Annotated in this window: 47 protein-coding genes and 2 pseudogenes (1 of these 49 running past the window's edge); 24 read left to right on the top strand and 25 right to left on the bottom strand. The window is 60.0% G+C overall.

The features are described from left to right. Window positions 1-382, top strand: the final stretch of a protein-coding gene (locus Q8K09_RS08065) for a glycosyltransferase family 1 protein (protein ID WP_305254456.1). Its footprint begins 653 nt before the window's first position; the window shows 382 of its 1,035 coding nt (coding positions 654-1,035); its start codon lies off the left edge, out of view; the stop codon is at window positions 380-382. 223 nt (window positions 383-605) lie between these two features. Here Q8K09_RS08065 and Q8K09_RS08060 read toward each other — a convergent pair whose 3' ends face one another. Together Q8K09_RS08060 and Q8K09_RS08055 are read right to left on the bottom strand one after the other, a co-directional pair. Continuing rightward, complete coding sequence (locus Q8K09_RS08060; protein ID WP_305254455.1) at window positions 606-1,994, bottom strand: adenylate/guanylate cyclase domain-containing protein; 1,389 nt, start codon at window positions 1,992-1,994, stop codon at window positions 606-608. A gap of 190 nt (window positions 1,995-2,184) precedes the next feature. Then, window positions 2,185-2,502: an Mpo1-like protein gene (locus tag Q8K09_RS08055; RefSeq protein WP_305254454.1), complete on the bottom strand. Its 318-nt coding sequence runs from the start codon at window positions 2,500-2,502 to the stop codon at window positions 2,185-2,187. 160 nt (window positions 2,503-2,662) lie between these two features. On the opposite strand from Q8K09_RS08055, the gene Q8K09_RS08050 reads away from it, so the two are divergent. After that, window positions 2,663-3,664 (top strand): AraC family transcriptional regulator, encoded by a 1,002-nt coding sequence (locus tag Q8K09_RS08050; protein ID WP_305254453.1) that lies wholly within the window; start codon window positions 2,663-2,665, stop codon window positions 3,662-3,664. A 16-nt stretch (window positions 3,665-3,680) separates the two neighbouring features. Here Q8K09_RS08050 and Q8K09_RS08045 read toward each other — a convergent pair whose 3' ends face one another. Together Q8K09_RS08045 and Q8K09_RS08040 are read right to left on the bottom strand one after the other, a co-directional pair. Then, window positions 3,681-5,135: a TrkH family potassium uptake protein gene (locus Q8K09_RS08045; RefSeq protein ID WP_305254452.1), complete on the bottom strand. Its 1,455-nt coding sequence runs from the start codon at window positions 5,133-5,135 to the stop codon at window positions 3,681-3,683. Between the two features lie 84 nt (window positions 5,136-5,219). Further along, window positions 5,220-6,671 (bottom strand): TrkH family potassium uptake protein, encoded by a 1,452-nt coding sequence (locus tag Q8K09_RS08040; RefSeq protein ID WP_305254451.1) that lies wholly within the window; start codon window positions 6,669-6,671, stop codon window positions 5,220-5,222. A gap of 393 nt (window positions 6,672-7,064) precedes the next feature. On the opposite strand from Q8K09_RS08040, the gene Q8K09_RS08035 reads away from it, so the two are divergent. Continuing rightward, window positions 7,065-7,628: a nitroreductase family protein gene (locus Q8K09_RS08035; RefSeq protein WP_305254450.1), complete on the top strand. Its 564-nt coding sequence runs from the start codon at window positions 7,065-7,067 to the stop codon at window positions 7,626-7,628. Window positions 7,629-7,693: 65 nt separating this feature from the next. On the opposite strand, the gene Q8K09_RS08030 is transcribed toward Q8K09_RS08035, so the two are convergent. From Q8K09_RS08030 to Q8K09_RS08010, 5 genes are all read right to left on the bottom strand, one after another. After that, the gene (locus Q8K09_RS08030; RefSeq protein WP_305254449.1) at window positions 7,694-9,025 is read right to left on the bottom strand and encodes a HAMP domain-containing sensor histidine kinase; all 1,332 of its coding nucleotides are present in this window, start codon (window positions 9,023-9,025) and stop codon (window positions 7,694-7,696) included. Window positions 9,026-9,109: 84 nt separating this feature from the next. Next, complete coding sequence (locus Q8K09_RS08025) at window positions 9,110-9,544, bottom strand: Spy/CpxP family protein refolding chaperone (RefSeq protein ID WP_305254448.1); 435 nt, start codon at window positions 9,542-9,544, stop codon at window positions 9,110-9,112. A gap of 130 nt (window positions 9,545-9,674) precedes the next feature. Continuing rightward, on the bottom strand, window positions 9,675-10,352 hold the full coding sequence (locus Q8K09_RS08020) for a response regulator transcription factor (protein ID WP_305254447.1): 678 nt from the start codon (window positions 10,350-10,352) through the stop codon (window positions 9,675-9,677). Window positions 10,353-10,359: 7 nt separating this feature from the next. Next, on the bottom strand, window positions 10,360-10,758 hold the full coding sequence (locus Q8K09_RS08015) for a translation initiation factor 2 (protein ID WP_305254446.1): 399 nt from the start codon (window positions 10,756-10,758) through the stop codon (window positions 10,360-10,362). Between the two features lie 56 nt (window positions 10,759-10,814). After that, window positions 10,815-11,114: a YciI family protein gene (locus Q8K09_RS08010; protein ID WP_305254445.1), complete on the bottom strand. Its 300-nt coding sequence runs from the start codon at window positions 11,112-11,114 to the stop codon at window positions 10,815-10,817. A gap of 337 nt (window positions 11,115-11,451) precedes the next feature. Between Q8K09_RS08010 and Q8K09_RS08005 the strand changes: the two genes are divergently transcribed. Together Q8K09_RS08005 and Q8K09_RS08000 are read left to right on the top strand one after the other, a co-directional pair. Next, on the top strand, window positions 11,452-12,315 hold the full coding sequence (locus Q8K09_RS08005) for a PHP domain-containing protein (RefSeq protein WP_305254444.1): 864 nt from the start codon (window positions 11,452-11,454) through the stop codon (window positions 12,313-12,315). A gap of 13 nt (window positions 12,316-12,328) precedes the next feature. After that, entirely contained in the window at window positions 12,329-12,955 is a 627-nt protein-coding gene (locus Q8K09_RS08000) for an L-threonylcarbamoyladenylate synthase (RefSeq protein ID WP_305254443.1), read from the top strand. A gap of 31 nt (window positions 12,956-12,986) precedes the next feature. Here the strand turns inward: Q8K09_RS08000 and Q8K09_RS07995 are convergent, their stop codons facing one another. Continuing rightward, the gene (locus tag Q8K09_RS07995) at window positions 12,987-13,328 is read right to left on the bottom strand and encodes a PA2779 family protein (protein ID WP_305254442.1); all 342 of its coding nucleotides are present in this window, start codon (window positions 13,326-13,328) and stop codon (window positions 12,987-12,989) included. 201 nt (window positions 13,329-13,529) lie between these two features. On the opposite strand from Q8K09_RS07995, the gene Q8K09_RS07990 reads away from it, so the two are divergent. From Q8K09_RS07990 to rluB, 4 genes are all read left to right on the top strand, one after another. Then, window positions 13,530-14,744 carry a tryptophan--tRNA ligase gene (locus Q8K09_RS07990; RefSeq protein WP_305254441.1) on the top strand — a complete coding sequence of 405 codons (1,215 nt, stop codon included), beginning with the start codon at window positions 13,530-13,532 and terminating at the stop codon, window positions 14,742-14,744. Between the two features lie 111 nt (window positions 14,745-14,855). Next, entirely contained in the window at window positions 14,856-15,587 is a 732-nt protein-coding gene (locus Q8K09_RS07985; RefSeq protein WP_305254656.1) for a ScpA family protein, read from the top strand. Between the two features lie 2 nt (window positions 15,588-15,589). Next, the gene (gene scpB, locus Q8K09_RS07980; protein ID WP_305254440.1) at window positions 15,590-16,384 is read left to right on the top strand and encodes an SMC-Scp complex subunit ScpB; all 795 of its coding nucleotides are present in this window, start codon (window positions 15,590-15,592) and stop codon (window positions 16,382-16,384) included. A 148-nt stretch (window positions 16,385-16,532) separates the two neighbouring features. Next, on the top strand, window positions 16,533-17,993 hold the full coding sequence (gene rluB, locus Q8K09_RS07975) for a 23S rRNA pseudouridine(2605) synthase RluB (protein ID WP_305254439.1): 1,461 nt from the start codon (window positions 16,533-16,535) through the stop codon (window positions 17,991-17,993). 210 nt (window positions 17,994-18,203) lie between these two features. Here the strand turns inward: rluB and Q8K09_RS07970 are convergent, their stop codons facing one another. The 5 genes from Q8K09_RS07970 to Q8K09_RS07950 all read right to left on the bottom strand — a co-directional run bounded on the left by Q8K09_RS07970 (window position 18,204) and on the right by Q8K09_RS07950 (window position 23,198). After that, window positions 18,204-19,130, bottom strand: a complete 927-nt coding sequence (locus Q8K09_RS07970) for a GGDEF domain-containing protein (RefSeq protein WP_305254438.1) — start codon at window positions 19,128-19,130, stop codon at window positions 18,204-18,206. Window positions 19,131-19,357: 227 nt separating this feature from the next. Continuing rightward, window positions 19,358-20,098 carry a YciK family oxidoreductase gene (locus Q8K09_RS07965; RefSeq protein WP_305254437.1) on the bottom strand — a complete coding sequence of 247 codons (741 nt, stop codon included), beginning with the start codon at window positions 20,096-20,098 and terminating at the stop codon, window positions 19,358-19,360. 174 nt (window positions 20,099-20,272) lie between these two features. Continuing rightward, on the bottom strand, window positions 20,273-20,944 hold the full coding sequence (gene mupP, locus Q8K09_RS07960; protein ID WP_305254436.1) for an N-acetylmuramic acid 6-phosphate phosphatase MupP: 672 nt from the start codon (window positions 20,942-20,944) through the stop codon (window positions 20,273-20,275). Continuing rightward, window positions 20,944-21,642: a bifunctional 2-polyprenyl-6-hydroxyphenol methylase/3-demethylubiquinol 3-O-methyltransferase UbiG gene (gene ubiG, locus Q8K09_RS07955; RefSeq protein ID WP_305254435.1), complete on the bottom strand. Its 699-nt coding sequence runs from the start codon at window positions 21,640-21,642 to the stop codon at window positions 20,944-20,946. The genes mupP and ubiG overlap by 1 nt, the downstream gene beginning before the upstream one ends. Before the next feature lie 236 nt (window positions 21,643-21,878). Further along, entirely contained in the window at window positions 21,879-23,198 is a 1,320-nt protein-coding gene (locus Q8K09_RS07950) for a TRZ/ATZ family hydrolase (RefSeq protein ID WP_305254434.1), read from the bottom strand. A gap of 198 nt (window positions 23,199-23,396) precedes the next feature. Between Q8K09_RS07950 and mtnA the strand changes: the two genes are divergently transcribed. The 8 genes from mtnA to rpsA all read left to right on the top strand — a co-directional run bounded on the left by mtnA (window position 23,397) and on the right by rpsA (window position 35,770). After that, the gene (gene mtnA / locus Q8K09_RS07945) at window positions 23,397-24,473 is read left to right on the top strand and encodes an S-methyl-5-thioribose-1-phosphate isomerase (RefSeq protein WP_305254433.1); all 1,077 of its coding nucleotides are present in this window, start codon (window positions 23,397-23,399) and stop codon (window positions 24,471-24,473) included. Between the two features lie 244 nt (window positions 24,474-24,717). After that, window positions 24,718-27,420 carry a DNA gyrase subunit A gene (gene gyrA / locus Q8K09_RS07940; RefSeq protein ID WP_305254432.1) on the top strand — a complete coding sequence of 901 codons (2,703 nt, stop codon included), beginning with the start codon at window positions 24,718-24,720 and terminating at the stop codon, window positions 27,418-27,420. A gap of 185 nt (window positions 27,421-27,605) precedes the next feature. Next, window positions 27,606-28,691, top strand: a complete 1,086-nt coding sequence (serC, locus tag Q8K09_RS07935) for a 3-phosphoserine/phosphohydroxythreonine transaminase (RefSeq protein WP_305254431.1) — start codon at window positions 27,606-27,608, stop codon at window positions 28,689-28,691. After that, complete coding sequence (gene pheA, locus Q8K09_RS07930; protein ID WP_370869495.1) at window positions 28,691-29,797, top strand: prephenate dehydratase; 1,107 nt, start codon at window positions 28,691-28,693, stop codon at window positions 29,795-29,797. The genes serC and pheA overlap by 1 nt, the downstream gene beginning before the upstream one ends. Before the next feature lie 91 nt (window positions 29,798-29,888). Beyond that, complete coding sequence (gene hisC, locus Q8K09_RS07925) at window positions 29,889-30,995, top strand: histidinol-phosphate transaminase (protein ID WP_305254430.1); 1,107 nt, start codon at window positions 29,889-29,891, stop codon at window positions 30,993-30,995. 44 nt (window positions 30,996-31,039) lie between these two features. Then, entirely contained in the window at window positions 31,040-33,247 is a 2,208-nt protein-coding gene (locus tag Q8K09_RS07920; RefSeq protein WP_305254654.1) for a bifunctional prephenate dehydrogenase/3-phosphoshikimate 1-carboxyvinyltransferase, read from the top strand. Further along, on the top strand, window positions 33,244-33,933 hold the full coding sequence (gene cmk, locus Q8K09_RS07915; RefSeq protein WP_305254429.1) for a (d)CMP kinase: 690 nt from the start codon (window positions 33,244-33,246) through the stop codon (window positions 33,931-33,933). The genes Q8K09_RS07920 and cmk overlap by 4 nt, the downstream gene beginning before the upstream one ends. 151 nt (window positions 33,934-34,084) lie before the next feature. Continuing rightward, a complete protein-coding gene (rpsA, locus tag Q8K09_RS07910) occupies window positions 34,085-35,770 on the top strand; it encodes a 30S ribosomal protein S1 (RefSeq protein WP_172146096.1) in 1,686 nt (561 codons plus the stop codon). 288 nt (window positions 35,771-36,058) lie between these two features. Here rpsA and Q8K09_RS07905 read toward each other — a convergent pair whose 3' ends face one another. Then, a complete protein-coding gene (locus tag Q8K09_RS07905; RefSeq protein ID WP_305254428.1) occupies window positions 36,059-36,994 on the bottom strand; it encodes a DMT family transporter in 936 nt (311 codons plus the stop codon). A 204-nt stretch (window positions 36,995-37,198) separates the two neighbouring features. Between Q8K09_RS07905 and aceK the strand changes: the two genes are divergently transcribed. Further along, window positions 37,199-38,920, top strand: a complete 1,722-nt coding sequence (gene aceK, locus Q8K09_RS07900; protein ID WP_305254427.1) for a bifunctional isocitrate dehydrogenase kinase/phosphatase — start codon at window positions 37,199-37,201, stop codon at window positions 38,918-38,920. A 184-nt stretch (window positions 38,921-39,104) separates the two neighbouring features. Continuing rightward, a complete protein-coding gene (locus Q8K09_RS07895) occupies window positions 39,105-39,239 on the top strand; it encodes a PA1414 family protein (RefSeq protein WP_305254426.1) in 135 nt (44 codons plus the stop codon). Between the two features lie 81 nt (window positions 39,240-39,320). On the opposite strand, the gene Q8K09_RS07890 is transcribed toward Q8K09_RS07895, so the two are convergent. From Q8K09_RS07890 to speB, 6 genes are all read right to left on the bottom strand, one after another. Continuing rightward, on the bottom strand, window positions 39,321-40,055 hold the full coding sequence (locus Q8K09_RS07890; protein ID WP_305254425.1) for an MBL fold metallo-hydrolase: 735 nt from the start codon (window positions 40,053-40,055) through the stop codon (window positions 39,321-39,323). A gap of 166 nt (window positions 40,056-40,221) precedes the next feature. Next, window positions 40,222-41,562 (bottom strand): cytosine permease, encoded by a 1,341-nt coding sequence (locus tag Q8K09_RS07885; protein WP_305254424.1) that lies wholly within the window; start codon window positions 41,560-41,562, stop codon window positions 40,222-40,224. A gap of 145 nt (window positions 41,563-41,707) precedes the next feature. Then, window positions 41,708-42,157, bottom strand: coding sequence for a nuclear transport factor 2 family protein (locus tag Q8K09_RS07880; RefSeq protein ID WP_305254423.1), 450 nt, complete (start codon window positions 42,155-42,157; stop codon window positions 41,708-41,710). 45 nt (window positions 42,158-42,202) lie between these two features. After that, complete coding sequence (locus tag Q8K09_RS07875) at window positions 42,203-43,804, bottom strand: 5-guanidino-2-oxopentanoate decarboxylase (protein ID WP_305254422.1); 1,602 nt, start codon at window positions 43,802-43,804, stop codon at window positions 42,203-42,205. A 75-nt stretch (window positions 43,805-43,879) separates the two neighbouring features. After that, window positions 43,880-45,274 (bottom strand): YjiH family protein, encoded by a 1,395-nt coding sequence (locus Q8K09_RS07870; protein WP_305254421.1) that lies wholly within the window; start codon window positions 45,272-45,274, stop codon window positions 43,880-43,882. A gap of 76 nt (window positions 45,275-45,350) precedes the next feature. After that, window positions 45,351-46,310 carry an agmatinase gene (gene speB / locus Q8K09_RS07865; protein WP_305254420.1) on the bottom strand — a complete coding sequence of 320 codons (960 nt, stop codon included), beginning with the start codon at window positions 46,308-46,310 and terminating at the stop codon, window positions 45,351-45,353. A 380-nt stretch (window positions 46,311-46,690) separates the two neighbouring features. On the opposite strand from speB, the gene Q8K09_RS07860 reads away from it, so the two are divergent. From Q8K09_RS07860 to Q8K09_RS07850, 4 genes and pseudogenes are all read left to right on the top strand, one after another. Then, window positions 46,691-47,584, top strand: coding sequence for a LysR family transcriptional regulator (locus tag Q8K09_RS07860; RefSeq protein ID WP_305254419.1), 894 nt, complete (start codon window positions 46,691-46,693; stop codon window positions 47,582-47,584). A gap of 401 nt (window positions 47,585-47,985) precedes the next feature. After that, window positions 47,986-48,261: pseudogene (locus Q8K09_RS21260) on the top strand (PAS domain-containing protein); the annotation flags it as partial. 321 nt (window positions 48,262-48,582) lie between these two features. Continuing rightward, a pseudogene (locus Q8K09_RS21255) lies at window positions 48,583-49,551 on the top strand (methyl-accepting chemotaxis protein); the annotation flags it as partial. A 438-nt stretch (window positions 49,552-49,989) separates the two neighbouring features. After that, the gene (locus tag Q8K09_RS07850) at window positions 49,990-50,592 is read left to right on the top strand and encodes a tRNA-uridine aminocarboxypropyltransferase (RefSeq protein WP_305254417.1); all 603 of its coding nucleotides are present in this window, start codon (window positions 49,990-49,992) and stop codon (window positions 50,590-50,592) included. A gap of 301 nt (window positions 50,593-50,893) precedes the next feature. Here the strand turns inward: Q8K09_RS07850 and Q8K09_RS07845 are convergent, their stop codons facing one another. From Q8K09_RS07845 to Q8K09_RS07835, 3 genes are read right to left on the bottom strand one after another with little or no spacing between them, the layout of a single operon-like run. Further along, a complete protein-coding gene (locus Q8K09_RS07845; RefSeq protein ID WP_305254415.1) occupies window positions 50,894-52,246 on the bottom strand; it encodes an HlyD family type I secretion periplasmic adaptor subunit in 1,353 nt (450 codons plus the stop codon). A 10-nt stretch (window positions 52,247-52,256) separates the two neighbouring features. Beyond that, the gene (locus Q8K09_RS07840) at window positions 52,257-54,407 is read right to left on the bottom strand and encodes a type I secretion system permease/ATPase (protein WP_305254653.1); all 2,151 of its coding nucleotides are present in this window, start codon (window positions 54,405-54,407) and stop codon (window positions 52,257-52,259) included. A gap of 32 nt (window positions 54,408-54,439) precedes the next feature. Further along, complete coding sequence (locus tag Q8K09_RS07835) at window positions 54,440-55,795, bottom strand: TolC family outer membrane protein (protein WP_305254414.1); 1,356 nt, start codon at window positions 55,793-55,795, stop codon at window positions 54,440-54,442. Between the two features lie 446 nt (window positions 55,796-56,241). Between Q8K09_RS07835 and Q8K09_RS07830 the strand changes: the two genes are divergently transcribed. Beyond that, the coding region (locus Q8K09_RS07830) for a retention module-containing protein (RefSeq protein WP_305254413.1) at window positions 56,242-57,671 on the top strand (1,430 nt) is incomplete at its 3' end.

Here is a 57,671-nt window from a genome sequence, read left to right as displayed (position 1 = left end):
GGCGCGTTACCCGGCGGTGAAGTTTCTCGGCTATCGGCACACTGCAGAATTGGCCGAAGCCTATCGTCAGGCCAGCGTGCTGGTGTTTCCCTCGCGCACCGATACCTATGGCCTGGTGATGCTCGAGGCGTTGGCCTGCGGTACGCCGGTGGCGGCTTTTCCCGTGCCTGGCCCATTGGATGTGCTGGAGGCGGGCGTGACCGGGGTGATGCGCGAAGATTTGCGTGCGGCCTGCCTGGCGGCGCTGGAGCTGGATCGCACGCGCTGCGCCGAGTTGGCGGCGCAGGAATCCTGGCGGGTCTCGGCACTGGAATTCCTGGCCCGTCAGCCGTTACTCGGCGGCGCGCCGTGCCTGGGCCAGGAGCCGGTCGCGGAGTTGTAGAGCGCGCTAGGGCAAAGGGCTTCGCGGCTAAAGCGGAGTGACGTCCGGACCGCCCTGGATTCTGCCTCGCACTGATTTGCTGGCCTCTGTGATGGGTATCGCTGCGCTCAAGCCTACGCGGCCCGCCACCTCCTACAAAAGCCGGCGCAAACCAACCCGACGGGTTGATCGATACCCATAGGTGTCGTTGATGGGTAACGCGGCGAACGCAAACCCGGCCACCCTACATGATCACCTTGTCGCGTAATTTCTCGGCGGCCTGCTGCAGCGCCTGAATCACCCGTTGCTTGTCGAAATTCTGGATGCCGTTGGTGTCCAGGTACATGGAGAAGCCAGGCAACTCATGTTCGACATAGCTGGAGGTGGCGCCCAGGTCGCGGCGGAAATCCACCACCTGGTAGATCTGTACCGGACGGGTAAAGCCCTTGACGTTGATCTGGCCCTTGTCGCGGCACATGATCAGATCCTTGACCAGTGAGTAGGTCTCGTGGGAGATGAGGATCTCGCCGGCTTCGGCAGCGCTTTCCAGGCGGCTGGCCAGGTTTACGTCGCGACCGATGATGGTGTAGTCCATGCGCGTATCGGCACCAAAGTTGCCCACCGTGCAGTAGCCGGTATTAAGGCCCATGCGGATTTCCAGCGGTTTGGTAATGCCCTGGGCACGCCACTGTTGGCGCAGCACTTTCATGTGCTTGCGCATGGCCACGGCCATCGATACCGCGGCCATGGCATCTTGCTTGGCGCCTTTGCTGGCCGGGTCGCCGAAGAACACCATGACGCTGTCGCCAATGAACTTGTCGATGGTGCCGCCATACTTCAGGCAGATCTTCGACATTTCATTGAGGTAGGTGTTGAGCAGGTCGGTCAGGGCCTCGGCTTCCAGCTCTTCGGATAGTTCGGTGAAGCCTTTGATATCGGAGAAAAACACCGTGAGTTTCTTGCGCTGGGTCTCCAGGCGCACGCTCTTCTTGCCGGTGAAGATCGACTCCCACACTTGCGGTGACAGGTACTTGGCCAGGTTGCGCGCCAGGCGGGCGGCTTTTTCCTGTTCGCGTTTGATTTCGCAGCGCACCAGGGTCAGGCGCAAGCTTTGCTGGTGAACGAAATAAGCGCTGATGCAGACATACAGGGCGCTGAAGGCGATGCTCACCAAAGCGACCAGAGCCGGTGTGTCGGGGTTGAACTTCAGCTCGATCAACGCGACGCTGAGCAGGGTGCTGCTGAGTGCTGCCAGCATGGCCAGCCCGAGGTAACGCAGGCCACCCTGCAGCATCGAACTGAAGGCCAGAATCAGCAGGCACATCAGGCTCGGGACTACCGACAAGTTGAGCAGGACAAGCACCGCACCGCAGTGCAGCGCGTCGATGAATAGCAGGGCCAGGGTGGTGGGTTGTGCATTATCACCCTTGAAGCGCTGACTCAGGTGGTGAGCCAGGTGCGGATAGAGCAGGGCATACGGCACCAGCCACAGAATGTCGTAGGCGAAATGCTGGGTATAGGTGCCGGCAGCGATGCTTGCGGCCACAGCGATATAGGCCAGTACGCGCGAGTAATACTCGTGTAGGGGTGGCTCCAGCGATGCGCGGAGCCGGGTCTGAGTCGTGGCATTCATGCGGTTGAAACGATTCCTGCTGATTAACCGACGTCTCTGCTGGACGTCTACGTAGCACTAAAAGCGCTGAACCAGGATTGCAACAGAGCGCGGATCATAACCACGCAAGGCGACGCGAGCCAAGCATCACTGCTCAACGGTGTGAAGATGCCGGCCAGTGGATGGTTGGAGGCTGCCGCAACGCGTCGGATCAGAACTTGATACGCCCACTGAAGGCATCCTTGAGCATTACCCAGTCCCCCATGAAACTGTACAGCGGGTATTGAAAGGTGGCCGGGCGGTTCTTCTCGAAGATGAAGTGGCCGACCCAGGCAAATCCATAACCGGCGAAGGGCATGGCCAGCAGCCATAGCCACTGCTGTGTGGTCAGGGCGTAGGCGAGGATGCCCAGCACCAACAGGCTGCCGACGTAATGCAGGCGGCGACAGGTCGGGTTGCTGTGTTCCTGCAGGTAATAAGGGTAGAAGTCGGCAAAGCGGGTGAAACGATCGCTGGGGGGCGTGGCCATGAGCTGTCTCCTGATAATGTACTGGCTGCGCCTGGTATTCAGATTCAGCGGCTGCGCAGTGTTTGCAGTCTAGGCTCGCTGTCCTGTTGGGCCAGTGACATTAAGTGCCAGTTTAGTATCCTGCCAGCGGCTATCCGATGACTTTAATAAGAATAACGCCATGAGCGAACGCACCACTTCATCGAGTTGGGCCTTGGGCATTGTCCAGGCTCTGGAAATGGGCAGTGTCGACTGCCGCGCGATCTTTCGCGAACTGGGGCTGGATTACGCCGCGCTTGCAGATCCCGATGCACGCTTTGCCCAAGATGACATGACCCGTCTATGGCTGCGCGCGGTGGAACTATCAGGTAATCCGGCGATTGGCCTGAACATGGCCAAGGTGGTGCGTCCGGCGTCATTTCATGTGGTTGGCTACGCCTTGATGTCCAGTCGTAGCCTGACCGAAGGGCTCGCGCGCCTGGTGCGCTATCAGCGGATCATCGCCGAGGGCGCCGACCTCAGCTTCCGCACCACGGCCAAGGGGTATGAGTTGATCCTGGCGATTCATGGCGACCGTCTGCCGCCGGCACGGCAAAGCGCCGAGGCCTCGATGGCCTATGCGCTGGCCTTCTGTCGCTGGCTGACCGGCCAGCCGATTCGTCCGCAACAGGTGCTGTTTCAAGGTGAGCCGCCAGCCAACCTCGAACCCTTTCAGCAGGTGTTCCAGGCGCCGCTCAGGTTCAACGCCACGCACTATGCGCTGCTGTTCGAGCGCGCCGATCTGGATCGGCCTCTGCCGACGGCCAATGAGTCGCTGGCCCAGCTGCATGACAGGTTTGCCGGCGAGTACCTGGCGCGCTTCTCGGACAGCCGCGTCAGTCACCAGGTCCGGCAAGTACTGTGCCGCCTGCTACCTCAGGGCGAACCGCGGCGTGAGGTAGTGGCGCAGGCGCTGCATGTGTCGCAACGGACCTTGCAGCGGCGTCTGCAGGACGAGGGGGCGAGCTTTCAGCGCCTGCTCGATGACAGCCGTCGCGAGTTGGCCGAGCAGTACTTGGCTCAGCCCAATCTGACCCTGCTGGAAGTGGCTTATCTGCTCGGTTTTGCCGATCCGAGCAATTTCTTTCGCGCATTTCGGCGCTGGTTTGACCTCACGCCAGGCGAGTACCGCGCGCGGCTGTAGGCGGCTACTGGCAGCCTCAATGCCTCCAGAACGCGGGCATCAGCAGCACCAGCACCGTCAGGATTTCCAGGCGGCCGAGCAGCATGCCGGCGCTCAACAGCCACTTGGCCGTGTCCGGCAGGCTTGAGAAGTTGCCGGCGGGGCCAATGATTGGGCCCATCCCCGGTCCGACCCCGGACACCGTGCTGGCGGCACCGCTGAGCGCGGTGATCCAGTCCAGGCCGCAGAGCGTCAAGGCCAGGGCCAGTAGGGCGATGGTGATGGTGAAGAAAAATGAAAAGGTCAGGATCGAACGGACGATGTCTTCGTCCAGGCGGTGTTGGTTGTATTGCTGCTTGATCACCGCGCGCGGGTGCACCAGTTGTTGCAGGTTGGCCTTGAGCAGAATATAGGCGACCTGGAAACGGAAGATCTTCAGGCCGCCGGCGGTCGAGCCGGAGCAGCCGCCAATAAAGCCCAGGTAGAAGAACAACATGCCGGCAAAGCCACCCCACAGGGTGTAGTCGCCCAGGGCAAAGCCGGTGGTGGTCATGATCGAGGTGGTGTTCACCGCCACATGCCGTACCGCGTCCAGCCAGTGCAGTTCGCTGGTCAGGCTGTACCAGAGGCCAAGTGCCAACCAGGTGCTTAGCAGAATACCGAGGAAGCCGCGTACCTGCTGATCCCTGAACAGCGCCAGGAAGTTGCCGCGAAGGGTCGACACATAGAGCACGAACGGCAGGCTGCCGAGAATCATTACCACTACTGCTACCCAATGTATCGCCGGTTGTGACCATTTGCCGAGCGAGCTGTCAGAGGTCGAGAACCCGCCGGTAGCGATTGCCGACATGGTGTGGTTGATCGCATCGAACAGGCCCATGCCCGCGAGCCAGAACGCCAGGCAACTCAGCAGGCTGATGCCGACATAGGCTGCGACCATGTACTTGGCCACCATGTGCGAGCGCGGCATGACCTTGTCCGAACGATCCGAAGATTCGGTCTGGAACAGGCGCATACCACCGATGCGCAGCATCGGCAGGATCGCAACAGCCATGGCGATGAAGCCGATGCCGCCGAGCCAGTGCAACAGCGAGCGCCAGATCAGGATGCCCGGCGACATGCTGTCCAGGCCGCTGAGCACAGTGGCACCGGTAGCGGTAATGCCCGACATGCTCTCGAAGATGGCATCGGCCAGGCCCATATGCTGGGCCAGCATGAATGGCAGCGAGGCGAAGATGCACACCAGCAGCCAACTCGACACAGTGAGCATGTACATGTCGCGTGGTCGCAGTTCGACCCCTTTCGGGTAGCCCTGGGCGACCATGGACAGCCCGACGACGAAGGTGATCAGGCTCGACCAGAGAAAACCATTGAGCTCATGAGTCCGCTCGAAAATCACCAGGGTAAGCATCGGCACCAGCATGCTCACCGCCAGGGTGATTAAAAATATGCCATTGATAAAGGCGATGATGCGCAGGGTCGGTACGGCCATCTAATGGATTTCCAGGCAAATAATGACGTGATTCCAGGTGCAACTGTTGGTAAGGCGCCGAGTCATCGGCAGCTTTGCCGGTATTTAATGCCTCCAGAACGCGCGGGTAACCAGCACCAGTACGGTGAGGATCTCCAGGCGACCAAGCAACATGCCGAGGGTCAGTAGCCATTTGGCCGCATCTGGCAGGCTGGAAAAATTGCCCGCTGGGCCGATTATCGGGCCAAGCCCCGGGCCGACATTGCACACGGCGGTGGCTGCTGCAGTGAGTGCGGTGGTCCAGTCCAGCCCGATCATCGCCAGCCCCAGGGCGATCAGGCCGATGGTGATGGTGAAGAAGAACGAGAAGGTGAGGATCGAACGGACGATCTCCTCATCAAGGTTGTGCCCGTTATAGCGCTGCTTGATCACCGCGCGCGGGTGGACCAGTTGGTTGAGGCCGCTGCGCAGCAGGGTATAGGCTACTTGAAAGCGAAAGATCTTCAGGCCGCCCGAGGTCGAGCCAGAGCAGCCGCCAACGAAGGTCAGGTAGAAGAAAATCATCACGGCGAAATCGCCCCACAGGGTGTAGTCGCCGAGGGCATACCCAGTGGTCGTGACCACCGAAACCACGTTGAGGGTGACGATGCGCAAGGCATCGAGATAGGCGTATTCGGAGTTTGCCCAGAGCCACAGGCTGAACAGCAGGCAGGTGAAGACCAGCATCGAGATGAGGCCGCGTACTTGCTGGTCCTTGATCATGGCGCGGCGATTGCCACGGATGGTGGCGACGAAGAGGGTGAAGGGCAGGGCGCCCAGCAGCATCAGTACGATTGCTACCCAGTGGGAGGCCGGGCCGAAGTTGGCCATGGAATTGTCGGAGGTGGAATAGCCGCCAGTGGAGATTGAGGTCATTGCATGGTTGATGGCCTCGAACCAGCTCATGCCGGCCAACCAGTAGGCCAGGGTGCCGGCCAGGGTCAAGCCGACGAAAATCGCGATGATGTACTTGGCCGCCATGTGCGAGCGCGGCATGACCTTCTGGCCCCAATCCGATGATTCACTCTGGAACAAGCGCATGCCACCGACGCGCAGCAGCGGCAGAATCGCCACTGCCATGCCGATAAAGCCGATACCACCCAGCCACTGCAGCAGCGAACGCCAGATCAGCAGCCCCGGTGAGGCGCTATCGAGGTTGGTCAGTACGGTGGAGCCGGTGGTGGTGATGCCTGACATGGTTTCGAAGAAGGCGTCGGTGTAGCTGATGTGTTGAATCAGCATCATCGGCAGGGCGGCGAAGACGCACACCACCAACCAACTGGTGGTGGTCAGCATGTACATGTCGCGCGGGCGCAGTTGAGCATCGGCCGGGCGCCCGGTAAGCACCAAGGCAAGGCCGCAGGCCAGGGTGATCAGGCTCGACCAGAGAAAGGCCGCCAGGTCATCGGTGCGCTCGAACACCACGAGCGTCAGCATGGGGATGGTCATGCTGACGGCCAGGGTAATCAGGAAAATGCCGAGGATGAAACCGATGATACGCAGCGTCGGCAGGGCCATGACAAGGAGCTCGGGTTGATTACGGCAAGGGGCGCCATTCTACTCGCGCCGCAGTGGCTGTAAACCTGCTCGATCACGCCGCTGTGCTGGCGTCTGTAGCGTTGTAATCAGTTGTTGCCGGGCATCGCGGAAAACTATTATGCCCACCCGCAATACTGCGCTTTACCCTTGCAGGGTGCTGCATACAGCCGCTTGGCGATTTTTACCCATCTAGCGCCCTCTCGCTCGATCCTGTTTGCGCCAGTAACGCTGGCGTCGGTGAATTTGCGCGCGTCTCTGAGTTGATTCCTGCAGCCAATTTCAGCTGTTGCTGTGTCTCTGGGTAAGAGTATTTACCCAGTGCCCGACACTACGTTCTAGAATTCCCGCTTAATTAAATTCAGGAGGTGGTCGATGGATGCTCTCGATGCTCTGCTACATCGTGTTTCAGTGCCGCGTTTGCGCGAGCCTGCACCCGATGCTGCGCAGCGTGAATTACTGTTTCGCGCGGCATTGCGTGCGCCGGATCACGGACAGTTGCGGCCGTGGCGTTTTCTCACGATTGAGGGGGCTGCGCGTGAGCAGCTGGGTGAGCTGTTTGCCCAGGCCATGGCCGCCGGTGCTGATGACATCAGCGAGGAAGCCTTGGTCAAGGCGCGCGCCATGCCGCTTCGGGCGCCGTTGCTGGTGGTGGTGATTGCGCGTGTGCAGGCTCAATCCAAGGTGCCGGCGCAGGAGCAGGTAATCGCCGCGGGTTGCGCTACCCATGCCATTCTGCTCGCCGCCCATGCCCAGGGCATCGGCGCGGTATGGCGCACCGGTGAGCTCAGCTACAACGCTCACGTGGCGCAGGGGCTTGGTTTGGGCAGTGACGAGCAGATTATCGCCGTCCTCTACCTGGGCACTGCCGAGCGTGAATTACGCAAACCTGCGCCATTGGCGGTAGCCGATTTCGTCAGCCCCTGGCCTGGCGTGTAGCGGGCGATTCATAGGGGCGGGCGCAGGTTCATCGGCGCGCCAGAAAAACTGGCGGAACGCCGCCCTTACAGACTGGCTTGCGGCGTGAGCGGTAGCTGCAAGCTGGCGCTGAAGCCTCCTTCGGGGTGATTGGTCAGGACGAGCCGGCCGCCGTGGCGCTCTGCGGCGCGGCGCGCAATTGCCAGGCCCAGCCCATGACCTGGCGAGTTTTGCCCTGGCGCGCGAAAGAAGGGCTCGCCCAGCCTGGTCAGGTATTCGGCAGCAACGCCCGGTCCGTGGTCGCGTACGCTGAGGCATAGCTCGCCGGCTTGATGCTCGGCCTTGAGCTCAATCGGCTGGCCGGCCGGGTTAAAGCGCACGGCATTGCGCAGCAGGTTATCCAGCGCTCGTTCGAGCATATCCGGCCAGCCGCACAGGCTTATTCCTGGTTGCAGCTTGATCTCCACCCGCTGCTCTGGGGTGTTGAGTTGCGCCTCTTCCTGCAGCTTGCGCAGCAGCGCGGCAAGGTCGACGGGTTGCGCTGCGCCAGGGTCGGCGTCGAGACGGGCGAGGGCGAGAATCTCGCTGATCAAGGTTTCCAAACGGTCGCATTCGCGCGCCAGGCGCGGCCAGAGCTTGTCCCGTTGGTCGGAATCAGCGCGCTCGGCCAGTGCCAGGGCGATGCGCAAGCGCGCCAGTGGCGAGCGCAGTTCGTGGGACACGTCACGCAGCAGTTGGCGCTGACTGCCGATCAGCCCTTGCAGGCGTGCACCCATGCGGTTGAAATCGCGGGCCAGCACGCCGAGTTCGTCCCGTCTATTGGCCAGGCGGGCCAGGCTGTTTTGCTGGTAGGCGGTCTGGCCGAGGTCATGCACCGCGCCGCGCAGGCGGTTCAGTGGGCGGGTAATGGACAGCGTCACCAGCAGGCTGAGCAGGGTCAGTACAACCAGTGCGATGGCCAGTGCACTGAGCGGCCAGAGCAGGCTGCCTCGGTGCCAGGCGGCCAGTTCCGGGTGGGGGATGCGGTAAACAAACAGGTAGGTTTCGCCGCTCTGCGGGCTGCTGTAGTCGGTGGTCAGGCGGCGCCAGGGCAGGCGTTTTTCATTCTTCTGGCGTGCCTCGTAGGCGGCCGCGCGCGGTGGAAACGTCCCCCTGACCAAGGGCTGGCCGTTGTCATCGAGTACTTGTACGTTGAGGCGCGACACATCTTTGCGTCGCTCGAGATAGGCCTGAGCGGCAGCTGCGCCTTGCTCTTCGTAGTGGCGGGTCCAGGTTTCGGCCAGTCCATCAAGGGCCGGATGCTGGCTGAGAATCCAGGCGTCCTGATTCAGTACTCGCCCCAGCAGCATGGACAGCCCTGCCACCAAGGCGAGGGCGAGCCAAAAGCTGGCCAAAATGCGCCAGAACAATGAACGCACGGGTCACTCCTCAGTAATTAAAAAACCCATCAAGCCTGAGCTTGATGGGTGGGGTGGATCAGGAGCAGCCGCAGCCGCTTGCCATCATTCGGCCTTGTCGGCCTGCTCGGCTTTCCATACGTTGAAGGCTGCACGCTCGGCGCGGCGTTCCTGCATGTTCTTCTGGTGCTCGTCGAAGGCCTTCTGCTGCTCGGGTTTGAGCAGGTTGCGAATGGCGCTGTGCTGTTTGTCCTTGGAGGCTTTCAGCTCGTCTTGCATGGCCTTTTGTTCGGCTGCGGGCAGTTTTTCCAGGTAGCGCTGGTTGATTTCGTGGAGGCTCTTCATCTGGTCGCCCATCAATGTACGGATCTCACGGTGTTGCTCTTTGCTCAGGTCGAGGTCTTTGAACATCCGCGAACCGTGCTTGTCACCGTGCCCGCCATGGTGGCCGCCGCCGTGATACGAGCCGCCTTCAGGCATGGCCATGGCCAGCGTTGGCAGAGTCAGTGTGAGTAACAGGGCGGTGAGAGTCTTGCGCATGGTGTGTCTCCTTGTCTCGATGCCGGTTAGTTACCGGATGCGCCCAGTCTAGAGCGGTCAAGGTCAAGAGCCGTCAGGCGAGGGTAAAGCTTGCGTAAAGGCGCGCTACGTGTGGCTTTACCCGGCAATCTCAGGCGCTGTAGTAGTAGCCGCGGCTGCGCAAGGCAAGGATGCGCGGGCGTCCGTCCGGGTGCGGGCCGAGTTTTTTGCGCAGGTTGCTGACGTGCATGTCCAGGCTGCGGTCATACAGGGTCAGCTTGCGGCCCAACGCCAGTTGCGCCAGCTCCTGCTTACCCACGGGTTCGCCGGGCTGTTGCAGCAGGGTTTCGAGCAGGCGACTTTCCGACAGGGTGAGAATGACCTCATGCTCGCCGATAGTCGCCACGCCACGGGCTTGACTGAAGCACAAGTCGCCCAGTTGCAGTTGGCTGGTCACCGTCGGGTGCACGCTGCGCCGCAATACGGCGCGCAGGCGTGCGGTCAACTCGCGGGGGTCGCAGGGCTTGGCCAGATAATCGTCGGCGCCAAGCTCAAGACCAAGGATGCGATCCAGCGGCTCACCCCTGGCGGAGAGCATCAGCACCGGTAACTCCGGGTAGTCACTGCGTAATTGCTTGAGTAACTCCAGGCCACTGCCGTCAGGCAGCATCACATCGAGTATCACCGCATCGGGTGTCTGGTTGGCCAAGGCAAGGCGTGCGCTGCTGCCATCATGGCAAGCGCTGACCTGGAAACCTTCCTGCTCCAGCCAACTGGCCAGCAGCTCACAGAGTTCGATGTCATCGTCGATCAGGAGAAGAGCGCTCATACTAAATTCAGTTTATCCACTCACGCCGTGAACGACGATTGCCGCGCAGCAGTGCGCCGAGAATGACGCCCAGCAGTGCGGCGCCGGCGCCCACGGCGAACCATTGTTGTTGATCGCCGAGCAGCGGTTTGGGCGCTTCGGCCTGGGTTTTCTTCAATTGTAGTTTGAGGCGTTGGTTTTCCTGGCGCAGGCGTTGTAATTGCGCGCTTTCGCGCTCGCCTGCGCTGGCTTGCAGTTCTGCATTCAAGGCTTCGCGCTGCTGCTCACTGGTGGCCAGGCGCTGTTCGAGGGCGTCGATCTGTGCCTGCTCTGCAGTGGCGGTGGAGGCCGGCGGGTTTTGCTCAGCATAGGTAACAAGCGGCAGCAGCAACAGCGCAAACAACAAAGACCGCGGGCCTGGTCGCATCGGAACTCCTGTGTCCTATTGGATCGTTAGGGGAGAGCTGCAGTGGCTGGTGCGTATTAAGGCAGTACCAGCTTGAATGGCTTGACCTGCACCGAGGCATAGACGCCTGCCGCGCGGTAAGGGTCGGCATCGGCCCAGTGTTTAGCTGCAGTCAGCGAGTCGAACTCGGCAACGATCAGGCTGCCGGAAAAGCCCGCCGGGCCTGGGTCCGTGCTGTCGATGGCTGGATGCGGGCCAGCGAGAACCAGGCGGCCTTCGCTTTTCAGCTGCTCCAGCCGCGCGACGTGCGCAGGACGGGCAGCCAGACGGTTTTCCAGGGAGTTTTCAACATCGGTTGCGATAATGGCGTAGAGCATCTCAATCCTTAATGGCTGGTTGCCAGTCGTTATTAATGCAGAAAAGCAGCATGGACTGACAAAGTCGAGAAATTGTTTGGCGATTCGTTGAACGTTATCCGCTTGGCGGCCCGTTGCACATACAGTGAGTAGTGACGGCAGTCTCGTATCACGATGCGCCTGGCGTCAGAGGCTAGAAGTCTGCAGCCCCATGCTCACGAATGAGTGCCTAACGCGTTTCTTCTGCCCTGAGGGCGGGCATTAACTTGTCACTATTCAACGGTTTATTAGTGATGTCAGCAAGAGTTCGCCAGTGTCGGCATAATAACAAACATAAATTATCGAGAAAGCGCTCCTTATGGATGTTGATTTGCATTGTCACAGCACAGCCTCAGACGGTGCGCTCGCACCGGCGGTGGTGGTTGCGCGGGCACATGAACGTGGTGTGCGGCTATTGGCACTGACCGATCACGACACCCTCGAAGGCCAAGACGAGGCGCGAGCTGCGGCTCTGGCGCTGGATATGCAGCTGGTCAATGGCATCGAGCTGTCCTGCACCTGGGGTGGCGCTACCATTCATGTGCTTGGTTATGCCTTTCGCAGCGACGCTCCAGCGTTGCTGCAGTCGATTGCCGAGTTGCATGAGGGCCGCTGGCTGCGCGCGGCTGAAATCAGTAAGCGCTTGGACAATAAAGGTATGCCTGGCGCGCTGGAAGGCGCGCGCGCGGTGCAGCAGGAATTGGGTGACAGCGGTAACGCCCCGGCTCGCCCGCATTTCGCCGAATTTATGGTGCGCGCCGGTTACGTCAAAGACCGCGCCGAGGCCTTTCGCAAGTGGCTCGGATCGGGCAAGTTGGGTGACGTCAAACAGCATTGGCCGACCTTACAGCAGACCGTTGCGACCTTGCTGGAGTCGGGAGGCTTGATCAGCCTGGCGCACCCGTGGCAGTACGACTTTACTCGTAGTAAGCGCCGCAAGTTGATCGCCGACTATGCCGCTGCCGGTGGCCATGCGCTTGAGGTGGTCAACGGTATGCAGCCAGCCGAACAGGTTGGTGGATTGGCGATCCTGGCCCGCGAATTCGGTCTGCTGGCAAGCGCCGGCAGTGACTTTCATGCACCTGGTGACTGGTCTGAACTGGGTATGTATCGCCCCGTGCCCGAAGACCTGTCGCCCCTTTGGGCGCGTTTCCAGCATGTCCAACAGCCTACTGCAAGTTGAACAGGGAGTTAGTGTGAGTCAATTTTTCCAGGTTCACCCGGAAAACCCACAGCTGCGCCTGATCAAACAGGCCGTGGAGATCATCAGGGCCGGGGGCGTAGTGATTTATCCCACCGACTCGTCCTATGCACTGGGTTGCCACATTGGCGACAAGAGTGCGGTGGAGCGTATCCGCCGTTTGCGCCTGCTGGACGACAAACACAATTTCACCCTGGTTTGCCGCGACCTGTCGCAGATTGGCCTGTTCGCCAAAGTCGGTACGGGTGCCTTCCGTTTGTTGAAGAGCCATACGCCTGGGCCCTACACCTTTATTCTCAGTGCTACACGCGAAGTGCCGCGCATGCTGTTGCACCCCAAGCGGCGCACCATTGGTTTGCGGGTACCTAATCATCCGATTGCCCAGGCGTTGCTCGGTGAGCTTGGCGAGCCGTTGATGAGCGTCAGCCTGATTCTGCCGGGCGAGAAGCTGCCGATGAGCGACCCCTACGAAATGCGCCAGATCCTGGAGCATCAGGTCGACCTGATCATCGATGGCGGCTTTGGCGGATTGGAGGCCTCGACCGTCATCAACCTGGTTGACGATGAGCCGCAAATCATTCGTGTCGGCTGTGGCGACCCAACGCCTTTCGGCGATGCCTGAGGCCGCGCCCGAAAAGCGCGATATGCCCCACCTATAAAAGCAATGCCACCAGGATGGCGACCAGCAGGATGATGACGAAGTCGCTACCGCTGAGTGCTCCGGCAGCCGGCAAGGCATCAATCCGCTGTGCCAGAGTGGCAACTTCCGCAGGTGTCAGGGCGCTTACCCGGCTGCGGGCTACGGCCGCTGGGATATCCATAGCCTGCAAGCGCTCCTCGACATCGGCTCGGTGGAAAAACTCACTGACTTTGTCACGCTCGGTCTGAGCGTCGAGGACTTCCTGTGTGCCGATCATCGCGGCATATGCGCTTGGCTGCGCCAAGAGCAGCAGCAAGGCTGCAGCCAGGGTTAAGGTCAGGGCGGGAGTTTTCATGCTGTGATCCTCGACGAATGGCCGGGATTTGCGTCAAGCCTGGTACTGCTGCTGGCGCGCAGTTCTGCTGTCAGCACTGGCCGAGCAGCATCATTATGTGCGACCGTTTTTTTGCACGAACGGTTCCCTTGTCGTTTTTCCCGCGACAGCTTCGTGCCTCGCTATACTCCCGACCTTGTTGATTCGCTTAGGTAACCCGGTTTGAGCCTTGTTGATTCCGAACGTCGCGTGCTCTCAGGTATGCGGCCCAGTGGCCGCTTACACCTTGGTCATTATCATGGTGTGTTGAAGAGCTGGATCAAGTTGCAGCACGAATACGAATGCTATTTCTGCATCGTTGACTGGCACGCACTGACGACCAGCTACCAGGATGCTGGGCAAATATCCCAGCATGTGATGGACATGGCAGTGGATTGGCTGGCTGCCGGGGTAAGTCCAAGTTCTGCGACCTTGTTCATTCAGTCGCAAGTGCCCGAGCATGCTGAACTGCACCTGCTGCTGTCGATGATCTGTCCGCTCAGTTGGCTGGAGCGGGTGCCATCCTATAAAGAGCAGCAAAATCTGCTGCCGGGTCGGGAGCTTGGTACCTATGGTTTTCTGGGTTATCCATTGCTGCAGGCCGCCGATATCCTGCTGTACCGGGCCGGCGTGGTGCCGGTTGGTGCCGATCAATTGGCCCATATCGAGTTTGCTCGCGAAGTAGCTCGCCGCTTCAATCATCTCTACGGACGCGAGCCAGGCTTTGAACTGAAAGCTGAGGCGGCGATTCTAAAACTCGGCAAGAAAACCGCCGCGCTCTACAACAACCTGCGCCAGGCGTACCAGCAGCAAGGCGATGTCGAGGCTCTGGAGACCGCCCGCGCGCTGCTCAAAGAGCAGCAGAGCATCATTATCGGCGATAAAGAGCGCCTGTTCGGTTACCTGGAGGGCGGTGGCAAGGTGTTGCTGCCTGAGCCGGGACCGTTGCTCAGCGATACGCCCAAGCTGCCGGGGCTTGATGGCGGCAAAATGTCCACGTCTAGCGGCAATGCCATTTTTCTGCGCGACAGCAGTGCCGAGGTCGAAGAAAAGATCCGGCGTATGCCCACTGACCCTGCGCGGGTGCATCGTAACGATCCCGGTAATCCTGCCCATTGTCCTGTGTGGCAGTTGCATGAGGTGTACACAAGTAAAGAGGCACGTGCTGCGCTGGAGCAAGGGTGCAAAAGCGCGGGGATCGGTTGTCTGGACTGCAAGGGGCCATTGATCGAGGCCGTGCAAAAAGAGCTGCAGCCGTTGCAGGCGCGTGCTGCCGACTATCAGGACAACCCTGATTTGCTGCGCAGCATTCTTGCTGAGGGCGCTGAACGTGCGCGCAATGAAGCCCGGGAAACCCTGGCCGAGGTGCGCTTGGCCTTGGGTCTGAATTACCGCTGAGCAAGGGTTCGGTAAATCGCTATGCAGTCACCTCAACCGCCCGCCGACGCTCAAGCCGGCGCCCAGCAAGAGTTGCCGTTCGCGTTGGTATATGGCCGGGCGGTGACCGAAATGCCGCTGGATCTGTATATCCCGCCGGATGCACTCGAGGTATTTCTCGAAGCCTTCGAGGGGCCTCTGGACTTGTTGCTCTATCTAATCCGAAAGCAAAATATCGATGTGCTGGACATTCCCGTGGCGGAAATAACCCGCCAGTACATGGGCTATGTCGAGTTGATGCAGACGGTGCGCCTGGAGCTGGCCGCCGAGTATCTGGTGATGGCGGCGATGCTCGCCGAGATCAAGTCGCGGATGCTTCTGCCGCGTTCGAGCGAGGTCCTGGAGGAAGAAGACGATCCGCGCGCCGAACTGATTCGCCGCCTGCAGGAATACGAGCGCTACAAGGCTGCTGCCGAAGGTCTCGATAGGCTGACGCGGGTTGGTCGTGACCTCACGGTACCGCGTCTGGACGCGCCTCAGGCACAGGCGCGCAAGCTGCTGCCAGAGGTCAACCTGGAGGAGCTGTTGCTGTCGATGGCGCAGGTGTTGCACCGCGCCGACATGTTCGAAAGTCACCAGGTCAGCCGTGAGACGCTGTCGACCCGCGAGCGTATGAGCGAGGTGCTGGAACGCCTCAAGGGCGGAGCATTCGTGCCTTTTGTCGATCTTTACACGGCCGATGAAGGACGCCTGGGTATTGTGGTGACCTTTATGGCAGTGCTCGAGCTGATCAAGGAATCGTTGGTCGAACTGGTGCAAAATGAAGCCTTTGGACCTATCCACGTGCGTGCGCGAGCTGAATGACCATGAACCTGACCAATCCCCGTGAACTGGCCAGCCTGTTGGAGGCGTTCTTGTTCGCCTCTGGCAAACCGCAATCGCTGGAGCGCCTGTTCGAGCTGTTCGAGGAGGCGGAGCGCCCCGAGCCTGCAGTGTTCAAAAAAGCCCTGGAGCGGCTGCGTCAATCCTGCGAGGGGCGTGCCTTCGAGCTGGTTGAGGTGGCTTCCGGCTACCGCCTGCAGGTACGTGAGGTCTACGCGCCCTGGGTCGGGCGCCTGTGGGAAGAGCGCCCGCAGCGTTATTCGCGTGCCATGCTGGAGACCCTGGCGTTGATTGCCTACCGGCAGCCGATTACCCGTGGCGAGATCGAAGATATTCGCGGCGTGGCGGTCAACAGCCACATCGTCAAAACCTTGCTGGAACGCGAGTGGATTCGGGTGGTTGGCTATCGCGACGTTCCGGGCAAGCCGGCGATGCTGGCGACCACCAAGGCGTTTCTCGATCACTTCAATCTGAAAAGTCTCGATCAGCTACCGCCGCTTGCGTCTCTACGTGAGCTTGAGCCTGAGCCGCTACTGGACTTCGATGACGAGCCTGCGGCGCCGCAAAGCCTGCAGGCCCGTGCGGACTTGGCGCTTGCTGATGAACCGGTCGTGGCGGCCAGCGAGGAAACCAGCTTCAGCAGTCTGCTGGCCGAGCTGGACTCCATGGAGCAGGGTTTGAAGACCGATTTCGATGATTTTTCAGTGTTGGCGGTGGATGAAACATGCGGCGAGCTGGCCGAGTCGGCGGATGAGCAGACGCTGCCGCATCATAGGTAACCTGGGTGCGCCGGCTGTCGAAAACCGCTAACGGCTCGTCTGTGAGTGGGTCATGGGCGGTGCGTGCGCTGCGCTATTGGCGTATGATCTTCGGCCTTTCGACGACGTACTGTCGTCCATCACTAGAGATACACCGGGAGGTGCCCAGATGAGTGAGTCCGAAGAATATAGCCCCGCAGGCGAAAAACTGCAGAAAGTCATGGCGCGTATGGGCCTTGCTTCGCGTCGCGAAATCGAAGGTTGGATCAGCGCCGGCCGAGTCAAGGTCAACGGCGCCGTTGCCGGCCTAGGTCAGCGTGTCGATTTGCACGATGCCATCGCCATTGACGGCCGCTTGATCAAACGTGAAGAAGCCGCCGAAAGCGTGCGCCGTGTGATCATCTATAACAAACCCGAAGGCGAGATCTGCACCCGCGACGACCCGGAAGGGCGTCCGACCGTGTTCGACCGCTTGCCGCGCCCAAGAGAGGGCCGTTGGATCAACATCGGTCGCCTCGACATCAATACCACTGGTTTGCTGATGTTCACCACCGATGGTGAGTTGGCCAACCGCTTGATGCATCCGTCCTTCCAGATGGACCGTGAGTACGCGGTACGTGTGCGCGGCGAAGTCGACGATGAAATGATCGAGCGGCTGAAAGCCGGCGTGATGCTTGAAGACGGTCCGGCCAAGTTCACTGATATCAAAGTGGCTCCCGGTGGAGTGGGTTTCAACCACTGGTATCACTGCGTGGTGATGGAGGGTCGTAACCGCGAAGTGCGCCGTCTATGGGAATCCCAGGGCTTGGTAGTTAGTCGCCTGAAGCGCGTGCGTTTCGGTCCGGTATTCATAACCTCGGATCTGACCATGGGCCGTTGGCGCGAAATGAGCCAGCGCGAAGTGGATATTCTCAGCGAGGAAGTGGGTCTCAAGTCGGTTGCATTACCGGACATGAAAGAAAAAACCCGCGACAAGCTTGAGCGGCTGCAGCGCAAGTCGGCCAAGCCGGTTGGTCGCGACGCGCGCCCGCAGCGCACCCTGCGGCCTGCTCATGGTGGTGCGGTGAGCTCTGAGCGTTCCGGTTCCGGACGTACACCACGCAGCGAAGGTGGTGAGCGTGCCGTGCGTACGCCGCGCAGCGAAGGTAGTGAGCATGCCGTACGTACGCCGCGCAGCGAAAGTGGTGAGCGTGCCGTGCGTACACCACGCAGCGAAGGTGGTGAGCGTGCCGTGCGTACACCTCGTAGCGAAGGTGGTGAGCGTGCCGTGCGTACACCACGCAGCGAAGGTGGTGAGCGTGCCGTGCGTACACCTCGCAGCGAAAGTGGTGAGCGTGCCGTGCGTACACCACGCAGTGAAGGTGGTGCAGTCCGTACTCCGCGCCCGCCGCGTGTGGAAAACGGCCGTGGCGAGCAAGGTCGTTCTGCTCCGAGTAAGGGGACTCCCGTTGCCGAGCGGCCGCGCGATGTCAACAAGAAGGCACCGAACAAGTCCAAGACGTTGCGCCCAGGCGTCGAACTGAGCGCGCGCCCAGGGCGCAAGCCGGCTGCTCCAGTCAAGCGTCGCAGTCAGCCGAAGGGCGAAGGGCAGCGTCCGGGTTTTGGCCGCGGTACCAACAAGCCGCAGTAACACGCTAAGGCGCCACCATCTTGGTGGCCTAAAAAAGGGACTCGATCGAGTCCCTTTTTTTATGGAATTTTTAGCTATGTACTCGGTTGCGAGAAGATAAGCCGAGGTTGGCTGGGCACGTTGGACGCTGAAGCCCAGCGTGACAGGCGACTACCTGATTGCTCAACGCGACCCATTGCCTGCAACGCCTAACGGGGCCATAGACTCTTTTTAGCCGGCCATGCTCAGGCGATTGCGCCCGTCACGTTTGGCTACATAGAGTGCGCTATCGGCACGGCGCAACAGGCTTTCCGCAGATTCGCCTGCGAGCAGGCTCGCGCAGCCGAGGCTGATGGACACCTCTATTGGTTTGCCTTGGGCCAGGCATTGCAGGTCTTGGACGGAACGACGCAGGCGCTCGCCAACCATGGCGGCTGCTTCGCGGCAGGTCCCCGAGAGCAGTACGAGAAACTCTTCGCCGCCGTAGCGAAACACCATGTCGATGTTGCGTAGCTGGCTTTTCAGGGTGGCGGCAACATCGATCAATACTTCATCGCCGATGCTGTGGCCGTGGTTGTCGTTGATCTGCTTGAAGTGGTCGAGGTCGAGCATCAGTAGCGAGAGCGGTTGCTGGTTGCGTCGCGCCAGATCAATTTCGCGCTGCAGAATCTGGTCCATGGCAATGCGGTTGCCGGTATTGGTCAGCGGGTCACGCAGTGCGCTCTGGATTGCCGCGCGGTAGAGCAGCGCATTGCGCAGCGGGAACAGCAGGCTGGCTAGCAGTGATTCCAGCTGGCCGAGCTCCTCGTCGCTAAAACGCTGTTGGCGGCGGAAAATCAGCTCGCCGAGGTATTCGCCCTCATGGCTGAGGCGATAGCCGGCAGAGTGGCTCGCGCGCTCCCCTAGCTCCAGACGCAAGTCAGCTGTTGGCTGCTGATAGGTTAGGGCATTGAGTGGCACCAGGCTTTGCACGGTGGTGAAGAACAGCTTGAGAATGCGTTCGGCATCCAGGCTGGTCTGTAATTGCATGCTGAGCTGCTGGCGCAGTTGTGCCAGGCTGGCCGGGCGTAAGGATGGCGCGCGATTGCCAGAAAAGCCCAAGCGTTGGAGCTTGGCTGCATCAAAGTCGATGGTGTTGGTCTGGCTGGGGGTAATCATAAGTGCTGAGCCTCTGGCGCGTTTATGCGGCAACACTGGCTATAGAGCGAATTTCGTGCCAGAGGGTTCAGCGGATATGAAAAATATTTCAAATCAGTAGCTTGCGCGGGTTCTTGCGCGGCCAATGGCCAGTATTAGCAATTGCCTTACCTGGCAGGGCGGCAAGTTGTTGCCGATTTGTGCGTGCGCCGCCATTTTTCTGCCGGTCAAATCGGTTGCTGAGGTCGTTACTGGGCGTCGAATGCCTGACCATTGACGCCGCTGCTGTCGGGGCCCATCAGGTACAGATAAACCGGCAATATCGCCTCGGGTAGCGGATTGTTTACCGGGTTTTCCCCCGGATAAGCCTGGGCGCGCATATCCGTGCGGGTTGCGCCCGGGTTGACGCTGTTGGCGCGTACCGGCGCCACGCCGTCGACCTCGTCGGCCAACACTTGCATCAAGCCTTCGGTGGCAAACTTGGAGACCGCATAAGCGCCCCAGTAGGCGCGGCCTTTGCGTCCCACGCTGCTCGAGGTGAATACCACTGAGGCGTCGCTGGAGAGTTTCAGCAGCGGCAGAAGGGTGCTGGTGAGCATGAAGGTGGCGTTGACGTTGACTTGCATCACGCGCATGAAGTTGTCGCCGGAGAGCTGTTCCAGTGGTGTGCGCGGGCCGACAATCGAGGCGTTGTGTAGTAGGCCATCAAGTTTGCCGAATTCACTCTCGATCATCGCCGCCAGTTCGTCGTACTGGTGCGCCAGGGCGGTTTCCAGGTTGAACGGGATTACAGCTGGCTGCGGGTGTCCGGCTGCCTCGATGGCGTCGTAGACTCGGCTCAGGTTTGCTTCGGTCTTGCCCAGCAGCAGCACGGTCGCCCCGTGGGCGGCAAAGGCCTGTGCGGCGGCAGCGCCAATTCCGCGGCCGGCACCGGTGACCAGGATCACCCGATCCTTGAGCAAGTCAGGGCGGGCAGAGTATTGGAACATGGGGACTCCTTTAGCGAGCGGCAAGCTTCAAGCCATAAGCTACAAGTTGCGCGGCTGTATTTTGATGTGGGTGGGTTGGAGCACGCTGGCTGCGCTGCGCGAAGCCTGGGGTTGCGCGCGCAGGTTGTATCCAGCGGTATCCTGTACTGCATTTGTACTGCATTTGTATTGCGTTCAGCAGCTACAGAGCGCTCGTTCAAGCACTGCGCGCAGCTCCAGCGGGTGGTCAACCACCACGTCGGCGCCCCAGTTTCTCGGGTTGTCTTCGGGGTGAATATAGCCGTAGGTGACTGCTGCGGTTCTGGTGCCGGCGGCGCGTCCCGATTCGATGTCACGCAGGTCGTCGCCGACGAACAGCACGCTGGCCGGGTCCAGGCCTAGTTGGCTGCAGGCAAGGATCATTGGCTCTGGGTCAGGTTTGCTTCTGGTCACATGATCCGGGCAGATCAGCAGCGCAGAGCGTTCGGCCAGGCCCAGTTGCTGCATGATCGGTTCGGCGAAGCGCAGAGGCTTGTTGGTCACCACGCCCCAGATCAGTTTGGCCTGCTCGATATCGGCGAGCAGTTGATTGATGCCGTCGAATGGCCGCGTCAGTACCGCGCAGTGATCCTGATAGCGCTCGAGAAACTCCAGGCGCAACGCCTCGAATTGCTCGTCCAGCGGGTCCATGGCAAAGCTCGCGGCAACCATGGCGCGGGCGCCGCCGGAAATCTGATCGCGAATCAGCTTGTCATTCACGGTCGCCAAGCCGCGCTCGGCACGCATCGCCTGGCAGATGGCAATAAAGTCCGGGGCACTGTCGAGCAGCGTGCCATCCATGTCGAAAAGAACTGCGCGCAGGCGCATCAGGCCTCCTTGAGCGTCTGGATCATGTAGTTGACGTCGACATCCGCTTGCAGCTTGTAGCGCTTGGTCAGCGGGTTGTAAGTCAGGCCAATGATGTCTTTGACTTGCAGGCCGGTGTCGCGGCTCCAGGCCCCCAGCTCTGAGGGGCGGATGAATTTCTTGAAATCGTGGGTGCCGCGTGGCAGCAAGCGCAGCAGGTATTCCGCGCCGATCACCGCAAACAGGTAAGCCTTGGGGTTGCGGTTGATGGTGGAAAAGAACACCTGACCGCCGGGTTTGACCAGCGTATGGCAGGCACGGATCACCGAGGCTGGGTCCGGGACGTGTTCGAGCATTTCCAGGCAGGTGACCACGTCGAATTGCTCTGGCATCTCAAGGGCCAGGGCTTCGGCGGTGATCTGCCGGTACTCGACCGTGACGCCGGATTCCAGTTGGTGCAGTTGGGCCACGGCCAGGGGGGCTTCGCCCATGTCGATGCCGGTTACCTCGGCGCCACGCTGGGCCATGGCTTCACTGAGGATTCCGCCGCCGCAGCCGATGTCGAGCACTTTCTTGCCAGCAAGGCTGACGCGCTCTTCGATCCAGTTGACCCGCAGCGGATTGATGTCATGCAAGGGTTTGAATTCGCTTTCGCGGTCCCACCAGCGGTGGGCCAGGGCTTCGAATTTGGCGATTTCGGCGTGGTCGACGTTGCTCATAATGTTCCCTGAATAGAACTGGCGGCGGGAAGCCTGACGCTGTTAATGCTTATGGTGCCAGTTTCACGTTGTGGGGTGGGTGCCTGCTGACCAATCAATGTATGTCAGTTTGTCGCACTAGTCTGTGTTGGTCGGTGTCGGTGAGAGGGGCTTTGGCCGCGACTGGCCAAATGAGGTGCCGGCTCATTGCGGCTAAAGCGCCTCCTGCAAGCCCCTCGGGCTGCCTGTTTTGCATGCTAGCGCTGGGCGATCTTTGCGCCCCAGGTGCGAGCGTTGGCGATAATCCGTTGTTCGTCCATGCGCGTCAGTTGCCCTGCATCAAGCAGGTGCTTGCCGCCGACCCATACGTCTTCGACACAGCTGCGGTTGCTGGTATAGATCAGCTGCGAAACAGGGTCGTAAATCGGTTGTTGGGCCAGGCCGGTCAGGTCGAATGTCACCAGGTCGGCGGCTTTGCCAAGCTCCAGCGAGCCGATCTGATTTTCCAGGCCCAAGGCGCGCGCGCCGTTAAGGGTTGCCATGCGTAGCGCGCGGTGTGCGTCCAGGGCACTGGCCGAGCCGGCCACGGCTTTTGCCAGCAAGGCTGCTGTGCGGGTTTCGCTGAGCAGGTCCAGGTCATTATTGCTGGCGGCGCCGTCGGTGCCGATGGCTACATTTATCCCGGCTTGCCAGAGTTTTTCTACTGGGCAGAAGCCGCAGGCCAACTTGAGGTTGGACTCTGGGCAATGGATGACGCTGCTGTTGCTGGTCACCAGCAGAGCCAGGTCCTCGTCGTCGATCTGGGTCATGTGCACGGCCTGGAAGCGCGGGCCGAGCAGGCCGAGGCGTGCCAGCCGCGCCAGCGGTCGTTCGCCATGCTGTTGCAGGCTCTGCTGCACCTCGAAGGCGGTCTCATGCACGTGCATGTGAATGCCTGCATCCAGTTCCTCGGCGAACATGCGGATGTTTTCCAGCTTGTCATCGCTCACCGTGTAAGGGGCGTGGGGGCCGAAGGCGACGCTCAGGCGCGGGTGATGCTTGAGGTCGTCAAACAGTGCCAGCCCTTTACGCAGCGCTTCGTCGGCATCGCGCGCCCCAGGTATGGGGAAATCCAGTACGGGGATGGTGATCTGCGCGCGAATGCCGCTCTTGTGCACCATCTCGCTGGCCACTTCGGGAAAGAAGTACATGTCCGAGAAGCAGGTGATGCCGCCCTTGAGCTGCTCGGCGATAGCCAGTTCGGTGCCGTCAATGATGAACTGCTCATCAACCCACTTGGCCTCAGCGGGCCAGATATGCTGCTGCAGCCAGTCGTTTAGTGGCAGCTCGTCGGCCATGCCGCGGAACAGGCTCATGGCAGCATGGCCGTGGGCGTTGATCAGTCCTGGCGTGAGCAGTCGGCCGGGCAGTTCGCGCACTTCCAGTGCCTGGTGCTTGAGTGCTTCGGCGCGCGGGGCGATCAGTGCGATGCGTCCGTTGCGGATGCCCAGACCATGCTCGTGCAGCACCACGCCTGCTGGCTCGACCGGCACCAGCCAGGTTGGGAGTAGGAGAAGGTCGAGAGGGGTTTCGGGCATGCCGGGGACTTCCTGCGGGTATCTGATGAGGCTGAGTTTATAGGGGTTCGTCGTGCGCTTGAAGCGGTGCAGCGCTGCGCCATGCGTTTCAGTCGGGGAGTAAGCGCTGCCAGGACAGGTGGTGGCACCGATTCGCTGGCAACGTGCAGTCTGATTCTCTGGGTATAATGTTCGGCTTTTCCGGGGGTGGGGTGAGTCATGCGCGAGCAATTGCTAGCGGCAGAGAAGGTTCAGGCCATTGATTGGCGCGATGGTGCTCTGTATCTGCTCGATCAGCGTGTGTTGCCGTTCGAGGAAACCTGGCATGCCTGCCATTCTGCCGCAGCTGTCGCCGAGGCGATTCGCTTGATGGTGGTGCGCGGTGCGCCGGCTATCGGCATCAGTGCTGCCTATGGAGTGGTGCTCGGCGCGCGCGCGCGAGTGGCTGCGGGTGGTGACTGGCGGGCGGCCCTGGAGGTTGATTTTCAAGTGCTGAGCGACTCGCGACCGACCGCGGTTAATCTGTTCTGGGCGCTCAATCGTATGCGCGAACGTTTGGCGCGTATTAAGGACGGTGACGACCCGCTTGCGCTGCTGGAGGGCGAGGCGCTGGGTATCCATCTGAGCGATCGTGAAGCCAATCTGACCATGGCGCAGCTGGGTGTCGACCTGATTCGCAAGCATCAGGGCAGTCAGCAGAACCTGCTGACCCACTGCAATGCTGGTGCCTTGGCCACTGGCGGCTTCGGTACGGCATTGGGGGTGATACGCGCCGCCTATCTGGAAGACTTGGTTGAGCGTGTCTATGTCGACGAAACCCGTCCTTGGCTGCAGGGCTCGCGCCTGACCGCCTGGGAATTGGCGGGTGAAGGCATTCCGGTCAGCCTGAATGTCGATTCGGCCGCCGCGCACCTGATGAAGACTCGCGGTATTACCTGGGTCATTGTCGGCGCCGACCGAATTGCCGCCAATGGCGATGTGGCGAACAAGATCGGCACTTACCAGTTGGCGGTCAATGCCATGCACCACGGCGTGCGTTTCATGGTGGTGGCGCCAAGCTCAACCATTGATATGGCGCTGGAAAGTGGCGACGACATTCCTCTTGAAGAGCGAGATGCCAGCGAGTTGCTGGAGCTCAATGGGCAGCGGGTCGCGGCGGCTGTGGATGCGCTCAATCCGGTGTTTGATGTAACGCCGGCTGACCTGATCGACTTCATCATCACCGAGAAGGGTGTGGTCGAGCGGCCGGATCTGGCGAAAATGACCAGATTGATGTGTCGCAAGCGTCTGCATTAAGCGTGTCGCGCGTGGCCAGTGGCTGTTGTTGCGGTGGCTGGCTGGGGATAGGTGCGGCGCGCCGGTTGTGGTAATATCCGACCGTTTTCAGGGGCACTGGCAACAGTCGCCTTAACTGCGCAGATACGTGGCATAACTCATTGATTTGTCGTGAGTCGCTGCTGGCCTAGGGCCGCGCGGCACGCTTCGCCTCGTTCGGGATGAATGGCGCGGGGTATCACCAGAAAAAGGAACCAGGCTACTCATGGGCGAACTGGCCAAAGAAATCCTCCCGGTCAATATCGAAGACGAACTGAAGCAGTCCTACCTCGACTACGCGATGAGCGTAATCGTCGGGCGTGCCCTGCCGGATGCGCGCGACGGCTTGAAGCCCGTGCACCGTCGTGTGCTCTTTGCAATGAGTGAGTTGGGTAACGACTGGAACAAGGCATACAAGAAGTCCGCCCGTGTGGTCGGTGACGTGATCGGTAAGTATCACCCGCATGGTGATACCGCGGTCTACGACACCATCGTCCGCATGGCTCAGCCATTCTCTTTGCGCTACCTGCTGGTCGACGGTCAGGGCAACTTCGGTTCGGTGGACGGCGATAACGCAGCCGCCATGCGTTACACCGAAGTGCGCATGACCAAGCTGGCTCACGAGCTGCTGGCTGACCTGCACAAGGAAACCGTCGACTGGGTGCCGAACTACGACGGCACCGAGATGATCCCGGCGGTCATGCCGACAAGGGTTCCCAACCTGCTGGTCAACGGCTCCAGCGGTATCGCTGTGGGCATGGCCACCAACAGTCCGCCGCACAACCTCACGGAAGTGATCAACGGCTGCCTGGCGCTGATCGACAATGGCGATCTGACCGTCGATGAGCTGATGCAGTACATCCCCGGTCCGGATTTCCCGACCGCGGCGATCATCAATGGTCGTGCCGGTATCATCGAAGCCTACCGTACCGGTCGCGGACGCATCTACATGCGTGCCCGGGCGATTATCGAAGACATCGACAAGGTCGGTGGTCGTCAGCAGATTATCGTCAGCGAACTGCCGTATCAGCTGAACAAGGCGCGCCTGATCGAGAAGATCGCCGAGCTGGTTAAAGACAAGAAGCTCGAAGGCATCACCGAGCTGCGCGATGAGTCCGACAAGGATGGCATGCGCATCGTCATCGAGCTGCGTCGCGGCGAAGTGCCGGAAGTAGTGCTCAATAATCTTTACGCCCAGACCCAGATGCAGAGCGTATTCGGCATCAACGTCGTGGCCCTGATCGACGGCCAGCCGAAAGTCCTCAACCTCAAGGACATGCTCGAAGCGTTTGTCCTGCACCGCCGTGAAGTGGTCACCCGGCGCACCGTGTTCGAGCTGCGCAAGGCGCGTGAGCGTGGACACATCCTCGAAGGTCAGGCAGTAGCACTGTCTAACATCGACCCGGTAATTGCGCTGATCAAGGCCTCGCAGTCGCCTGCAGAAGCCAAGGAAGCGTTGATTGCAACCGCCTGGGAGTCCACTGCGGTGGAAGCCATGGTCGAGCGCGCCGGTGCCGACTCCTGCCGTCCGGAAGCCTTGGAGCCGCAGTATGGTCTGCGCGACGGCAAGTATTACCTGTCGCCTGAACAGGCTCAGGCCATTCTGGAATTGCGCCTGCACCGCCTGACGGGGCTGGAACACGAGAAGCTGCTGGCCGAATACCAGGAAATTCTTGCCCAGATCGGCGAGCTGATTCGCATCCTCACCAGCGCCGTGCGCCTGATGGAAGTGATTCGCGAAGAGCTGGAAGCCATCAAGGCCGAGTTTGGCGATGCCCGACGTACCGAGATTCTCGATGCCCGCCTGGATCTGACCTTGGGTGATCTGATCACCGAAGAAGAGCGTGTAGTAACCATTTCCCATACCGGTTACGCCAAGTCGCAGCCGTTGAGCGCTTATCAGGCCCAGCGTCGCGGCGGTAAAGGCAAGTCGGCTACCGGTATCAAGGATGAGGACTACATCGCACACCTGCTGGTCGCCAACAGCCACACCACGCTGCTGCTGTTTTCCAGCAAGGGCAAGGTGTACTGGCTGAAAACTTATGAAATTCCGGAAGCTTCGCGCGCAGCCCGTGGTCGTCCGCTGGTCAACCTGCTGCCGCTAAGTGAGGGTGAGTACATCACCACCATGTTGCCGGTCGAAATTGCCCCTAAAGGCAAGCAGGACGAAGTCGAAGATATCGACGGCGTGCTCGATGATGTCGAAGGCGCACTGGAAGCCAAGGGGCCGTTCATTTTCATGGCCACCGCCAACGGTACCGTGAAGAAAACCCCGCTGACCCAGTTCAGCCGCCCGCGCAGTGTTGGTTTGATCGCCTTGGGCCTCGACGAGGGCGATACCCTGATCTCCGCCGCTATCACTGATGGTGGCCGTGAAGTCATGTTGTTCTCCGATGGTGGCAAGGTCACTCGCTTCAAGGAAACCGACGTGCGGGCTATGGGCCGTACGGCGCGTGGTGTGCGTGGCATGCGGCTACCAGAAGGGCAAAAGCTGATTTCTATGCTGATCCCGGAAGAAGGCAGTGAGATTCTCACCGCCTCCGAGCGTGGTTTCGGCAAGCGTACCGCCATCGAAGAGTTCCCCGAGTACAAGCGTGGCGGCCAGGGTGTGATCGCCATGGTCAGCAACGAGCGCAACGGCAAGCTGGTTGGTGCTGTTCAGGTGCTCGATGGTGAGGAGATCATGCTGATTTCCGACCAGGGCACTCTGGTGCGTACCCGGGTTGGTGAGGTCTCCAGTCTCGGTCGCAATACCCAGGGCGTGACGCTGATCAAGCTGGCCAAGGATGAAAAACTGGTCGGTCTCGAGCGTGTGCAGGAGCCGTCCGAAGAGGAGGGTGACGAAGTGCTTGAGGGTGATGAGGCGCTGGACGACGATGTTGTCGAGACCTCGGATGCTGCTGACGAGAACCCAGTCAGCGAAGAGTGATCTGGGTGAGCGAGGCTCTGCCTCGCTCATTGCAGCGTTGGATTCGACGACTGGCCGACAGTGCGTAGGGTGTACTCGCGAAGCAGTACACCTTTTTTTACGGCGTACTGCCTGCGGCGGGTACGCCCTACATGAAAGCGCACCGTCGCCCGGGCGACAGTGTTGGTGAACTGAGAGAGACAGACGTGAGCAAGCGAGCCTATAACTTCTGCGCCGGCCCGGCCGCGCTTCCTGAAGCTGTTCTGCAGCGCGCCCAGGCGGAACTCCTCGACTGGCAGGGTAAAGGCCTGTCCGTGATGGAGATGAGTCACCGCAGCGATGACTACATGGCCATTGCGGCAAAGGCCGAACAGGATCTGCGCGACCTGCTTGGCATTCCCTCCAACTATAAAGTCCTGTTTCTGCAGGGCGGTGCCAGCCAGCAGTTCGCCGAGATTGCCCTCAACTTACTGCCGGAAGACGGTGTCGCCGACTATATCGATACCGGTATCTGGTCGAAGAAGAGCATCGAGGAGGCCAGTCGCTACGGCAACATCAACGTTGCTGCCAGCGCCAAGCCTTACGACTACTTTGCGATTCCTGGGCAGAACGACTGGCAACTCTCGAAAGACGCCGCCTACCTGCACTATGCCAGCAACGAAACCATCGGCGGCCTGCAGTTCGACTGGATTCCCGATGTCGGCGACGTGCCGCTGGTGGCGGACATGTCTTCCGACATCCTTTCGCGGCCCATCGACGTGTCGAAGTTCGGCCTGATCTATGCCGGCGCGCAGAAGAACATCGGCCCTAGCGGCCTGGTGGTGACCATCGTTCGCGAAGACCTGCTCGGCCGTGCCCGCAGCGTCTGTCCGACCATGCTCAACTACAAGGTCGCTGCTGATAACGGTTCGATGTACAACACCCCAGCGACATTTTCCTGGTACCTCTCCGGGCTGGTGTTCGAGTGGTTGAAGGAGCAGGGCGGTGTCGCAGCCATGGAGCAGCGTAACCGCGCCAAGAAAGAACTGCTCTACGGCGCCATCGACAGCAGTGAGCTGTACAGCAATCCGATTGCGCTGAATGCCCGCTCCTGGATGAACGTGCCTTTCCGCCTGGCGGATGAGCGTCTGGATAAACCGTTCCTGGTCGGTGCCGAGGCGCGCAATCTACTCAATCTGAAGGGCCATCGCTCGGTCGGCGGCATGCGTGCCTCCATCTATAACGCCGTGGGTCTGGATGCCGTCGAGGCGCTGGTCGCTTACATGGCGCAATTCGAGAAGGAACACGGCTGATGACGGATCTGGTCTCCGAGCAAGAACTTCAAGCCCTGCGCCTGCGCATCGACAATCTGGATGAGAAAATCCTCGCGCTGATCAGCGATCGTGCGCGTTGCGCCGAAGAAGTGGCGCGGGTCAAGATGGCCTCGTTGCCGGTCGGCGAGAAGCCGGTGTTCTACCGCCCCGAGCGCGAAGCCCAGGTGCTGAAACGCATCATGGAGCGCAACCAGGGGCCGTTGGGTAACGAGGAAATGGCGCGGCTGTTTCGCGAGATCATGTCCTCCTGTCTGGCCCTGGAGAACCCACTGAAAGTCGCCTATCTCGGGCCTGAGGGCACGTTCTCACAGGCTGCGGCGATGAAGCACTTCGGCCATGCGGTGATCAGTGTGCCGATGGCGGCGATCGATGAGGTGTTCCGCGAGGTGGCTGCCGGCTCGGTGAACTTCGGCGTGGTGCCGGTGGAAAACTCCACCGAAGGCGCAATCAATCACACGCTGGACAGTTTCCTTGAGCACGATATGGTGATCTGTGGCGAAGTCGAGCTGCGCATCCACCACCATCTGCTGGTCGGCGAAACCACCAAGGTCGACAAGATCACCCGCATCTATTCCCATGCCCAGTCCCTGGCGCAGTGTCGCAAGTGGCTGGATGCGCATTACCCGAACGTCGAGCGCGTGGCGGTTTCAAGCAACGCCGATGCAGCCAAAAGGGTCAAGGGCGAGTGGAACTCGGCAGCTATTGCCGGCGACATGGCCGCCAGCCTGTATGGCTTGACCAAGTTGGCGGAAAAAATCGAAGACCGCCCGGACAACTCGACACGGTTCTTGATCATCGGCAGCCAGGAAGTGCCACCGACCGGCGACGATAAGACCTCGGTCATCGTCTCCATGCGCAACAAGCCGGGCGCCCTGCACGAGCTGCTGGTGCCGTTCCATAACAACGGCATCGACCTGACTCGCATCGAAACCCGTCCTTCGCGTAGCGGCAAGTGGACCTATGTGTTCTTTATCGACTTCGTCGGCCATCACCGTGATCCGCTGATCAAGGATGTGCTGGAGAAGATCAATCAGGAAGCCGTGGCGCTGAAAGTATTGGGGTCGTATCCGAAGGCGGTACTTTAAAACTGCAGCAGCAAGCGCCAAGCCTCAAGCTTCACGCGGATCGACGCCTGGCTGTGCTTGGGCTTGCGGCTTTTAGCTTGAGGCTTATGTCATGACCGATTTCCTTGCCCTGGCTCAGCCAGGGGTGCAGCAATTGTCGCCCTATGTGCCGGGCAAGCCGGTAGATGAGCTGGCGCGCGAGCTGGATCTGGATCCAGCCACCATCGTTAAGCTGGCCAGCAACGAAAACCCGCTGGGCCCCAGCCCTAAAGCGTTGCAGGCGATTCGCAGCGAGCTGGCCGAGCTGACTCGTTATCCCGATGGCAATGGCTTCGCCCTGAAAAGTCTGTTGGCCGAGCGCTGCGGTGTGCAACCCAGCCAGGTCACCCTGGGTAACGGTTCCAACGACATTCTAGAGCTGGTGGCGCGGGCCTATCTGGCGCCCGGTCTCAATGCGGTGTTTAGCGAGCATGCGTTCGCCGTCTACCCGATCGCCACTCAGGCAGTCGGTGCGTTAGGCAAGGTGGTACCGGCCAAGGACTTCGGTCATGACCTGGATGCCATGCTTGCGGCCATCGACAGCAACACCCGTGTGGTGTTTATTGCCAACCCGAATAACCCGACCGGCACCTGGTTCAGTCCGCAGGCGTTAAGCGATTTTCTCGTCCGTGTACCGGGCAATGTACTGGTGGTGCTCGACGAGGCTTACATCGAGTATGCCGACGGTCTTGATCTGCCGGATGGTCTCGATTATCTGGCCCGCTATGAGAATCTGCTGGTCTCGCGGACTTTTTCCAAGGCCTATGGCCTGGCGGCGTTGCGTGTCGGTTACGCCATCAGCTCGGCGCAGGTCGCCGATGTACTCAATCGAGTGCGTCAGCCCTTTAACGTCAATAGCCTGGCTTTGGCGGCCGCCTGTGCGGCGTTTGATGATGCCGAATACCTGGCGCAAAGTCGGCGGGTCAACGCTGCCGGCATGCTGCAATTGGAAGCGGGTTTCCGCGCGCTCGGGTTGAGCTGGATTCCTTCCAGGGGCAACTTCATTGCCGTTGATCTCGGGCGCGAGTCGATGCCGCTGTATCAGGCACTGTTGCGCGAAGGCGTGATCGTGCGGCCGGTGGCCAACTACGGTATGCCGACCTACCTGCGTGTCTCTATCGGTTTGGCGGAAGAGAATGAGCGTTTCCTTGAGGCGCTGGGCAAGGTGCTGAGCGCGTGAGCGAATTGAAGAGTGCTGTCACCAAGGCGCAACCCGGCACGCCTATGATCGGTCGTCTGGTGGTGATCGGTCTCGGTCTGATCGGTGGATCGTTCGCCAAAGGTTTGCGTGAGCGTGGCCTGTGCCGGGAAGTTGTAGGCGTCGATCTCGACCCCCAGTCACGCCGTCTGGCTGTCGAGTTGGGGGTGGTCGATCGCTGCGAAGAGCAGTTGGCAGTCGCCTGCCAGGGCGCTGAGGTGATCCAGTTGGCGGTGCCGATTCTGGCAATGGAGAAGCTGCTGGCAGAGTTGGCCAGGCTCGATCTGGGCAATGCCGTGCTTACTGATGTCGGCAGCGCCAAGGGCAATGTGGTGCGTGCTGCGCGTCTGGCTTTTGGCGAGATGCCGGCACGCTTCGTGCCCGGTCACCCGATTGCCGGCTCCGAACAAAGCGGCGTTGAGGCTGCCAATGCCGAGCTGTTTCGCCGGCACAAGGTGATCTTGACGCCATTGGCGCAGACCGATCCGCAGGCGCTGCAGCTGGTCGACCGGCTCTGGTGCGAGCTGGGTGCGGATGTTGAGCACATGCAGGTCGAGCATCATGATCAGGTGCTTGCCGCGACCAGTCATCTGCCGCATCTGTTGGCATTTGGCCTGGTCGATTCGCTGGCCAAGCGCAGCGAAAACCTGGAGATATTCCGTTACGCCGCTGGCGGCTTTCGCGATTTCACGCGGATTGCTGGCAGTGATCCGGTGATGTGGCACGACATCTTTCTCGCCAATCGCGAGGCCGTGCTGCACACCCTGGATTTATTTCGCGGCGACCTCGACGCCTTGCGCGATGCGGTCGACGCTGGGGATGGCCATCAGCTGTTGGGGGTATTTACCCGCGCTCGGGTGGCCCGCGAACATTTCAGCAAAATTCTAGCCCGACGGGCCTATGTGGACGCTATGCACTCGAATGATCTGATTTTTCTGGCTAATCCCGGTGGCAAGCTGTCCGGGCGGATTCGTGTTCCGGGCGACAAGTCCATCTCGCACCGCTCGATCATGCTGGGGTCGCTGGCCGAAGGTACTACTGAGGTCGAAGGCTTCCTGGAGGGCGAAGATGCCCTGGCAACCCTGCAGGCTTTCCGTGATATGGGGGTGGTGATCGAAGGCCCGCACCATGGTCGGGTGACTATTCATGGTGTGGGTCTGCAGGGTTTGCAGGCACCTCCTGGGCCAATTTATCTGGGCAATTCGGGCACCTCCATGCGCCTGCTTGCAGGCTTGCTGGCCGGGCAGTCGTTCGACACCACCCTGAGCGGCGACGCGTCATTGTCCAAGCGGCCGATGAATCGGGTGGCCAAGCCGCTGCGTGAGATGGGCGCGGTAATCGAAACCGCTCCGGAAGGGCGTCCGCCGTTGACCATTCGCGGTGGCCAGCGCCTGAGCGGCATGCACTACGAAATGCCGATGGCCAGTGCCCAGGTGAAATCCTGCCTGTTGCTGGCCGGCTTGTACGCGGCGGGACAGACCTCGGTCACTGAGCCGGCACCCACTCGGGATCATACCGAGCGCATGCTGCGCGGCTTCGGTTATCCGGTCGCCGTCGATGGCAGTACGGCCAGTCTGCAGTCCGGGCAAAAATTGACCGCTTGTCATATCGAGGTGCCGGCGGATATTTCCTCGGCCGCTTTCTTCCTGGTCGCCGGTAGCATTGCCGAAGATTCCGAGTTGCTGCTGGAGCATGTAGGGGTCAACCCGACGCGCACCGGGGTAATCGACATCCTCAAATTGATGGGCGGCGATATCAGCCTGGAAAACCAGCGGGTCGTGGGTGGTGAGCCGGTAGCCGATATTCGCGTGCGCAGCGCCAAGCTGCATGGCATCGACATTCCCGAGCATCTGGTGCCGTTGGCCATTGATGAATTCCCGGTACTGTTCGTGGCGGCTGCGTGTGCCGAAGGCCGCACCGTGCTGCGTGGCGCCGAGGAGTTGCGGGTCAAGGAGTCTGATCGCATCCAGGTCATGGCCGATGGCTTGCTGGCGCTGGGCGCCAAGGTCGAGCCGACGCCGGATGGCATCATCATTGATGGTGGCAGCCTGGGCGGTGGCGAGGTCTGGAGTCATGGTGACCACCGGATTGCCATGGCTTTCAGCGTGGCATCGTTGCGCGCCAGTGCGCCGATCCGTATTCACGACTGCGCCAACGTGGCGACATCGTTTCCGAACTTCCTGGCCTTGGCGGCGCAGGTTGGTATCCGCGTGGCAGAGGAGGTCAAGTCATGACTGCTCTCGCGCCGATAGTCGCCATTGATGGGCCCAGCGGCTCTGGCAAGGGCACCATTGCCGGCTTGTTGGCGCAGAAGTTGGGTTGGAATCTGTTGGATTCCGGTGCCCTGTATCGTTTGCTGGCCTTTGCCGCGCGCAACCATGGGGTCGACCTGACCAACGAAGAGGCGATGAAGGTACTGGCCGCGCATCTTGATGTGCAGTTCCTCGCCGGTGCCCAAGGGCAGGGGCAGCGGATCATTCTCGAGGGTGAGGAAGTTACCGATGCCATCCGCAATGAAGGGATCGGTGCCGGGGCCTCACAGGTGGCTTCGCTGCCCGCGGTACGCGAGGCCTTGCTCCAGCGTCAGCGGGCGTTTCAGGAAATGCCGGGGTTGGTTGCCGACGGTCGCGACATGGGCACCGTGGTGTTCCCAGGCGCGGCGTTGAAGATTTTTCTGACCGCCAGCGCCGAAGAGCGTGCGCGCAGACGTTACTTGCAGTTGAAGGCCAAGGGCGATGATGTTAATCTCGCGAGTCTTCTCGACGAGATTCGGGCGCGTGATGAACGTGATACCCAGCGTGCAGTGGCTCCGCTAAAACCGGCAGCCGATGCGATTCAGCTGGATTCCACCGAACTTTCCATCGAGCAGGTAATGGAACGTATTCTGAGTGAAGTCGCCAATCGCGACCTCGCCGGATAACAAGAGCCCCAGCTGCTTAAGTTGGTCAGCTCGCAAGGAGGCATACGGGAACCCAGTCCTAGACCCGCATGCCTCTTTTTATATGAACGTACCCACATTGTCTGGAATGTGGTTTGGGCGGATTCCCCGCCCGGAATCAACAGGAATTAAAATGAGCGAAAGCTTTGCTGAACTATTTGAAGAAAGCCTAAAAACCCTGAATCTTCAGGCTGGCTCGATCATCACCGCTATCATCGTCGACATCGATTACCAAGCTGGTTGGGTAACCGTTCACGCTGGTTTGAAGTCGGAAGGCCTCATCCCGCTTGAGCAGTTCCACAACGACGCTGGCGAGCTGACCATCAAGGTCGGTGACGAAGTTCACGTTGCGCTGGACGCGGTTGAAGATGGCTTTGGTGAAACCAAGCTGTCCCGCGAAAAAGCCAAGCGTGCCGAGTGCTGGATTGTTCTGGAAGCAGCTTTCGCCGCTGAGGAAGTGGTCAAGGGCGTTATCAACGGTAAGGTTAAAGGCGGCTTCACTGTCGACGTTAACGGTATCCGTGCGTTCCTCCCAGGTTCCTTGGTCGATGTCCGTCCGGTGCGTGATACCACTCACCTGGAAGGCAAAGAGCTCGAATTCAAAGTCATCAAGCTGGACCAGAAGCGCAACAACGTTGTCGTTTCCCGCCGCAGCGTGCTGGAAGCCGAGAACAGCGCCGAGCGCGAAGCTCTGCTGGAATCCTTGCAGGAAGGTCAGCAAGTCAAGGGTATCGTCAAGAACCTCACGGATTACGGCGCATTCGTCGATCTGGGCGGCGTCGATGGCCTGTTGCACATCACCGACATGGCCTGGAAGCGTATCAAGCACCCGTCCGAGATCGTCAACGTTGGCGACGAGATCGATGTCAAGGTACTCAAGTACGATCGCGAGCGTAACCGCGTTTCCCTGGGTCTGAAGCAACTGGGCGAAGACCCATGGGTTGCTATCAAGGCGCGTTACCCGGAAGGCACTCGCGTCAATGCACGCGTAACCAACCTGACCGACTACGGCTGCTTCGCAGAGCTGGAAGAAGGCGTGGAAGGTTTGGTGCACGTATCCGAAATGGATTGGACCAACAAGAACATCCACCCGTCCAAAGTCGTTCAGGTTGGCGACGAAGTGGAAGTTCAGGTTCTGGATATCGACGAAGAACGTCGTCGTATCTCCCTGGGTATCAAGCAGTGCAAAACTAATCCGTGGGAAGATTTCTCCGGTCAGTTCAACAAGGGCGACAAGATCTCCGGCACCATCAAGTCGATCACCGATTTCGGTATCTTCATTGGTCTGGATGGCGGCATCGACGGCCTCGTTCACCTGTCCGACATCTCCTGGAACGAAGTAGGCGAAGAAGCTGTACGCCGCTTCAAGAAGGGCGACGAGCTGGAAACCGTTATCCTCTCCGTTGACCCGGAGCGTGAGCGCATTTCCCTCGGCATCAAGCAGCTGGAAGAAGATCCGTTCTCCGACTACGTTGCTGTTAACGATAAAGGCACCATCGTGCGCGGCATCGTTAAAGAAGTTGACGCCAAGGGCGCGATCATCACCCTGGCCGATGGTATCGAAGCCACACTGAAAGCCTCCGAAATCAGCCGTGACCGCGTTGAAGACGCGCGCAACGTACTGAAAGAAGGCGAAGAAGTTGAAGCCAAGATCATCAGCGTTGACCGTAAGAGCCGCGTAATCAGCTTGTCGGTCAAGTCGAAAGACGTTGAAGACGAGAAAGAAGCCATCAAAGAAATGCGTAAGCAGGAAGTTGAAGCTTCCGGTCCGACCACCATTGGTGATCTGCTCCGCGCACAAATGGAAAAGCAGAACTAAGTTCAGCTGACCCATAAAAAAGGGCGACTTCGGTCGCCCTTTTTTGTGCCTGAGATTTAGCCAGTTGCGAGAGTGGGTTAGGCGCCAATCCAAAGACACGCTCTGGCCAGAGCGACTTGGCGTGCGGTAACCGGGTGATCTCTCAATCACTGCACCGCGCTAACGTGCAGAGCGCCAGATGGGCGCAATCAACTACAGGTGCGGGCGCACCGCAGCAGATGGTACGCACAGAGAAGCGTCGCAGCAGCCAAACCTTGCTCTACAGCGCTAGCGAGAGACCGCGGCAGGCTAGGGCCGGTCAGGCCTGGCGGTTGCTGGCGTAGCGCTATCTGGCGCTTTCCCGGCAGTGCTAGGCCGCACTACCAACCACAGGGCGATGGCGATCAATGCACCGCCATACAGGTAGGCCCAGGACAGGGGTTCGCCGAGTAACAGGGCGCCCCACAACACGCCGAACGGCGGGATCAGAAAGGTGGTGGTCGATGCCCTGATCGGGCCGATATCCGTCAGCAGACGGAAGTACAGCACGTAAGCGAAGGCCGTGCAGATAAAGCCAAGCCCGGCAAGAGACAACCACACGTGAAGCCCGCCCCAACTGGCGGGTGGTTGCACGATCAAGCTGCCGGCGAACAAGGGGAGAAGGAACAAGCTGGCGCCGCAGAGGCTGCTGAAGGCGGTGAGGCGATTATCCAGGCCGCCTTGCTGACCGATCCAGCGACGGGTGAGAAAGCCGGCGAATCCATAGCACGTGGTGGCTATCAGGCAAGCCGCTGCGCCGAGCAGCAATTGCTGATCAACCTCGATCGGGCCGGTTCGGGTCAGTACGGCGACACCAAACAACCCAATCGCCACTCCTGCAGCTTTGCTCAGTGTCAGGGCCTCGGCGAAGAACAGCATGCCAATCAACACGCCCATCATCGGCGTGGTGGCGTTGAATATTGCCGAGTAGCCGGCAGGCAAAACCAGGGCCGCCAGGCAATACATGGCCGATGGCAGGCCTGCATTGATCACGCCGAGCATCAAGCATTGCTTGAGCTTGCCGCGAAAGTCCCACTGCACGCGCATGATCAGCAGAATCGCCAGCAGGCCAAGCGCGCCCAGGCTGGCACGCAAGAACGCGGTCGGCATGCTGCCGAGTTCGGGCGCAATGATGCGCATGAATAGAAAGCTGGCGCCCCAGATGGCGGCAAGCACTAACAGGCGCAGTAAGTCGGCGAGGCGCACGCGGCATTCCAAATTGGTTAACGGGCAAGCAGTGTTGCCGGGCATGCTGGGCAAGGCAATCTGAAAACGACTTTTAAACGGGCGCTCTAGTACTATTTGCTAGAGATAAACCGGTTTGCCAGCGTCGCCTGCTGTTCCTCAGTGCAGTCTCTGGCTAAGCTCGCCACACCATACCGCTCGTTCATTCCCAGCAGGGGTTTGCCCATGGCACAGCAATGGCCGGCCGCCGATATTGCCCGTTTGATCCTCGACGGCTTCGATGACTACCGCGAACACTTCCGCCAGATCACCGATGGCGCCCGCGGTCGCTTCGAGCAGGCGCTTTGGCAGGAGGCCCAGCAGGCCTCGGCCGCGCGGATCAAGCTGTATGAGGAAAAAGTCAGCGAGGTGGGTGATCGCTTGCGTCACTGCTTCAGCGACGAGTTGCTGGAGGTGGCGCAGTGGCCGTTGGTGAAAAGTGCCTATATAACGCTGATCGACCTGCGCTTCGACGATGAATTGGCGGAAACCTGGTTCAACTCGATCTTCTGCAGCCTGTTCAGTCATGACCAGATCAGTGATGGCTGCATGTTCATCCATACCACTCGGCCGTCACTGCGTAGCCAGCAGCGTGCTGCGCAAACCCGCAGTTACAGCCCGGAGCATGGGCTCTCGGGCATGCTTGAGGCGATTTTCCAGGACTATCGGTTCAGTGTGTCGTTCGAGGATCTGTCGCGTGACATCAAGCGCCTGGATGCACAGCTGCGCGAAAACCTGCCAGATTGGGTGTGCAAGGATCCGGAGTTGCGCATCGAGTTGTTTTCCTCGGTGCTCTATCGCAACAAGGGGGCTTATCTGGTCGGCCGGATCTTTACCCGCGACGAACAGTGGCCGTTGGTGATTCCGCTGCTGCACCGCGAGGGACGCGGCATCCAGATTGATGTACTGATCACCGACGAAGCCGAGGTGTCGATCATCTTTTCATTCACCCGCAGCTACTTCATGGTGGATGTGGCAATTCCGGCCGAGTTCGTCGGCTTCCTCAAACGCATTCTGCCGGGCAAGCATATTGCCGAGTTGTACACCTCGATCGGCTTCTACAAGCACGGCAAGTCGGAGTTCTACCGTGCGCTGATCAACCACCTGGCGAACACCGATGATAAGTTCATTATGGCGCCCGGCGTTCGCGGCATGGTCATGAGTGTGTTTACCCTGACGGGCTTCAACACCGTATTCAAGATCATCAAGGATCGTTTCTCTCCATCGAAGAACGTCGATCGCGCCACGGTGATCGAGAAATATCGACTGGTTAAAAGCGTCGATAGGGTCGGCAGGATGGCAGATACCCAGGAGTTTGCCGATTTTCGCTTCCCCAAGGTCAAGTTCGAGGAGCAATGTCTGGCTGAACTGCTAGAGGTGGCGCCGTCGACCGTCGAGGTGGACGGAGATACCGTGCTGATTCGCCACTGCTGGACCGAGCGGCGCATGACGCCGTTGAACATGTATGTCGAAAGTGCCAGCGAAGCTCAGGTGCGCGAAGCGCTTGATGATTACGGTCTGGCGATCAAGCAGTTGGCCGCCGCCAATATATTCCCCGGCGATATGTTGCTGAAGAACTTTGGGGTCACCCGCCACGGCCGAGTGGTGTTCTACGACTACGATGAAATCTGCTTTCTCACCGAAGCCAATTTCCGGCACATTCCGGCGCCGCGTTACCCGGAAGATGAAATGGCTGCCGAGCCTTGGTATTCGGTTGCGCCGCTGGACGTGTTCCCCGAGGAGTTTCCCCCATTTCTGTTTGCCGATATCAAGCAACGGCGCTTGTTCAGCCAGCTGCATGGCGAGCTATATGACGCCGACTACTGGAAAAGTCTGCAGGAGGCAATTCGCGCCGGGAAGGTGATCGACGTCTTCCCATACCGGCGCAAAGCGGAGCAGACCGAATAAAGGCGACCAACTAATAGCAAGGATGAAGCGAAGCTTTTGCTTCTGTTGGCTGGTTCGGGCCGACAGTCGGTCGTGTTTCGGTCGATTGATTTGCATCAAGCTTCTGCAATTGAGCTGGGTTACTCTAAACTGACAGCAGGTGCTCTAAAGTGCCTTATCGAAGTTCTTGGCAGGAGGGGATTCCATGATCGCCAAGTTGCATAACACCCTACACGATTTGCTGGTTGCCTTAGGCCTGCTTGATCGGCCGAAACTACAGCCAGTCCCTGTGCGCGATGATGACCAGCGACGTCCGCAAGCGCCGCGCCGACGCCGCTGATAGTTCAGGGTTGATTAGCCTTTAATCAGTGATTGATCCAGCAGTGTCATTTATTGGCTGACTGTGCCGATCCACCGTCAGTCAGATTAGCTGCGGGTGGTCGCTGAACCACTGGTTGATCAACTCGCGCATGCGCTCACCGGAAAAACTCGGGAAGTGTCCGCCATGTACGTTGCGTACGGGTAGCTGGCGCAGGCGTGCCAAACTTTGCGCATATTCCTGCAGATTCGAGTGATACGCATCTTCGATCAACGGGCCGTCGTAGAGAATATCCCCGGAAAACAATGTTTGCGTCGCCGCCTCCCACAGGCTGATGCCGCCTGGCGAATGGCCCGGGGTATGCAACACCTGCAGTATTCGATTGCCCAAGTCCAGTACATCACCGTCCTCGATCAAGCGGGTTGCGGGCGCGGCCTTGACCTGGTACTCGGCGTAGCACAGCGGGCAATCCGGGTGGGCCTCGAACATGTCGTCGCCGATGAAGTCCGTGGCCAGGGTATTGGTGCCGGTCGGTGCGGCGAGGATGTCTGCTTCTGCGGGATGCACCAGGCGCTCGGGGAATTCGTGGTGGCCGGCAATATGGTCGAAGTGGGCGTGACTGGCCACTGCCAGCAGTGGCTTCTCGGTCAGCCAGGGCAGTTGCTCGCGCAGGCTGACCAGGCCTGAGCCTGAGTCGACCAGCAGATCCCGATCACGGCCCTGGATGTGCCAGAGATTGCAGCGATAGAAGGGCCGTATATAAGGCTCGTGGATCAAGGTGACGCCATCCTGCAGGTGGCGTACTTCGAACCAGTTGTTGCGGCTGACGATCTTCATGTTGACCCCGCTCGTTGCTCGTCCCTAACTAAATTGTAGGCGCCAGTGAGGGCGCCGAGTTCTTGCTGCGGTCTTACAGGGGCGGACTTATGCGCTGTTGTGGGTGCGCGCGGCGCCTGACCGTAGGATGAGCCATGCGCACCGAACTAACACCTATGCCAATGGCTCAGGCCACCTGTCTGTGCGGCACCAGCACCCAGCGGCGCAGTATGGTGTAGCTGGCAGCGGTGATCAGGAACACCGGTAGCGAGGCGCCGAACGCCAGCGGCGATACCCAGCCCCAGTAGTACGCCAGCAGCGCGCCCAGACCATAAGCGGCGAATGCGGCCGGATTGATGCCGCCGAGGTAGCGGTAGCGCCCACCGTCTTCGCTGAGTAGGTCGCTGACATTGTAGTGGCCGCGGTGGATCAGGTAGTAATCGGCGATCAGCACGGCGAAAGCCGGGATAAATACGCTACCGATGATCAGCAGAAAGCTCTGGAAGTTGTCGAGGATGCCGGGGATCTGCGAACCAAGGATCGACAGCACGCCGATGGTCAGGGCCGGCTTCCAGAACTTGGTTTTTGGGCTGATGTTCAGGTAGGACAACGACGCGCTGTAGACGCACATCACGTTGGTGGTCATCACCGAGAGGAACACCACGATGGCCGCCGGTAAACCGAAGCCGAATCCGGCCAGCAGCACTGCCGGGTCGTAGGTCTGCTCCATGCCGCCGAGTACCGAGAAGCCCGATACGGTGGCGCCCAAGCCCATGGCCAGCAAGGTGGCGGCGACATAGCCGACCCAGGTGCCGACCGCAGCCACGCCTTGGCTGCGGCAGTTGCGGTTGTAGTCGGCGGCCAGGGGAATCCAGGAGAACGCCGTGGCGATGACGATATCGAAGGCGATGCCGGGGCTTATTTCATTGCGTGGCTCCACCGGCATGCTCAGCAGGCTGGTGAATTCGAATTTCTGCCCCATCACATAAAATACCGCGCCTGTCAGCAGTAGCATGCCAACGGCGGCCCAGCGCTCGACCCGCTCGATACCCAGGTGGCCACGCAGGGCGATCAGCAGTACCAGGGTTTCGCAGAGGATGGTGAACAGCGGCAGGTTGGAATAGCCGGTCAGGTGTTCCACCGCGTAATTCAGACTCATGCCGGCCAGCAGCGCTTGGATCCAGCTCCAGGCCAGCAATGTCAGAAGGTTGACCAGCGAAGGCAGCTTGGCGCCCAGTGGGCCGTAGCTGCCGCGCGCCAGCACCATGGTGGTCAGCCCGCTGCGCTGGCCCATCAGGCCGACCAGTACCAGCGGCAGGATGCCGACGGCTGAGCCGAGCAAGACGATCAGCATGGCCTGGATAAATGGCAAATCCGGTACCAGCAGCATGCCGGTCAAGATGGTGGTGACCACCACGTTGGCGCCGAGCCATAGTGCGGTAGTGCCGCTGAGCCCAAGGCTGCGATGTTCGGTTGAGGTGGGCGCAAGACCATCCTGACCGAAGTATTGGGTTAGGTTCTTGAACACGCGGGTGACTCCCCTGATTATTTTGATTATTACTACAGTTGGTGGTGTGCGTGGCAGTTACGGCAAGGCTATGTTGTTGTTGTTGTTGTTGTTGTTGTTGTTGGCGAGCTGGGCTCATGGGCCTGGCGGGTTAGCGTTTGGGGCTTCAGCCGCTTGGCAGCAGGGATAGGTGTTCGTGGCAGGCCAGCCATTGGTGGCTGTCGGGCTGGCGGCGAAAGACAATGGTCTCGCGCTCTTGGCTGTGCAGTTCTTCGCCCGCGATGCGCAGTCGGGTGTTCACTTCATGGACGAAGATCGCGCTGTCGCCCTGCAGGGTTAGCAATGGCTTGCTGGAGGTGCAGGCGAGGACGACGAAGCCCTCGGCCTGCCAGCTGGCCCAGAGTTGCCGGTAGTCATCCAGAGTTGCCAATACCGTGGCGCAGCTGTGGAAGACAAAGCTGGCGTCTTCGCTGAACGCGGCAAAATAGGCCGCGCTGTCGTTGCTGGCGAAGGCGGCGACCAGGGTTGCGGCGGCCTGCAGCACATCGTCATGGTCGGTGCACTCCGCCTCTATGGCGGTGTTTTGCCCTGAGTTGGCTGGTGTATTGGCGATCATGTTGGGCCCTTGTGCATAGTGGATGGTGTTGTTCCTGTGCTCCGCTCAGGGATGGAAGGGCGCTTCTTCGAGCAGTTCGATGATCAAGGGGCGATCTGCTGGAGCGCTTCGCAGCAGCTCGGCCAGGTGTGCATGGTCGCGGGCGCGATCGGCCATGCAGCCGAAGCCGCGGGCGATGGCCAGAAAGTCCGGGGTGTAGATGTCCACACCGAGCGGGGTGATGTCGCGCTTCTGCATATAGCGCTTGATCTCGCCGTAGCCGCTGTTGTTCCACAGCAGCACGATGATGCCGACCCCGGCTTCCACCGCGCTGGCCAGCTCGGGCAGGGTGAACTGGATGCCGCCGTCACCCATTAGGCTGATCACCGGGCGGTCCGGGTCGGCCAGTTTGGCGCCGATTGCCGCCGGTAGGCCGTAACCCAGGGTGCCGTAGCCGGTGGAGGCATTGAACCAGCGCCGCGCGCCGTCCAGCTCGACCAAATGATTGCCGCTGTAGACGGTCTGGGTCGAGTCGCCGACGAAGCGCGCGTCAGGAAGTGTGTCCAGCACCGTGTCGAACAACTGGCGGTAATGCCACCAGCCGCTGAAATCCTCGGCCAGTTGCGCCTGCACGGCAGCGGTGCGCAGGGCACCGGGGCTGTTGTCGAGTTTTTCGCCGGGATTGAACTCGGCCAGCAGCATGCGCATGGCCAGGCGTGCATCGCTCTGGATGGCCAGGGTCGGGGTGAAATTGCGCTGCAATTGCTGGGCGTCTATATCGATGCGAATCAGTGCGCCGCCCAGTTTGAAGTTGCCGTCGAACACCACGTCGTAATCGGTTTCGCCCAGCTCGGTGCCGATGGCCAGCACCACGTCCGCTTCCAGCGCCAGCTCGCGTACTGGGACCAGCGACTGGTTACTGCCGAGCAGCAGCGGGTGACCCGGTGGCAGCAGGCCCTTGGCATTGATGGTCTGCGCGGTGGGTGCATCCAGAGCCACGGCCAGGGCGCGGGCTTCGGCTTGCGCGCTGACACAGCCACCGCCGAGTAGCAGCAGCGGGCGTTTGGCGTTTTTCAGCATGGCCGCCGCTTCGCGGATCAGCGCGCGATTGGGCGACGGACGCTGGATACTGGGCCGTGGCGCCAACTGCATGTGCTCGGCCGGCGCGGTGATGATGTCCAGCGGCAGCTCGATGTGCACCGGCCGTGGCCGTTCGCCCTCGAAGACGGCAAAGGCGCGGGCCAACACACTGGGCAGTTCCTCGACGCTCATCAGTGTGTGGCTGAAGGCAGTGACGCCGGCGGTCATAGCGCGCTGGTTGGGCAGTTCGTGCAGGTAACCCTTGCCCAGACCTAAACGGTTGCGCTGGTTGACGCTGGATATCACCAGCATCGGGATCGAGTCCGCATAGGCCTGGCCCATGGCCGTGAGAATGTTGGTCATGCCCGGCCCGGTGATGATGAAGCACACGCCCGGCTTACCCGAGACACGGGCATAGCCATCGGCCATAAAGCCGGCACCCTGCTCATGGCGCGGGGTGATATGGCGGATGTTGCTGTGCGGCAAGCCGCGGTACAGCTCGACGGTGTGTACACCGGGAATGCCGAACACGGTGTCGACACCCCAGCCTTCGAGTTGCTTGACTAGAAATTCGCCGCAAGTGGTCATGTCATCTAATCCTGTGCTGTCGTTTTAGGAGCGGGGGGACTCGGCGTCCCCCCGCGCGCCTATGCCCGATATTTTTTAACCGACGATCCAGTGCGCCATCAGCGCGATGATCGGCAGGGTGATCAGGGTGCGGATGATGAAGATGGCGAACAGCTCGAGCAGGTTTAGCGGCAGCTTGGCCTTGATGATCAGCACACCGACTTCTGACATATAAATCAGCTGGGTCAGGGATACGCAGGCCACCACGAAGCGGGTCAGCTCGCTCTCTATGCCTTTGCCCAATACGGCCGGCAGGAACATATCGGCAAAACCCACCAGTATGGCCGGTGCTGCTTTGGCTGCTTCCGGCAGTTGCAGCAGTTCCAGCAGCGGCACCAGTGGGTAGGACAGCCAGTTGAAAACCTGGGTGTATTCGGCAATGGCAAGGGACAAAGTGCCGATGGCCATCACCAGCGGCAGCAGGCCCAGCCAGATATCCACCACGTTATGCACGCCGACTTTGACCATCTGCGCCGGGGAAGGGTTGTTGTTGGCGCGCTTGACGGCCTGCAGTACGCCCCAGCGCAGCAGTGAGCTGCCAGTTGGGACGTCTTCCTTGATCTGCTTGCCAACGCCGGCGACGTACTCGTCCTTCTTCCACGACAGCGGCGGAATGCGCGGTGTGATGATGGCGGCAGCCAGGCCGGCCACTACTACCGTCAGGTAGAAAGGTACGAACAGGTGGTCGAGGTTCATGAAACTGGTGATCAACAGGCTGAAGGCGATCGAGGCGACGGAGAAGTTGGTGGCGATCACCGCCGCTTCCCGGGCGCTGTAAAAGCCCTTCTGATACTGCTGGGCGGTGATCAGCACGCCGACGGTGCCCGAACCGAGCCATGAGGCGATAGCGTCAATAGCCGAGCGGCCCGGCAAGCCGAAGACCTTGCGGAACACGTTGCGCACTAGGGTGCCGCAGAATTCCATCAGGCCGAAGTCGGTGAGCAGCGGCAGGATCAGCCCGGCTACCAGGAAGAAGGTGATCAGTACCGGGGCCAGATCTTTCAGTACCACGCCGCCGGTGTTGGCGTTCCAGATCCATTCCGGGCCGAACTGCCAGAAGGTCATGGCCGCGAAAATTGCGCCGAGCACACGCAGGCCAAGCCATAGCGGGTGCAGGTTGAACAGTTCGTTGAGCGCGTGGCGCTGGGTTAACCAGCGCGGCTTGAGGGCCGAGCCAAGCAGGCCGAGGGCGGCGGAGAGCAGCAACAGGCCGGTGGCGATGGCTGGCAACCAGGCACTCAGCGAGGTTTTCAGGGCATCAGCCATCACGCCGAGGCCGATGGTAACTTTGCCGTCATAGACGATTGGGGTGAGGAACAACAGCACGCCAACCAGCGAGGGGATCAGGAAGATCAGCAGTTGACGCAGGCTGTAGGACGTATCCGCCGGCGGTTGGTCATCCAGCAGCGGCATGGCTTGTTCGGAGTTCATCTAGGCACCCTATTTTATTGTTGTAGTGCGCGGGCGCCGCACGAGGCGCCCGTTCAGTATAAAAAGCCAGGCCGCGTCAGCGGTGCTGCACACCCGGCAACACGCAGAGCATTTCGTAGAGCAGATTGGCCCCCAGCAACGAGGTGTTGCCGGTGGTGTCGTAAGGCGGGGAGACCTCGACCAGGTCGCCGCCGATCAGCTGCAGGCCCTGACAGCCGCGAATGATTTCGATCGCCTGAATCGTGGTCAGGCCGCCGATTTCCGGGGTGCCGGTACCCGGTGCCCAGGCCGGGTCGATGCCGTCGATGTCGAACGACAGGTACACCGGCCCGCCGTCGACCTTGGCGCGAACTTCCTCCATCAGCGGGGTCAACGATTTGTGCCAGCATTCCTCGGCCTGCACTACACGGAAGCCCTGCTTGCGGCTCCAGTTGAAGTCCTCGGCGGTATAACCCTGGGCGCGCAGACCGATCTGCACTACTCGGTCGCAATCGAGCAGGTCTTCCTCGACGGCGCGGCGGAACGTGGTGCCGTGGGCGATTTTCTCGCCGAACATATGATCGTTCACATCGGCGTGGGCATCGATGTGCACCAGGCCGACCTTGCCGTGCTTCTTCTTCAGCGCCCGCAGGATCGGCAGGGTGATGGTGTGATCACCGCCAAGGGTCAGCGGGATTATGCCGTGTTCGAGAACGTTGTCGTAGAACGCCTCGATGATGCGTACCGCGTCCAGCATGTTGAACGTATTGATCGGCACGTCGCCGATGTCGGCCACGTTCAGCGAATCGAAAGGCGCGGCGCCAGTGGCCATGTTGTAGGGGCGGATCATCACCGACTGGGCGCGGATCTCGCGCGGGCCAAAGCGGGTGCCGGAACGCAACGAAGTGCCGATATCGAGCGGTACGCCGATGAAACCGACATCCAGCTCGCGCTGCTGTTCGCTCGTCTGGATATGCGGTAGGCGCATCATGGTGGCTATGCCGCCAAAACGCGGCATCTCGTTGCCGCCCAGGGGCTGGTGCAGAATCTTGTCCATGACTAGGCCTCGGAGTTCTTGTGGGTATGGAAGTCGTTGGGCAGATTCTTGACCAGGTCTTACCTGCGACAAATCGCTGCAGGCAAAAACTTAGTTCAGAAATTTCTAAACTATCAGCCGCCTCTGTAGGATGGGTTGGGCCGCGTAGGTTGAGCGCAGCGATACCCATGCTGCCGCTGCTAACGCTGTGATGGGTCACGCCGCTGCGCAGCTAATCCATCCACGACCTGATCACCCAAGTGCGCGCGGCTTAGGCGGCCCCGCGCACCCTACGCGTTGGATCGCCTGCCGTAGGGTGCGCCGTGCGCACCACTATTGAGGCTGGCATTAAGCGTTGACTGCGATAAATAGTGCGCATGGCACACCCCTACTGGAGCACCATGACTACCACCTTGCCCGATCTCAAGCTGCTGCGTATCTTCGCCAGCGTGGTGCGCCACCAGGGCTTCGCTGCGGCGCAGCAGGAGTTGAACCTGTCGACTTCTGCGATCAGCACCTATATGAGTCAGCTGGAAGGCCAGCTCGGCCTGAGCCTGTGCCATCGCGGTCGCGGCGGTTTCAGTCTGACCAGCAAGGGTGAGTTGTTCTATCAGGAAACCCTGCGCCTGCTCGGCGAGCTGGAAGGTTTCGAGCGCTACGCAGCTGCGCTCAAGGGCGAGCTGCGCGGCACGCTCAATCTAGGTGTATTGGATTCGACTGTCAGCGATCCGGCCTTGCCGTTGGCCGAAGTGATCGGCGCCTACAGTCAGGAGCACCCGGCCGTGCATTTGCACCTGTCGGTGATGAGCCCCTATGAACTGCAATTGGCGGTGCTGGATAATCGGCTGGACCTGGCCATCGGTGCCTTTTCCACCCGCATGAACGGCCTGGTCTACCAGCCGCTGTACCGCGAGCAACACTGGTTGTATTGCAGTGAGCGTCATTCGCTATTCAGCGAGCGGCGCATCCCTGGGGAGGTTATCGCCCAGCAGCGCATGGTCGGGCGCGGCTACTGGAGCCAGGCCGAACTGGCGCGGCATGGTTTCAAACACAGCGCGGCGACAGTTGAATCGATGGAGGCGCAGTTGATTCTGGTGCTGTCCGGTGCTTATGTCGGCTACCTGCCGGAACACTACGCTCAGCCTTGGGTTGACCAGGGCCGCTTGCGTGTATTGCTACCGGCAACCTTTGGCTATCAGGCGCCGTTCTCCCTGATCCTGCGCCGCGGGCGTTCGCGCGAGCCGTTAATCCAGACCTTCAGGGACTTGTTGAAAGCGCAACTCAACGCACGTTGAGGTCCTGTGCGATTTGGTATGACCCGCATGCCTGCCGTCATGGATCGCCGCGCCAAGCGACGACTCAACCCGCAATACTGTTCTTAGGTCAGGTCTCAGCCCGTTAGGTGCAGGTCAAAATCGCTCGAGAACACGCGACATTCGACGTCGGTGCGCGCTGCAAAACAGGCGGTGGTGGAAAAGATCAGCTGACTTTTGGAGGGCCGCGTGGGGCGGCCTAGCCTTGCCCTGTGCAAATTTTTATTTGATTAACCCTTTTTATATCAAAAGGTTAAGCTGAAAATCCATCTGCCTAGGAAGGGTCAAATTTAGAGTCAACGTGGCGTCTTGCCCTTGGTGTGCTAGACCTAACCGTTGTCAGCGTGGGAATACGAATTTATCAATGACAAGGATTGCGTGCGATGCGTCAGAACTCTCCAGTAACACAGCGGGAAAGAACCTTCGCGGCACATGAACGACTGATTTCAACCACCGACCTGAACAGCAATGTCACCTACTGCAACGATGCTTTTGTCGCCATCAGTGGCTTCACCCGGGAAGAGCTGATCGGCAAGCCGCACAATCAGGTGCGCCACCCGGATATGCCGGCAATGGTATTCGCGCATATGTGGGAAACCATCAAGCAGGGCAAGCCCTGGATGGGAATCGTCAAGAATCGTGCAAAAAATGGTGATTTTTACTGGGTAAGCGCCTACGTCACGCCCATTTATGACAGCGGTAAGATGTCTGGCTATGAGTCGGTTCGTACAATGCCCAGCGAGGTGCAGAAACGCCGGGCGGAGGCACTCTATGCGAGGTTGAGGGCTGGTAAGCCAGCGATACCTGCGCTCGAGTACTGGGCTTACAGTTTGGTTGGCTCTTGGCCGCTGATTCTTGCCGGTCTGGCGATTATTGGGGCGCATTGGCTGCTCGAAGGCCCCTGGTTGCTGGCCTTCATTGCGTTAACCCTGTTCGCTTTGGGCGTCTATCAGCTGTCGAGCAGTCGCCAGTCGATTCGCAAGACTCTGGCCGACCATCCTAAAGCCTTCACCAGCAGCCTGGTGGCATTGACGTACAGCGACAACCGTGGCGCCCAGGCCTTGCTGGACATGGCGATGATCAGCGAAGAAGCGCGTCTGCAGACGGCTCTGACCCGGCTTGAGGATGCGGGCATCAACGTCAAGAAACATGCGGCGCAATCGGCGCAACTTTCCCGTTCCGGCGCCGAGATGCTTGACCAGCAGCGCAGCGAGGCCGATCAGTCGGCCACTGCGATCAATCAGATGGCCGCGACCATTCAGGAAGTCACGCACAACGTCCAGAGCACGTCCCACGCTGCTGAAGAAGCAGATAGCTTGGCCAAGCAAGGCCTGCAATTGGCTGCTGACAGCCTGCTGTCGATGCAGCATATGTCTAAATCGGTAGCGGATATTGGCCAGGCGGTTAATGACTTGGCCAGCTCGACCCAGTCGATCGGCAGCGTGGCGGATGTGATCACCTCGATTGCTGACCAGACCAATCTGCTCGCCCTCAATGCAGCTATCGAAGCCGCGCGTGCGGGTGAGCAGGGCCGTGGTTTCGCAGTGGTGGCTGACGAGGTGCGTGCACTGGCCGCACGTACGCGTGAGTCGACCGAGCAAATTCACCAGATCATTGCCTCCCTGCGAGCCGGGGCCGAACGGGCGGTGGTGACCGCTGGCAGGGGGGAGGAGATATCGCTCGCCAGTGTGCACAGCGTCGAAGCGGTGCGCTCGGCGCTGGATGGCATCAGCACGTCAGTCAGCCGTATCACTGGCATGAGTCAGCAGATTGCTGCCGCCTCGGAGGAGCAAAGCCATGTGGCCGAGGACCTCAGTCGGCAGATTACCCGGATTGCCCAACTCTCCGACCAGAGCGCAGGGCAGGCGCATCAAGGGGCGACCGTTGGCAAGGAGCTGGAGCAGATGGCTGATTACCTGCACAGCCTTGCCGAGCGCTTCAATCGTTAACAGCAGCCTGTCAGGCTGCTCATCTGAATGAGTCGGCAGTCAGGCAAGTGAGCCGCACTTTTGTAGATCCTATGTTCATATGCAAGGTCTGCGGCAGCGGAGGGTGGATGACGCCTTTTTCATCCACCAATAGCGATGGTGGATGAAAAAGGCGTCAGCTACGCGCCCCGATCCACTCAACACAGCTCCCTCAAGCCCGGATCAAATCCGCGGAAATCTCGCGCCGACACCTGGCCCCGGATTGCATCCAGGCTCTGCGTAGGGCATTGGCCCGCAATGGGGCAACCCCTTGCGTGAATAGCATCTCGGCAAGGCATCGTTTGACTCTGCTGGCTACTTCAATCTGTACGTTGGCATCGCGCAAGCCGCCATTCGATATGCCCGGGCAAGTGGCTTGTAGTCAGGCCTGTGGCAAACTGTTCGGCCGAGGAGATGCCGATGTCACGCCCCCATTGCCCACGCTGTAACCGTCCGCTCGAACACTGTCTATGTGCGCTGATTCCCCGATTGCCGAGTCGCACGCGAGTGCTGATTCTGCAGCACCCGAGCGAGGTCAGGCATGCGCTGAATACCGCACGCTTGGCGGCGTTGGGGCTGAGCAATGCTGAATTGCGCGTTGCCGAGGTGTTTGAGGATATGCCGGCATTGTTGGCACAGCCCGGCTATCGGGCCTGTCTGCTGTTTCCGGGCGAGCAGGCTCAGCCTTTGCCGCAGTTCGCGGCGCAACTGGACGGGTTGCCCACGCTGCTGGTAGTGCCCGACGGCAGCTGGCGCAAGGCGCGCAAATTGATGCACTGCAATCCGTTGCTGGCGGCGTTGCCGCGGGTGACCTTGGCGGCTGGGTTGCAGTCGCGCTACCGCTTGCGCAAGGCGCCGATGCCGGGGGCTTTGTCGACTATCGAGGCGATTGTCAGTGCGCTGGACATTCTGGAGGCGCCGGCGCAATTCGCAGCCTTGCTCAAACCCTTCGAGGCCTTGATTGAAGGGCAGATCAAGGCGATGGGCGAGGAGACCTTTCAACGCAATCATCAGCGCGATTGAGGCAGCGCGCAGGGTTCAGGCCTTGGGCATGCACATAGGCTCTACGACGGATTGCGGTCAGGTAGGCGATCCCACGTCGCCCGGACGCCGCGCTGTCGCGCAGCAAACTGGCTCCTACAGGGGGCATGTTCCGATTTATTTTTCACATATAAAACAACGGGTTATTTTTTTGATGAGAGGGGACTTGTCTGCGAAGCGTTGTTTCAGTCTTGCCATCGATTCGCGGACAAGTCCGCTCCCACAAGAGCTGTGGCTTGGCCGCGATTCGCAGGCGTTGGTCGCTAACGATGCGTCTCGACTGCTAGCGCTCGCGCAGCGCTTCGGCGCGGGCCTTGAGCACGGGTTTTAGCAGGTAGTCCATTACGCTTTTCTCCCCGGTAATGATGTCCACGGTGGCGATCATGCCGGGAATAATTAACAAGGGGTGCTCATCGCTGCCCAGGTGGCTTTTGTCGGTACGTAGCTGAATCAGGTAGAAGCTCTTGCCTTCCTCGTCGGTGATGGTGTCGGCGCTGATCAGTTCCAGATTGGCTCTGAGTCCGCCATAGATGGTGTAGTCATAGGCGCTGAACTTGACCATGGCCTTCTGCCCTGGATGGAGAAAGGCCACATCCTGCGGGCGCACCTTGGCCTCTATCAGCAGATTGTCTTCCAGCGGTACGATCTCCAGCATGTCGCTACCCGGCTGGACGACGCCACCGATTGTATTGATCTTCAGCTGCTTGATGATGCCGTTGACCGGAGACACCACGGTGGTGCGGCTGACCCTGTCCTGAATGGCCGAACTGGTGGCGGTGATTTTCTTCAGTTCGGTGCGGGCATCGTTGAGTTCCTTGAAGGCGTCGGAGCGAAAGCCCAGCTCGGATTCCTCAATCTTGCTTCTAATCTCTTTGACCGCCGACTCGGCCCTGGGGATCGCCAGGTTGGTGGCATCCAGTGAGCCGCGCATTTCCACTGCGCTGCGGCGCAGGCGGAGAATTTCCACCTGGGAAATTGCCCCGGAGGCCACCAGGGGTTGTGACATGTTCAGCTCCTGTTGAATCAGGCCCAGGCTGGAGCGGTATTGCTGGGCCTTGGAGCGGAATTCCGCAAGCTCCTGACTTTTCTGCAGCAGCTGTTCGCCCAGCGTGCGTTGTTCGCTGTGCAGGCGTTGTTGTCTCGAGCCATACAAGGCCAGTTCGTCTTCGGCCAGTTGCGCTGCCGTACGGGTGATTTCTTCGGGCATGGCGATGGGGCGGCTTTCGGCTTCGGCGGTCAGTCGTTCGATGCGGGCAATCAGCGCCAGGCGGTCAGCTTCGGTCTCGCCCTTGTTTGAGAGAAAGCGCGTGTCATCGAGCCGCAGCAATACATCGTCCTTGTTCACCAACTGGCCTTCGCGCACGAATATTTCACTGACGATGCCGCCCTCCAGGTTTTGAATAACCTGAATTTTGCTTGATGGAATCGCTTTGCCTTCGCCGGTGGTGACTTCTTCAAGTACCGCGAAATTGGCCCAGAGCAAGGCACTGGCCAGGCATGTACAGACTACCCAGATGGTAATTCGCGACATCCATGGTGAGTCCTCGAGAATTGCCCCCTCGACTTCTGGCATGAATTCGGTGTCCTGCTTGCGCCTGCCCCAGCTGGTGAAGTAGGCCAAGATATGCAGTGGCATAGGTACCTTCCTAGTGTGCTGTCGGGCCGACGCGGCCCTTGCGCAAGGCTTCGATCACCGCCTCTTTTGGGCCGTCGGCGACGATGTGACCGTTGTCCAGCACCACCAGGCGATCGACCAGGCTGAGCATCGAACTGCGGTGTGTGATCAGCAGTAGGGTTTTGCCCTGAGCCCAGGCGTGCAGGCGGCCGCGCAGGATTTCCTCGCTGGTGTTGTCCATCGCACTGGTTGGCTCGTCGAATACCAGGATTTGTGGGTCGAGCAGCAGGGCTCGTGCCAGCAGTACGGCTTGACGTTGGCCGCCAGAGAGCTGTTGGCCGCGCTCCCCGACTGGTCGGTCGAAGCCTTGTGGGTGTTGCCTGGCCAGCTCACTGACCCCGGTCATCTCGGCCACTTCGAGCATGCGCGCGTCGCTGACATAGCGTGCGCCGAGGGTCAGGTTGTCGCGCAGGCTGCCGGCCAATAGTGGTAAATCATGAGCGACGTAGCCGATCTGGTGGCGCAGATCGGCCACGTCGAGTTGGCGCAGATCCAGACCGTCAAGCAGGATTTGTCCCTCGTCCAGGGTGTAGAAACCCATCAGCAGGCGTGCCAGGGTGCTCTTGCCCGAGCCACTGCGGCCGATAATGCCGACCCGCTCGCCGGCATGCAGGCGCAGGCTTACTTTGCTCAGTGCCGGAGTGCTCTGGCCGGGGTAGCTGAAGCTGGCCTGCCGCACATCGAGGTCTCCCTTCAGTAGGGTGCGTTCCAGCGGCCGCTGGGTGGTTTGACGTTCTTGCGGCAACCCCATCAGGGCGTCGGTGCTTTTCATCGTTAGGCGCGCTTGCTGGTAGCGGGTGATCAGCCCGGCAACCTGGCCGAGCGGGGCCAGTACCCGGCTATTGAGCATGTAGCAGGCGATGAGCGCGCCAACACTCATGTTGCCAGCAATGATCGCGTAGACGCCGACGATGATGATGGCCATGCCGGCGCATTGTTGAAGAAACAGGGTGCCGTTGGTGGCCAGCGATGAGAGGAAACGGGCGTGGGCATCCAGGCGGGTGAGGGCGCCATGGGTGGTTTCCCATTGGTGTTGTCGTTGGCTTTCTGCGCCGCAGGCTTTTAGGGTCTCCAGGCCACCGAGGGTTTCGATCAGTAGTGCCTGGCGCTCTGTGGCGAGTGCCAGGCTGCGTTGCACGGTGCTGCGCAGGCGACCTTGAATAATCAGGGCGAAAATTGCCGTGAGCGGAAAAGCTAGCAGTGGAATGACGATCAACGAACCGCCGAGTAAGCCGATCACTGCGATCATCAGCAAGGCAAAAGGCAGGTCGATCAGGCTGGTCAGGGTCACCGCGGTAAGAAATTCCCGCAGGCCCTGAAAGTCGTGGATGTTCTGCGCGAAGCCACCGACGGTGGCTGGGCGCGCTTTCATGGACATGCCGGTGATGCGTTCGAACAGGCTTGCGGAGAGCACCACGTCGGTCTTGCGTCCTGCGCTGTCCAGCAGATTTGCGCGCAGTATCCGCAGCAGCAGTTCGAAAGAGGTGCCGATGAACAGGCCTATGGCCAGAACCCATAGCGTCGAAATCGCCTGGTTAGGCACCACGCGGTCATAGGTCTGCATGACGAACAACGGGACCATCAGGCCGAGCACGTTGATCAGTAGGCTGGCCAGCATGGCATCGGCATAGAGCCAACGGGACAGTTTCAGCGTGTCGCGGAACCAGGCGTCGATGCGCGGTAGCAGCGGCCTGCGTGCGTCTTCGAGTTGGTGTCGAGGGCGAGCGAAGAACGCCTGCCCAGTGTAGGCCCCAGCCAGTTGTTCACGCGTAAGGCGTTGCTCGCCACCGTCTGCCTCGCACGGCAGAATCAGGGCCTGACCGTTGTCTAGCCACTTGCGCAGGACTGCGCTGCGGCCATTCTTGAGCAGCAGCAGTACCGGCAGATTCAGTGCAGAAATTGCTGTTAATTCGCGGTTCAGCAAGCGGCCTTGCAGGCCGGCTCTGGCGGCCGCGCGCGTTAACAAGTCGGCGCTCAAGCGTTGCTTGGGCATCGGCAGCCCTGCGCTGAGGCTGCCACGACTGGCACTGCAGCCGTGGAGTTTGCACAGGATCAGCAAGCCATCCAGTAGTGGATCGTCGTGGTTCAAGCGTGGGTCACTGGCGGGGCCAGCCCTTTCCATTGTCGTCACGATTTACTACTCCTTGACCGGCATCACTTCATTTCCGGCAGGCGTGCCTCGCTCTTTACCTCGGAAAGGGCTACAGCCTCTGCCGGGATAATTACTTGTTGCTGGCGCAGCAGGTCGCCCATGGCCGCGAGTACACGGTACATGGCGAACTCTTCGGTGTAGCGCACGTCGGTGTAGCGGCGGTTGGCGGTGAAGAGTTCGTTTTCACTGTCCAGCAAGTCGAGCAGGGTGCGCTGACTCAGGCTGAATTGCTGCTGATAGGCTTCGCGAACGCGGGTGGTGTAGTCCGCATAGTCTCGCGCCTTTGGCGTTTGCAGGCGGGCGTTGTCCATGGCGTTCCAAGCCAGGGAAAGGTTTTCGTTAAGCACGCGCAGGGCATTGTTGCGAATGTCCATCGATTCGTTGATCTGGTAGGCAGAGGATTGCAGGCGCGCTTTATCGCGCATGCCATTGAACAGGTTGTAATTCATCACCACAGCTGCACGCCAGCTGTTGTAGTGGCCTTCATCACCCTGAATGTTGTCATCGGCGTTGGTCGCCAGTTCGACGTCGAAACGTGGATAAAAAGGTGCTTTGGCAACTTCATATTGCTTCTCGGCGGCGTTCACATCGGCTTGTGCGGATTTCAGGTAGGGGTTGTTCTGCATGACGGCCTGCCGTGCAGCATTCAAGTCTTCTGGCAAGGTGCTGCGAACCGAGACCGGAGCCAGCAGTTCGTCCGGCATGCGACCGGTGACGCTGATGAAGTTCGCCTCGGCGTCCGCGAGATTGACCTGCTCGGTGTAGAGGTTGTTTTCCGCCAGAGCCAGGCGCGCGTTGGATTGGTCGAAGTCAGCTGTGCTACCGACGCCTTGGCGATTGCGTAGATCGATCTGATCGGTGATGCGTTGGTGGGCAAGCAGATTGTTCTTGGCCAGATCGACCATCTCACGGCGCTTCAGAATATCCAGATAAACCTCAACGGTGCGCAGCGCCAGGCTCTCCGTGGTGCCCAGTACTCGGTAGGCCCTGGAGTTCACTACTGCTTCGGTGCGTGCCACTTCATTGGGTGTGTTGAAACCGTCGAACAGCATTTGCCGCAGACGCAACTCGGCATTGCGATAGTTGAGCGTTTCGGTGTTGTGATCGCCAAGAGCTCGGGTGCTCGGACTGTCGGTATTTTCCCGGCCGTAACCGACTAGTAGATCGACTGTCGGCAGGTAACCACCCTTGGCCATCTTGACTTCTTCATCCGACGAAAGACGGCTGTTGATCCCTGCATGAATTTCCGGGTGGTTATCCAGAGTGCTTTGAATCGCTTCAGAGAGGGTAATGGCCTGAGCATGCGTGCAGGCCAAGGCCAGCAAGGTACTGCTCCACAGCGGATTGAGAACTCGCATGTGATGAATCTCCTTTTCTTTCGTTGTTTTATTGTCGTCAGATATTTGGCTTTATTCTTATGCAAACTGTTTCGCCCTTGTAACATCACAGCTAAGAACATCTTTAATCAAAGTCTAAGAAAAAATCCTCACAAGCTTTATGAGAAAAAAATCTTATACAGCCTGGAAAATGCAAGACACTGTTTAGAACAGAGTCACATCTCTGGCGGGTTTTCAGTTGAATGTGACCAATAACAGGCGGTCGAGCACGATGCGCAAGACATAGGGCGGGAATGGTTCTGATGAAGTAATACGGCAAACAAAGCGCGCTATTTTTTTGGCGCATGTTTTTTATTGATCGTATGCCGTTTAATCAGTTGCTTCTTGAGGCGCGCCCGTTTGCAAGGTGCTTGGACCCTTTTTCAGACGTGCCAGCGGTGGCTGGCAGTTGTAGTGAGGAAGGTCTCATGGCTACTTTGATCGGTATCGTCAGTCAGGTTGTCGGCGAGGTTTTTGCGGTAGCTGGCGATGGAGTGCGTCGACCGCTGGTTGAGGGTGATCGGGTTTTCACCGGTGAGCAGCTTGTGACCGGGGCGGGTGGTGCGGTAGCCATTACCTTGGACAGAGGTGGCGAGCTGACCCTCGGACGTGACAGTAATCTGATGCTCGATGTGCAGATGCTGGCAGATATCGGCGGTGACAACGCCGCAGCGCCCGCTGTGCAAGCGGCGACTGGTGATCAGGACCTTACTGACATCGAGCAACTCCAGGCGGCCATCGAAGCTGGCGTCGACCCGACTACTGCGCTTGAGGCTCCGGCTGCTGGGCCCGGAGCGGGGGGCGCAGGCGGCGGTGGTGGTCATTCGTTCGTTTTGTTGGGTGAAACTGCCGGAGCGCTAGATCCGGTCATAGGCTTCCCAACTGAGGGCTTGGGTGGCGTTCCGGAGTTCCCCGAACCGGATATCGAGCAGATTGACGAGCTGCCGACTGTACTGCCGGATGATGAACCGAACACTCCTCAAATTATTTTGGGTGAACGCCAATCGGTATCCGAATCCGCCTTGGCAGCGGGTTCGAATGCGGACTCGAACGGTGAGTTCGCCAGCGGTACTTTCCGGTTGGCGCATGCCGATGGGCTAAGCACTCTGCAGAGCCTCACCATTAACGGCTTGACGGTATCCATCGTTAGTCTGGTTGGTGCAAGTTTCGTCGGTGAGCATGGCACGCTCACCATCACTGGCTACGATGGTGTGACTGGGTTGGTTAGCTATAGCTATGAGCTGACCAGTCCTGCCGATAGCAACTCCGGTAACCCGGCTGGCGTATTCGTCTTGAGCGCCTCGGACGGTACACAGTCATCGGCGCCAGCGAGCATCGTTATCGAGATCGTCGACGACGTACCCAATGCAGTGGACGACAGCAACAGCATCGGCGAAGACACGATCGCGCCGATCAGCGGCAACGTACTGACCAACGACCTGCACGCCAACGGCCAACCGGGCGCGGTTGCGCCGATCAGCTTGGTCAGATGGAGCAGTACCGCGGCCAGTTACGGCACCTTTACCGACACCGGCAACGGCACTTACAGCTACCTGCTGGACAACAGCAATCCACTAGTCCAGGCCCTGGATGATGGCGAGAGCCTCACAGAAACCTTCAGCTACACCATGCAGGACGCCGACGGCGACCCAGACACTGCGACCCTGACGATCACCATTACCGGCAGCAATGATATTCCTCAGATTTCGGTCGATCCGGGCAACGACGGAGCCAACGACCAGGTGTTCGAAGCCGGTCTGGCCAATGGCTCGGCGGCAGCCGGCAACGGTGAGTTTGCCAGCGGCACCTTCACCCTGAGCGACGCCGATGGCCTCGATGATCTTGAAAGCGTAACCAT

The organism is Pseudomonas sp. (genome assembly GCF_030683065.1).
In the GTDB taxonomy this organism is placed as follows: Bacteria; Pseudomonadota; Gammaproteobacteria; order Pseudomonadales; family Pseudomonadaceae; genus Aquipseudomonas.
The sequence above is the reverse complement of the archived record's forward strand: the minus strand, read 5'-3'. Positions and strand labels throughout refer to the sequence as shown.

Bases quoted from the DNA above. Each gene is read 5' to 3' on its own strand.
- Q8K09_RS07870 (WP_305254421.1), bottom strand. From the start codon at position 45,274: ATGAACTCCGAACAAGCCATGCCGCTGCTGGATGACCAACCGCCGGCG.
- Q8K09_RS07985 (WP_305254656.1), top strand. From the start codon at position 14,856: ATGCCGCTGGATCTGTATATCCCGCCGGATGCACTCGAGGTATTTCTC.
- Q8K09_RS07850 (WP_305254417.1), top strand. From the start codon at position 49,990: ATGTCACGCCCCCATTGCCCACGCTGTAACCGTCCGCTCGAACACTGT.
- Q8K09_RS08050 (WP_305254453.1), top strand. From the start codon at position 2,663: ATGAGCGAACGCACCACTTCATCGAGTTGGGCCTTGGGCATTGTCCAG.
- mtnA (WP_305254433.1), top strand. From the start codon at position 23,397: ATGCGCGAGCAATTGCTAGCGGCAGAGAAGGTTCAGGCCATTGATTGG.
- mupP (WP_305254436.1), bottom strand. From the start codon at position 20,944: ATGCGCCTGCGCGCAGTTCTTTTCGACATGGATGGCACGCTGCTCGAC.
- Q8K09_RS08025 (WP_305254448.1), bottom strand. From the start codon at position 9,544: ATGCGCAAGACTCTCACCGCCCTGTTACTCACACTGACTCTGCCAACG.
- Q8K09_RS08010 (WP_305254445.1), bottom strand. From the start codon at position 11,114: ATGCTCTACGCCATTATCGCAACCGATGTTGAAAACTCCCTGGAAAAC.
- Q8K09_RS07920 (WP_305254654.1), top strand. From the start codon at position 31,040: ATGATCGGTCGTCTGGTGGTGATCGGTCTCGGTCTGATCGGTGGATCG.
- Q8K09_RS07835 (WP_305254414.1), bottom strand. From the start codon at position 55,795: ATGCGAGTTCTCAATCCGCTGTGGAGCAGTACCTTGCTGGCCTTGGCC.
- ubiG (WP_305254435.1), bottom strand. From the start codon at position 21,642: ATGAGCAACGTCGACCACGCCGAAATCGCCAAATTCGAAGCCCTGGCC.
- Q8K09_RS08005 (WP_305254444.1), top strand. From the start codon at position 11,452: ATGGATGTTGATTTGCATTGTCACAGCACAGCCTCAGACGGTGCGCTC.
- rpsA (WP_172146096.1), top strand. From the start codon at position 34,085: ATGAGCGAAAGCTTTGCTGAACTATTTGAAGAAAGCCTAAAAACCCTG.
- Q8K09_RS08035 (WP_305254450.1), top strand. From the start codon at position 7,065: ATGGATGCTCTCGATGCTCTGCTACATCGTGTTTCAGTGCCGCGTTTG.
- rluB (WP_305254439.1), top strand. From the start codon at position 16,533: ATGAGTGAGTCCGAAGAATATAGCCCCGCAGGCGAAAAACTGCAGAAA.
- cmk (WP_305254429.1), top strand. From the start codon at position 33,244: ATGACTGCTCTCGCGCCGATAGTCGCCATTGATGGGCCCAGCGGCTCT.
- Q8K09_RS08015 (WP_305254446.1), bottom strand. From the start codon at position 10,758: ATGCGACCAGGCCCGCGGTCTTTGTTGTTTGCGCTGTTGCTGCTGCCG.
- Q8K09_RS07845 (WP_305254415.1), bottom strand. From the start codon at position 52,246: ATGCCACTGCATATCTTGGCCTACTTCACCAGCTGGGGCAGGCGCAAG.
- Q8K09_RS07995 (WP_305254442.1), bottom strand. From the start codon at position 13,328: ATGAAAACTCCCGCCCTGACCTTAACCCTGGCTGCAGCCTTGCTGCTG.
- Q8K09_RS07970 (WP_305254438.1), bottom strand. From the start codon at position 19,130: ATGATTACCCCCAGCCAGACCAACACCATCGACTTTGATGCAGCCAAG.
- pheA (WP_370869495.1), top strand. From the start codon at position 28,691: ATGACGGATCTGGTCTCCGAGCAAGAACTTCAAGCCCTGCGCCTGCGC.
- Q8K09_RS08055 (WP_305254454.1), bottom strand. From the start codon at position 2,502: ATGGCCACGCCCCCCAGCGATCGTTTCACCCGCTTTGCCGACTTCTAC.
- Q8K09_RS07950 (WP_305254434.1), bottom strand. From the start codon at position 23,198: ATGCCCGAAACCCCTCTCGACCTTCTCCTACTCCCAACCTGGCTGGTG.
- Q8K09_RS07860 (WP_305254419.1), top strand. From the start codon at position 46,691: ATGACTACCACCTTGCCCGATCTCAAGCTGCTGCGTATCTTCGCCAGC.
- Q8K09_RS07890 (WP_305254425.1), bottom strand. From the start codon at position 40,055: ATGAAGATCGTCAGCCGCAACAACTGGTTCGAAGTACGCCACCTGCAG.
- hisC (WP_305254430.1), top strand. From the start codon at position 29,889: ATGACCGATTTCCTTGCCCTGGCTCAGCCAGGGGTGCAGCAATTGTCG.
- Q8K09_RS07895 (WP_305254426.1), top strand. From the start codon at position 39,105: ATGATCGCCAAGTTGCATAACACCCTACACGATTTGCTGGTTGCCTTA.
- gyrA (WP_305254432.1), top strand. From the start codon at position 24,718: ATGGGCGAACTGGCCAAAGAAATCCTCCCGGTCAATATCGAAGACGAA.
- Q8K09_RS07875 (WP_305254422.1), bottom strand. From the start codon at position 43,804: ATGACCACTTGCGGCGAATTTCTAGTCAAGCAACTCGAAGGCTGGGGT.
- scpB (WP_305254440.1), top strand. From the start codon at position 15,590: ATGAACCTGACCAATCCCCGTGAACTGGCCAGCCTGTTGGAGGCGTTC.
- aceK (WP_305254427.1), top strand. From the start codon at position 37,199: ATGGCACAGCAATGGCCGGCCGCCGATATTGCCCGTTTGATCCTCGAC.
- Q8K09_RS07880 (WP_305254423.1), bottom strand. From the start codon at position 42,157: ATGATCGCCAATACACCAGCCAACTCAGGGCAAAACACCGCCATAGAG.
- Q8K09_RS07840 (WP_305254653.1), bottom strand. From the start codon at position 54,407: ATGGAAAGGGCTGGCCCCGCCAGTGACCCACGCTTGAACCACGACGAT.
- Q8K09_RS08060 (WP_305254455.1), bottom strand. From the start codon at position 1,994: ATGAATGCCACGACTCAGACCCGGCTCCGCGCATCGCTGGAGCCACCC.
- Q8K09_RS08020 (WP_305254447.1), bottom strand. From the start codon at position 10,352: ATGAGCGCTCTTCTCCTGATCGACGATGACATCGAACTCTGTGAGCTG.
- speB (WP_305254420.1), bottom strand. From the start codon at position 46,310: ATGGACAAGATTCTGCACCAGCCCCTGGGCGGCAACGAGATGCCGCGT.
- Q8K09_RS08045 (WP_305254452.1), bottom strand. From the start codon at position 5,135: ATGGCCGTACCGACCCTGCGCATCATCGCCTTTATCAATGGCATATTT.
- Q8K09_RS08040 (WP_305254451.1), bottom strand. From the start codon at position 6,671: ATGGCCCTGCCGACGCTGCGTATCATCGGTTTCATCCTCGGCATTTTC.
- Q8K09_RS07965 (WP_305254437.1), bottom strand. From the start codon at position 20,098: ATGTTCCAATACTCTGCCCGCCCTGACTTGCTCAAGGATCGGGTGATC.